34 protein-coding genes are annotated in these 51,555 nt (G+C 70.6%); 18 read left to right on the top strand and 16 right to left on the bottom strand.

Annotation, left to right across the window (positions count from 1 at the left end; genetic code table 11):
• Positions 1-597 precede the first annotated feature (597 nt).
• The 6 genes from ABZ208_RS33345 (at position 598) to ABZ208_RS33320 (ending at position 12,789) form a co-directional block, all read left to right on the top strand.
• Positions 598-4,158 (top strand): FtsK/SpoIIIE domain-containing protein, encoded by a 3,561-nt coding sequence (locus ABZ208_RS33345; protein WP_356913184.1) that lies wholly within the window; start codon positions 598-600, stop codon positions 4,156-4,158.
• Positions 4,159-4,328: 170 nt separating this feature from the next.
• Positions 4,329-5,690 carry an ABC transporter substrate-binding protein gene (locus ABZ208_RS33340; protein ID WP_356913183.1) on the top strand — a complete coding sequence of 454 codons (1,362 nt, stop codon included), beginning with the start codon at positions 4,329-4,331 and terminating at the stop codon, positions 5,688-5,690.
• Positions 5,691-5,694: 4 nt separating this feature from the next.
• Complete coding sequence (locus ABZ208_RS33335) at positions 5,695-7,041, top strand: sugar ABC transporter permease (RefSeq protein ID WP_356913182.1); 1,347 nt, start codon at positions 5,695-5,697, stop codon at positions 7,039-7,041.
• A 94-nt stretch (positions 7,042-7,135) separates the two neighbouring features.
• Positions 7,136-8,047, top strand: coding sequence for a carbohydrate ABC transporter permease (locus tag ABZ208_RS33330; protein ID WP_356913181.1), 912 nt, complete (start codon positions 7,136-7,138; stop codon positions 8,045-8,047).
• Positions 8,048-8,203: 156 nt separating this feature from the next.
• On the top strand, positions 8,204-10,462 hold the full coding sequence (locus ABZ208_RS33325) for a bifunctional glycosyltransferase family 2 protein/CDP-glycerol:glycerophosphate glycerophosphotransferase (protein ID WP_356913180.1): 2,259 nt from the start codon (positions 8,204-8,206) through the stop codon (positions 10,460-10,462).
• 38 nt (positions 10,463-10,500) lie between these two features.
• On the top strand, positions 10,501-12,789 hold the full coding sequence (locus tag ABZ208_RS33320; protein WP_356913179.1) for a bifunctional glycosyltransferase family 2 protein/CDP-glycerol:glycerophosphate glycerophosphotransferase: 2,289 nt from the start codon (positions 10,501-10,503) through the stop codon (positions 12,787-12,789).
• 54 nt (positions 12,790-12,843) lie between these two features.
• Here the strand turns inward: ABZ208_RS33320 and ABZ208_RS33315 are convergent, their stop codons facing one another.
• From ABZ208_RS33315 to ABZ208_RS33295, 5 genes are all read right to left on the bottom strand, one after another.
• Complete coding sequence (locus ABZ208_RS33315) at positions 12,844-13,218, bottom strand: hypothetical protein (RefSeq protein ID WP_328400005.1); 375 nt, start codon at positions 13,216-13,218, stop codon at positions 12,844-12,846.
• A 34-nt stretch (positions 13,219-13,252) separates the two neighbouring features.
• Complete coding sequence (locus ABZ208_RS33310; RefSeq protein WP_356913186.1) at positions 13,253-14,788, bottom strand: bifunctional glycosyltransferase/class I SAM-dependent methyltransferase; 1,536 nt, start codon at positions 14,786-14,788, stop codon at positions 13,253-13,255.
• Positions 14,789-14,832: 44 nt separating this feature from the next.
• Entirely contained in the window at positions 14,833-16,065 is a 1,233-nt protein-coding gene (locus tag ABZ208_RS33305) for a hypothetical protein (RefSeq protein ID WP_356913178.1), read from the bottom strand.
• A gap of 201 nt (positions 16,066-16,266) precedes the next feature.
• Complete coding sequence (locus ABZ208_RS33300) at positions 16,267-19,737, bottom strand: CDP-glycerol glycerophosphotransferase family protein (protein ID WP_356913177.1); 3,471 nt, start codon at positions 19,735-19,737, stop codon at positions 16,267-16,269.
• A 146-nt stretch (positions 19,738-19,883) separates the two neighbouring features.
• On the bottom strand, positions 19,884-20,501 hold the full coding sequence (locus tag ABZ208_RS33295; protein ID WP_356913176.1) for a TetR/AcrR family transcriptional regulator: 618 nt from the start codon (positions 20,499-20,501) through the stop codon (positions 19,884-19,886).
• Positions 20,502-20,618: 117 nt separating this feature from the next.
• On the opposite strand from ABZ208_RS33295, the gene ABZ208_RS33290 reads away from it, so the two are divergent.
• From ABZ208_RS33290 to ABZ208_RS33280, 3 genes are read left to right on the top strand one after another with little or no spacing between them, the layout of a single operon-like run.
• Complete coding sequence (locus ABZ208_RS33290; RefSeq protein ID WP_356913175.1) at positions 20,619-21,509, top strand: ABC transporter permease; 891 nt, start codon at positions 20,619-20,621, stop codon at positions 21,507-21,509.
• Entirely contained in the window at positions 21,502-22,278 is a 777-nt protein-coding gene (locus tag ABZ208_RS33285; protein WP_356913174.1) for an ABC transporter ATP-binding protein, read from the top strand. The genes ABZ208_RS33290 and ABZ208_RS33285 overlap by 8 nt, the downstream gene beginning before the upstream one ends.
• A gap of 54 nt (positions 22,279-22,332) precedes the next feature.
• The gene (locus ABZ208_RS33280; protein ID WP_356913173.1) at positions 22,333-23,316 is read left to right on the top strand and encodes a serine/threonine-protein kinase; all 984 of its coding nucleotides are present in this window, start codon (positions 22,333-22,335) and stop codon (positions 23,314-23,316) included.
• Between the two features lie 313 nt (positions 23,317-23,629).
• Here ABZ208_RS33280 and ABZ208_RS33275 read toward each other — a convergent pair whose 3' ends face one another.
• Complete coding sequence (locus ABZ208_RS33275; RefSeq protein WP_356913172.1) at positions 23,630-28,594, bottom strand: NAD-glutamate dehydrogenase; 4,965 nt, start codon at positions 28,592-28,594, stop codon at positions 23,630-23,632.
• Positions 28,595-29,040: 446 nt separating this feature from the next.
• Here ABZ208_RS33275 and ABZ208_RS33270 point away from each other — a divergent pair, with 446 nt between their 5' ends.
• The gene (locus tag ABZ208_RS33270; protein WP_356913171.1) at positions 29,041-29,607 is read left to right on the top strand and encodes a DJ-1/PfpI family protein; all 567 of its coding nucleotides are present in this window, start codon (positions 29,041-29,043) and stop codon (positions 29,605-29,607) included.
• Positions 29,608-29,658: 51 nt separating this feature from the next.
• On the opposite strand, the gene ABZ208_RS33265 is transcribed toward ABZ208_RS33270, so the two are convergent.
• Together ABZ208_RS33265 and ABZ208_RS33260 are read right to left on the bottom strand one after the other, a co-directional pair.
• A complete protein-coding gene (locus tag ABZ208_RS33265; protein ID WP_356913170.1) occupies positions 29,659-30,324 on the bottom strand; it encodes an HAD family hydrolase in 666 nt (221 codons plus the stop codon).
• Between the two features lie 56 nt (positions 30,325-30,380).
• Positions 30,381-30,887 (bottom strand): hypothetical protein, encoded by a 507-nt coding sequence (locus ABZ208_RS33260; RefSeq protein WP_356913169.1) that lies wholly within the window; start codon positions 30,885-30,887, stop codon positions 30,381-30,383.
• A 279-nt stretch (positions 30,888-31,166) separates the two neighbouring features.
• On the opposite strand from ABZ208_RS33260, the gene ABZ208_RS33255 reads away from it, so the two are divergent.
• Positions 31,167-31,589 (top strand): Rv3235 family protein, encoded by a 423-nt coding sequence (locus ABZ208_RS33255; RefSeq protein WP_356913168.1) that lies wholly within the window; start codon positions 31,167-31,169, stop codon positions 31,587-31,589.
• An 815-nt stretch (positions 31,590-32,404) separates the two neighbouring features.
• Here the strand turns inward: ABZ208_RS33255 and secA are convergent.
• Positions 32,405-35,224, bottom strand: coding sequence for a preprotein translocase subunit SecA (gene secA / locus ABZ208_RS33250; protein ID WP_356913167.1), 2,820 nt, complete (start codon positions 35,222-35,224; stop codon positions 32,405-32,407).
• Positions 35,225-35,465: 241 nt separating this feature from the next.
• Between secA and ABZ208_RS33245 the strand changes: the two genes are divergently transcribed.
• The gene (locus ABZ208_RS33245; RefSeq protein WP_356913166.1) at positions 35,466-36,041 is read left to right on the top strand and encodes a GNAT family N-acetyltransferase; all 576 of its coding nucleotides are present in this window, start codon (positions 35,466-35,468) and stop codon (positions 36,039-36,041) included.
• 94 nt (positions 36,042-36,135) lie between these two features.
• The gene (locus ABZ208_RS33240; protein ID WP_356913165.1) at positions 36,136-37,299 is read left to right on the top strand and encodes a crosslink repair DNA glycosylase YcaQ family protein; all 1,164 of its coding nucleotides are present in this window, start codon (positions 36,136-36,138) and stop codon (positions 37,297-37,299) included.
• A gap of 58 nt (positions 37,300-37,357) precedes the next feature.
• Here ABZ208_RS33240 and ABZ208_RS33235 read toward each other — a convergent pair whose 3' ends face one another.
• From ABZ208_RS33235 to mtnA, 7 genes are all read right to left on the bottom strand, one after another.
• Positions 37,358-38,113, bottom strand: a complete 756-nt coding sequence (locus ABZ208_RS33235; RefSeq protein WP_328399973.1) for a response regulator transcription factor — start codon at positions 38,111-38,113, stop codon at positions 37,358-37,360.
• A gap of 189 nt (positions 38,114-38,302) precedes the next feature.
• Positions 38,303-38,995, bottom strand: a complete 693-nt coding sequence (gene raiA / locus ABZ208_RS33230; RefSeq protein ID WP_356913164.1) for a ribosome-associated translation inhibitor RaiA — start codon at positions 38,993-38,995, stop codon at positions 38,303-38,305.
• A 332-nt stretch (positions 38,996-39,327) separates the two neighbouring features.
• Positions 39,328-40,053: a ComF family protein gene (locus ABZ208_RS33225; RefSeq protein WP_356913163.1), complete on the bottom strand. Its 726-nt coding sequence runs from the start codon at positions 40,051-40,053 to the stop codon at positions 39,328-39,330.
• Positions 40,054-40,134: 81 nt separating this feature from the next.
• Positions 40,135-41,898, bottom strand: a complete 1,764-nt coding sequence (locus tag ABZ208_RS33220; RefSeq protein WP_356913185.1) for an LpqB family beta-propeller domain-containing protein — start codon at positions 41,896-41,898, stop codon at positions 40,135-40,137.
• An 85-nt stretch (positions 41,899-41,983) separates the two neighbouring features.
• Positions 41,984-43,978: an MtrAB system histidine kinase MtrB gene (mtrB, locus tag ABZ208_RS33215; protein ID WP_356913162.1), complete on the bottom strand. Its 1,995-nt coding sequence runs from the start codon at positions 43,976-43,978 to the stop codon at positions 41,984-41,986.
• A 1-nt stretch (position 43,979) separates the two neighbouring features.
• On the bottom strand, positions 43,980-44,669 hold the full coding sequence (gene mtrA / locus ABZ208_RS33210; RefSeq protein ID WP_199922743.1) for a two-component system response regulator MtrA: 690 nt from the start codon (positions 44,667-44,669) through the stop codon (positions 43,980-43,982).
• Between the two features lie 4 nt (positions 44,670-44,673).
• Complete coding sequence (mtnA, locus tag ABZ208_RS33205) at positions 44,674-45,822, bottom strand: S-methyl-5-thioribose-1-phosphate isomerase (protein WP_356913161.1); 1,149 nt, start codon at positions 45,820-45,822, stop codon at positions 44,674-44,676.
• 176 nt (positions 45,823-45,998) lie between these two features.
• On the opposite strand from mtnA, the gene ABZ208_RS33200 reads away from it, so the two are divergent.
• From ABZ208_RS33200 to ABZ208_RS33180, 5 genes are read left to right on the top strand one after another with little or no spacing between them, the layout of a single operon-like run.
• Positions 45,999-47,219 carry a hypothetical protein gene (locus tag ABZ208_RS33200; RefSeq protein WP_356913160.1) on the top strand — a complete coding sequence of 407 codons (1,221 nt, stop codon included), beginning with the start codon at positions 45,999-46,001 and terminating at the stop codon, positions 47,217-47,219.
• A 4-nt stretch (positions 47,220-47,223) separates the two neighbouring features.
• A complete protein-coding gene (locus ABZ208_RS33195; protein ID WP_356913159.1) occupies positions 47,224-47,913 on the top strand; it encodes a DUF4129 domain-containing protein in 690 nt (229 codons plus the stop codon).
• Complete coding sequence (locus ABZ208_RS33190; protein ID WP_356913158.1) at positions 47,910-49,136, top strand: DUF4350 domain-containing protein; 1,227 nt, start codon at positions 47,910-47,912, stop codon at positions 49,134-49,136. The genes ABZ208_RS33195 and ABZ208_RS33190 overlap by 4 nt, the downstream gene beginning before the upstream one ends.
• Complete coding sequence (locus tag ABZ208_RS33185) at positions 49,133-50,116, top strand: MoxR family ATPase (protein WP_356913157.1); 984 nt, start codon at positions 49,133-49,135, stop codon at positions 50,114-50,116. The genes ABZ208_RS33190 and ABZ208_RS33185 overlap by 4 nt, the downstream gene beginning before the upstream one ends.
• A gap of 7 nt (positions 50,117-50,123) precedes the next feature.
• Positions 50,124-51,434 (top strand): DUF58 domain-containing protein, encoded by a 1,311-nt coding sequence (locus ABZ208_RS33180; protein WP_356913156.1) that lies wholly within the window; start codon positions 50,124-50,126, stop codon positions 51,432-51,434.
• Positions 51,435-51,555: the final 121 nt, after the last annotated feature.

The following is a 51,555-nucleotide window of genomic DNA, read 5'->3' as shown; positions in this document are numbered from 1 at the left end:
CAGATAACTCCCATAAACACGCTCACAGCGGAGCAGGTCAAACGCCATCTAGTACAGCGCTCGCAGCGTGATAATTGCTGCCTACCGGCCGCACGTGCGCTCCCTGCTGATCGTGATCCTCGTCCGCTCCCGAGCGTGCCAGGGGTTCCTGTGCCCGCGCGCGGTGTTCCGACCCACTTTAGTGCCGGAGTTCGGAACACTGGCGGATCGTCGTACTGATCGTCGTCTGCCGCCCTTGCGGTCGCTTTTCTTCCGGTCCTGTTCGAAAGACAGACGCGGGCATCGTACGGATGGTTGCCGTGCGCCCGTGCAGCGAACGTCACCTCGAACGTCCAGGACCTTCCGGATCAGACCCCGATCAGGCACTTTTGCGCCCAGAGCCGACCACTCAAGATCACTAACGGATGACGGTCGGGCGTGTTGTCGGTGGCAGGTGCGAGGATGCCCCCAGCACACAGTCACGTGGGGGGTGCCTCCTTTTGCGCTGCGGCGTTCAGGGGGAGGGAACCCGTGGCACGTGCCGACCTGCCGGGTGGGGGCGATCACAGGGCTGGCTCCCCTGCCGGGTACCCCGCGCAGAAGGGATTGCTGACGGCGATGCAGATCCGGCTGACCGTTCTCGCGCCGCGCGGCGGCCAGTCCGCGCCCGCCGGGCGCCCGTGCGACGTGCTGGTCACCGCGCCCGCCGGGACGGCGCTTGCCGCGGTGGCCTCCGGTCTGGCCGCCGCCGTCTCCGGCCCGGACGCCTCGGGCTCCGTCGTGCTGTACTCGGGGCAGGAGCGGCTCGATCCGCAGCGCCGCACGCTGGGGGAGCCGCCGCTGGTGGACGGCGCGGTGCTGTCCCTCCAGACACCGGGTGAGGCGGACGCCGTCGAGACGGACGTCTCGGCGCAGCTCCATGTCGTCGCCGGGCCCGATGCGGGCGGGGTCCATCTGCTGCACGGCGGCCGGATAAGCGTCGGCCGCTCGGCGGAGGCCGACGTACCGCTGGACGACCCCGACGTCTCACGGCTGCACTGTGCCGTCACGATCGGGGAGGACGGCCGGGTGACGGTCGCCGACCTCGGCTCCACGAACGGCACCACGGTGGACGGCGCACCCGTGACCGCGCGCCCGGCGCACCTCCCGGCGGGCGCGCTGCTGCGCCTCGGCGAATCCACTCTGCGCCTGGCGCACGCGGAGGGCACCGCGCCCCTGCCGACCACCCCCGACGGCGACGGCCATCTGCGGGTCACGCGGCCGGGGGCGGACGGGGCCGACCCGGCGTCACCGAGTGCGGCCGGGCCCGCCGTCACGGGACAGGCCGGGCTGCCGCACCAGAGCAGGCCGCAGGCCGGAGCCGGGGCGGCATACGGCCCCGGGGGCGCGTCAGCGGGCCGGGAGCCCTCCTCGGCGGGCGGTGTGCGCGGCGAGGAGGCCGTGGCCGCCTCGCCGGAGCGGCCGGGCCGCAGGACCCCGTCCTGGGCCGCGGCGGCGCAGGATGCAACCCCACCCGACGGTTACGGCTCCGCCGGGCTGCCGCGCCCGTCCGGACCGGACGCATCGCCCGCCTCGTCCGGGCAGCACGCGGCGTACGGCTCCGCCGGATCGGGCGCGGCCGGACCGGACGACCGGCACCGGCACGGGGCGCCCGCGCACACATCCGCGCCGCAGGCCCCGACGACGTCGGGCACCGCGGGGATCGACGAACACTGGGGCCACGGCTCCCCCGGCCCGGTGGGCGGGCACGCGGCGAGCGGGCAGCACGGGACGGCCGACAGTGCGCGCGCCGACCAGCGCGGGCCGTTCGGCTCCGCCGGAGCCGGCCGGGACGCCCCGGCGGGCCGGGCGTCGCACACCACCGCCGGTACCGGCGCCATGACACCCCCGGGGCCGTACGGCCATGACGGCGTTCCGCCCCGCGTGCCCGCTCAGTACGACCCCGCCGCGCACAGCAGGGCCGATGACCTGGCCGGCCGGGAAGGACCCGACGGGCACACGCTCTCCGTCCCGGCCGGGACGCGGGCCGTCACCCCGCCGCGAAGGCGCGGCATAGGAGCCTGGGCGCGGCGGCTCACCGGCGGGCGGGAGGACCGCGCACCGGAGGAGCTCGGTCTCCCCGGGCCCAGGACGGCCGGTGCCACGGCGACCGGTGGAGGGCGCTGGCCCGACCCCGCCGCGGTGCTGCTCACCGCACTCGGCCCTGGACCCCGCTTGTGGGAGCGCGGCACCGAGCACCCCGAGTCCCTCGTCCTGCGCCTCGGCACCACCGATCGCGCCGAGCTGCCCTCCGTGCCGGTGACGGTCGCCCTGCGCGAGGCCGGGTCGCTCGGGCTCGCCGGACCCAGGGCACGGCTCGCGGGCCTGGCCCGGTCCGCCGTGGCCCAGCTTGCCGCGCTGCACTCGCCGGCCGATCTGGAGATCGTGCTGATCAGCACCGACCGTGCCAGGAGCCTGGAGGAGCGCCGGAGCGAGTGGGCGTGGCTCGGCTGGCTGCCGCATCTGCGCCCGGCGCACGGCCAGGACTGCCGGCTGCTGCTCGCCTACGACCGGGACCAGGCCGCCGCCCGTACCGCCGAGCTGACCCGCCGCCTGGACGACGGCCCGCTCGGTCCCGGCTGGCCGAGCGCCGACCGCAAGGCCGTCGTGGCGGCCGCCGCACGCCACACGGGCCCCCGCACGGTGGTGATCGTCGACGGCGACCCGGGCACGGCGGAACTGCGCGAGACGACGGCCCGGCTGGCCGGAGCGGGCTGGGCCGCCGGAATCCACCTGATCTGCGTGGCCGAGACCCCGGCCGCCTCCCCGCTCTCCCCCGTCGCCGCCACCTACGAGGCGGCCTGCGCGGACTCGCTGCCGTTCCGCGAGTGCGGCGCCGTCGCCCTGCTCAGCGGCGATGTCGCGACGGCCCTGCGCCTGATGCGCGTGGCCGGCGGGCAGCCCGCGGGCCACGGCACCGTCGGTGCGGTGGACGCGGTGTCGGCGCCCTGGGCGGAGCGTTTCGCCCGCGCCCTCGCACCCCTGCGCACCGAAGGAGGCGCGGCCTCCCCCGGCCGGGTCACCGCGCTGCCCCGGTCGGCACGGCTGCTGGACGAGCTGGAGCTGGCTCGCGCCACGCCCGCGTCGCTGATGGCGCGCTGGGCCTCGGCGGGCGACGGCACGGTCGTACTCGGCGCGGGTCCGCGCGGCCCGCTCGCCGTGGACCTCACCGAGGAGGGCCCGCATCTGCTGATCGAGGGCCCGGCGGGCAGCGGCCGTACGGAACTGCTGCGCTCGATCGCGGCCTCGCTCTGCGCCGCCGGCCGCCCGGACCGCCTCGGTCTGCTGCTGGTCGACGGAGCGGGCGGCGAGCGCGGCGAAGGTCTGGCGGCGTGCACGGAACTGCCTCATGTCACCGAGCACCTCGTGGCGAGCGACCCGGTCCGGATGCGCGCGTTCGCCCAGGCCCTCGGCGCCGAGCTGAAGCAGCGCGCCGAGCTGCTGGGCCACGCGAGCTTCGCCGAGTGGCAGGCGCAGGGCGGCGTCACCGGCCACCTGGCCGCCCAGGGCACCGCGGGCACGGCCGAGCAGCGCGGTGATCTGGACTCCCCCGCATCCGGCACGCTGCGGCTGCGGCCCGGAGCACGGACCAGGAGCCAGGAGCCCGACCCCCTGCCGCGCCTGGTGGTGCTGGTCGACGACTTCGACGCGCTCGTGGCCCCCGCGCTCGGCAGCCCGGGCCGCCCCGCGGCCGGTTCCGTGGTGCGGGCGCTGGAGGCGGTGGCCCGGGACGGCGAGCGGCTCGGCGTCCATCTGGTGGCGACGTCCTCGCGTCCCGACCGGACCGCGGACACGGCCCTTGCCGAAGATGCCCGGCTGCGGGTCGTCCTGGATGCGCCGCCCGTGTCCCCGGGGCCGGACGACCCCGCTCCGGGCCGCGGTCGGCTCGGGCATCCGGACGGCCGGGTCACCCCGTTCCAGGGCGGGCGGGTGACCGGCCGCATTCCGCGGACGGCGACCTTGCGTCCCACTGTGGTCCCGCTCGAGTGGGAGCGGATGGGCGACCCGCCGACCCGCCGCCCTGTGCGCGAACTGGGCAACGGCCCGACCGACCTGGCGCTGCTGGCCAGCGCCCTGGAGCGAGCTGCGCGTTCGGTGGACGCGAAGCCCGTGCAGCCGCTGACCCCGGCCCGTCCCTGACCCCGTTCCCGCCCCCGCTGCGGCCTGATGCGACGTCACAAGCCCATCACGAACGGCCCGTTGCCGCCGGAGGCGGTATTGCGACACCCGTATCACGGGCGTAGACCTGGATCACAGGACAGCACGCACGGGAGATCGGGACAGCAGCGCACGGGAGAGACGGGTCAGAGATGCGCACAACTCTTCGTACGGGCAGGGCCGCAGCGGTTTGCGTCGCGATCGGCGCACTCACCCTCGCCGGATGCGGCGGCGACAAGGACGACGACGGGCCGAAGGACAGCGGGAGCAACGGCAAGGATCCGGCCACGACGGTCCAACTGCCCAAGCTCAGCGGCGAGAAGATCGAGGTCGCCGCCGTCTGGACCGGCCCCGAGCAGGAAAACTTCACCAAGGTCCTCAAGGAGTTCGAGAAGCGCACCGGAGCCACGGTCACCTTTGTCCCGGCGCAGGACCCGATCGTCAACTTCCTCGGCACGAAGATCGCGGGTGGCTCTCCCCCGGACGTGGCGATGCTGCCCCAGGTCGGCGCGATCCAGCAGGCCGTGGAGCGCAAGTGGGCCAAGCCCGTAGGCGCGGAGGCCAAGGCTCAGCTGGCGAAGAACTATGCGAAGGGCTGGCAGGACCTCGGCGCCGTGGACGGTACCCAGTACGGCGTGTACTACAAGGCCGCCAACAAGTCGCTGATCTGGTACAACACCACGGCCTTCGAGAACGCCGGCGCCCAGGAGCCGAAGACCTGGAAGGACTTCCTGGCGACGGCCGAGACGATCTCCGCCTCGGGTGTCACACCGGTCTCGGTCGCGGGAGCGGACGGCTGGACGCTCACCGACTGGTTCGAGAACATCTATCTCTCCCAGGCGGGCCCGGAGAAGTACGACCAGCTCGCCCAGCACAAGATCAAGTGGACCGACCCGTCGGTGAAGGACGCCCTGACGACCCTCGCCGAGCTGTTCGGCAAGCCGTCGCTGATCTCGGGCGGCGCGGACGGGGCGCTCCAGACGGAGTTCCCCACCTCGGTCACCCAGACGTTCAGCGGCGGCGACCAGCCCAAGGGCGCGATGGTCTTCGAGGGTGACTTCGTGACGGTGAACATCGCGCAGACCGACGCCAAGATCGGTACGGACGCCAAGGTGTTCCCCTTCCCGGCCGTCGGTGCCAAGCCCCCGGTGGTGACGGGCGGCGACGCGGCCGTGGCGCTCAAGGACAGCAAGGGCGCACAGGCGCTGCTGACCTTCCTCGCCTCGCCGGATGCCGCGAGGATCCAGGCAGAGGCGGGCGGCTTCCTCTCGCCGAACAAGTCCCTGGACCCGGCGGCGTATCCGAACGACGTGCAACGCGACATCGCCAAGGCGCTGATCGCCTCGGGCGACGACTTCCGCTTCGACATGTCCGACCAGATGCCGCAGTCCTTCGGCGGCACGCCCGGCAAGGGCGAGTGGAAGGCGCTGCAGGACTTCCTGAAGAACCCGAAGGACGTCGCGGGCACCCAGCAGAAGCTGGAGCGGGACGCCGCCAAGGCGTACAAGAGCTGACGTCATGTCGGCCGTCACCGCGGGGGGCGCGGCAGGTCCGACGCCCCCCGCCGACAAGCGCAAGAGCGTGACCGGCACCCGCAAAGCCGTCGCGGCCGCCTTTCTGCTGCCCGCGCTGGTGCTGCTGGGCGCGCTCGTGGTCTACCCGATCGGGTACTCCCTCCAGCGGTCCTTCTTCGACCAGTCGGGCAGCGGCTTCGCGGGGCTCGCCAACTACCGGGAGATCTTCACCGACGACACCATCCTGACCGCGGTCAAGAACAACGCGATCTGGGTCGTGGTCGCGCCGACCCTCGCCACGGCGCTCGGTCTGATCTTCGCGGTGCTCACCGAACGCGTGCGCTGGGGCACGGCGTTCAAGCTGATCGTCTTCATGCCGATGGCGATCTCGATGCTCGCCGCGGGCATCATCTTCCGGCTCGTGTACGAGCAGGATCCGGAGCGTGGCGTGGCCAACGCGGTGTGGGTGGGCGTCCACGACACGTTCGAAGGATCCGCCGGATTCCCCAAGGCACATCCACTGCCCACGCATCCGCTGAAGGCGGCCGGCGGCGGCGCGTTCGTCACCAGGGAGCCGGTCACGGCCACGGCACCGGTCCGGCTTCCGCTGGTCGGTGTGGCACCCGCGAAGATGCCGTCCGACGCGAGGCCGGCGAAGGCACCCGCGCCCGGCGACGGGAGGATCACCGGCACGGCCTGGCTGGACTTCACCAAGGGCGGCGGCGGGAGACCCAACACCATCGACCCCAAGGAGCTCGGACTCAAGGGCATCAAGGTGGAGGCGGTCAAGGACGGCACGGTGGTCGCCGAGGCCCGGGCCGGCGCGGACGGCACGTTCACGCTGCCGGCCGAGGCCGAAGGGGCCCTGCTGCGGCTGCCCGCGGAGAACTTCCGGGAGCCGTACAACGGCGTGAACTGGCTCGGCCCGAGTCTGGTCACCCCCGCGATCATCGGCAGCTATGTGTGGATGTGGGCGGGCTTCGCGATGGTGCTGATCGCGGCGGGCCTCGCGAGCGTTCCGCGCGAACTGCTCGAAGCGGCGCGCGTCGACGGCGCGAACGAGTGGCAGGTCTTCCGCAAGGTGACCGTGCCGCTGCTCGCGCCGGTCCTGGCGGTCGTCCTGGTCACGCTGATGATCAATGTGCTGAAGATCTTCGACCTGGTCTTCATCATCGCGCCGGGCTCCTCGCAGGACGACGCCAACGTCCTCGCGCTCCAGCTCTACCGCTCGTCGTTCGGCACAGACGCGCATCTGGGCCTGGGCAGCGCGATCGCTGTCCTGCTGCTTCTGCTGGTGCTGCCGGTGATGTTCTTCAACATCCGGCGGATGCGAAGGGAGGGCCGGCGATGAGCCACCACCGCACCACGGCAGCCCCTTACCGGGGGTCCGGGGGTCGCCCCCCGGGCCGGCACAACATCCGGCGGATGCGAAGGGAGGGCCGGCGATGAGTGCCACCACCGACGCCGTCGTGAAGGCGATCGCGGCTCCTGCGGCCGTGAAGGCGAAACCGTCCCTCGCCGCCAGGCTCGCCGCCCGTACGGGCGGCGGCGCGCTCCGTGTCTTCCTGGTCCTGGCCGGTCTGTTCTGGCTGATGCCGACCGTCGGTCTGCTGCTCTCCTCCCTGCGCGGCTCCGGCGACATCGGCGAGAGCGGCTGGTGGACGGTCTTCACCAGACCCGCCCAGCTGACCACCGAGAACTACTCGCGCCTCCTGCAGAACGAGGCGATCACCGACTCCCTCCTCTCCACGGTGATGATCACCGTCCCGGCGACCGTGCTGGTCGTGGTCATCGGCGCACTCGCCGGATACGCCTTCGCCTGGATGGAATTCCCCGGGCGTGACTGGTGGTTCATGGTGGTCGTGGGCCTGCTCGTGGTCCCGGTGCAGGTCGCGCTCGTGCCCGTGTCGGAACTGTTCGGCGCGATCGGCATCTTCGAGACGACGATCGGCGTGATCCTCTTCCATGTGGCCTTCGGACTGCCCTTCGCGATCTTCCTCCTGCGGAACTTCTTCGCGGAGATTCCGCGTGAGCTGCTGGAGGCCGCTCGGCTCGACGGGGCGGGCGAGATACGGCTGTTCACCCGGGTCGTGATGCCGCTGGGCGGCCCCGCGATCGCCTCGCTGGGCATCTTCCAGTTCCTGTGGGTCTGGAACGACATGCTGGTCGCGCTGATCTTCGCGGACTCCGAGTCCGCGCCGATCACGGTGGCTCTCCAGCGCCAGGTACGGCAGTTCGGCAACAACATCGACGTCCTCGCGCCCGGCGCGTTCGTCTCGATGATCATCCCACTGGCCGTGTTCTTCGCCTTCCAGCGCCAGTTCGTCACTGGCGTGATGGCGGGAGCGGTCAAGTGAGCCGCTGACACTGGGACATAGGGGGCGAAGGCGGTCGGTTACCCCGTAACCGGGCCGCCTTCTCCCGTTCGTCCCCCATACGCCACGTGCGGCGTAACCAAGTCACCCCATTGGCCGTTCTCGGGCCATCTGCCCGCGCCGACCCATGGATGTGCCGTGCCCCGGTTCAGCGTCATTGTGCCCGCGTTCAAGGTTCAGGCGTATCTGCGCGAATGCCTGGATTCGGTGCTGACACAGTCCTTCGACGACATCGAGCTGATCGCGGTCGACGACTGCTCGCCGGACGGCTGCGGCGCGATCATGGACGAGGTCGCGGCCGGCGACACCCGCGTCCGCGTGCTTCATCTGGCCGAGAACGCGGGGCTCGGCCAGGCCCGCAACGCCGGTCTCGCCCGCGCGAGCGGCGACTACGTGCTCTTCCTGGACAGCGACGACACCCTCGTTCCCGGCGCCCTGCAGGCCATCGCCGAACGGCTCGAGAACACCGGCGACCCCGACCTGCTGATCTTCGACTACGCCCGCACCTACTGGACGGGCGAGATCACCCGCAACACGCTCGCCGCGCTGCTCACCGAGCAGGGCCCGGCGACGTTCCGGCTCGAGGACCGGCCGGGGCTGCTGAAGCTGCTGATGGTGGTCTGGAACAAGGCGTACAAACGGGAGTTCGTCGAGCGCGAGGGCTTCCGCTTCCCGCCCGGCTACTACGAGGACACCCCCTGGACCTATCCGGCCCTGCTGGCCGCCTCCGGCATCGCCACGCTGGACCGGGTGTGCGTGCACTACCGCCAGCGCCGGCAGGGCGGCAACATCCTCGCCACCACCAGCCGCAAGCACTTCGACATCTTCGACCAGTACGACCGGGTGTTCGCGTTCCTCGACGCCCGGCCGGAGCTCGCGTCGTGGAGGCCGGCCCTGTTCCGCCGCATGATCGACCACTTCTCGACGCTCGCCACCGCCCGGGACCGGCTGCCGCGCGGCAGCCGCGGCGAGTTCTTCCGCCGGGCCCGTGCCCACTGCCGCCGCCACCACAGTCCCGGCGCCACCCCGCCCCTGCGCGGCCGGCTGCGCCACGGCCTGATCCGGCGCGGACGCCACCGCGTCTACCAGGCCCTGTGGTCCGCCGACCTGCTGCGCACACGGATCCGCCGTATCGCCGGCCGGGGCCACCGGGCCGTGCGGGCCGCGGCGCTGCAGCTCCACTACCGCGTGCAGCTGCGCCTTCCCGTCCGCTCCGACCTCGCCGTGTTCGCCGCGTACTGGCACCGCGGCTACGCCTGCAACCCGGCCGCCGTCGAGGCGGCCGTACGCGAACTCGCCCCGCACATCAGCACCGCCTGGATCGCCGCACCCGAGCACCACCACACCGTCCCGCCCGCCACCCGCACGCTCACGCCGGGCACGTTCGCCTACTGGTCGGCACTCGCTCGCGCCAAATACCTCGTCAACAACGTCAACTTCGATCGCCGGCTGGTCAAGCGGTCCGGCCAGATCATGGTGCAGACCCACCACGGCACCCCGCTGAAGACGATGGGCATCGACCTCCAGGAACGCCCCGCGGCCGGCGCGGCGACGGACTTCGAGCAACTGCTCGCCAATGCCGACAAGTGGGACTACTCGCTGTCCGCCAACCGCCACTCCACCCTGGTGTGGGAAAGGGCCTATCCGTCTTCGTGCACCACGCTGGAGTACGGCTATCCGCGCAACGACGTCTTCCAGCGCACAAGCCACGAGGAGGTGGCCCGGCTGCGTGAGACGCTCGGCATCCCCGAGGGGGCAACGGCGGTGCTGTACGCGCCCACCCACCGCGACTACCGCCGCACCCAGCGCCCGCCGATCGACCTGGCACGCCTCGCCGATGCCCTCGGTCCGCGCTTCGTCCTGCTCACCCGCGCCCACTACCTCCAAGACGGCGGCATGCCCGCCGCACACCCGGGCGTCGTGGACGTCTCCGGCCACCCGGGCATCGAGACCCTGGCACTCGCCTCCGACGCGCTGATCACCGACTACTCGTCCCTGATGTTCGACTACGCCAACCTCGACCGGCCGATCGTGCTGCACACCGGCGACTGGGACGCCTACCAGGCGGCCCGCGGCACCTACTTCGACGTGCGGTCCTGCCCGCCGGGCGCGGTGGCCCGCACGGAGGACGAACTGATGGACATCTTCGCCACCGGCCACTGGCGCGGCTCCCGCTCGGCCCAGCTGCGGGCCGCGTTCCGTGAACGCTTCTGCCCCTACGACGACGGGCACGCCGCCGAGCGTGTGGTACGCCGGGTCTTCCTGAACGAGACCGGGGGCCTGCCCGCCTTCGTACCGCTGCAGCACCGGAAGCCGGTGCGGGCGGGCGTTCCCGTACCGCAGCAGTCGTCGGTGCGGCACGCCCCCGACGGGCTCGCTCCGCTGCACCACGTCTGACGAAGAAGCCCGAAGCACACCGACGAGAAAGAGTGTCCATGCCCCGCCTGAGCGTCATCGTCCCCGTCCGCCATGTGCGCGGGAGCCTGCGCGAGTGCCTGAGTTCGGTGCTCTCGCAGTCCTTCGCCGACTTCGAGATCATCGGGGTCGCCGACGGATCACCGGACGGCTCGGGGCAACTGCTCGACGAGATCGCCGCCCGCGACCCCCGGGTGCGCGCCGTCCATCTCGCGCAGCCCGCGGGCTCCGACGGCCGGCGCACGGCCGGGACCGAACGGGCCACCGGCGACTACCTGCTGTTCCTGGAAGGCAGCCATGTCCTGCTGCCGGGGGCGCTGCAGCGCATCGCCGACCGGCTCGCGGCCGCCGAGGACCCCGATGTGCTGCTCTACGGCCATGTCCGCACCCCGTTCCGCGGTACGCCGCTGCCCAGCCGCTCCCTCCAGCTGCTGAGCGAGCTGGGCGACCGCGCCGTGTGCACGCTCGCCGATCGTCCCGAGCTGCTCCAGGTCGCGGCCGTGTGCTGGAACCGCGCGGTGCGCCGCGACTTCCACGAGGCCGGGCAGGTGCCCTTCGCCCCGGGCCAGTACGGCGACCGGACCTATGCGCTCGGCACGCTGGTGACCGCACTGACCGTCGCCACCCTGCCCGTGGCCTGTGTCGAGCACCGAGGGCAGCGCCAGCTGCCCGCGCCCGCCGAGCCGGAGGACCAGGTCGCGCCGAACGACCTCGTCGAGCAGTTCAGCGAGCTGTTCGACGCGCTGCAGGGCACGCCGCGCTTCGACTCCGTGCACGGCCCGCTGTTCGCGCTGGCCTGTCGGGAGCTGCTGGAGGCGTACGCGACCGTCCCGCGCCGACGGCGCAGCTATGCGCGGGCGGTGGCGGCCTTCCACCGGGACCACCGGCCGAAGGGCCACCAGTCGCCCGGCGGGTTCGGGGCGCTGCGGCTGCGGCTGCTGACGAGGGGCCGCTGGGGCAGGCTCAGGGGGCTCGATGCGGCGCTGGCAGTCCGCCGGGGCCTGCTGGCAGCCGGCCCCGCCGTCCGGGGCCGGGCGGCACGCAGGCTGTTCCCTCTCTACTACCGGTTCCAGCGGCTGCTGCCGCTCAACCGCAGGCTCGCCGTCTACAGCGCGTACTGGAACCGCGGTGTGAGCTGCAATCCGGCCGCGATCCACCACAAGGCCGCGGAGCTGGCCCCGAAGGTGCGCGGGGTGTGGGTGCTCTCGCCGAAGGCCGCGGCCGAACTGCCGCCCGGTGTCGACCATGTGGTGCCCGGCACGCGCCGCTACTGGTCGGTGATGGCCCGGGCCACGTATTTCATCAGCAACGTCAACTTCCCCAATCACGTGGTCAAGCGGCGCGGCCAGGTCCATGTGATGACCCACCACGGCACCCCGCTCAAGGTGATGGGCGTGGGCCAGCAGGCCTACCCGGCCGCCGCGCAGGGGCTCAACTTCAAGGATCTGCTGCGCCGCGTCGACCGCTGGGACATCAGCCTGTCGTCCAACCCGCACTCCACGGAGAGCTGGTCGCACGCCTATCCGAGCGCGGCCCGTCATCTGGAGTCCGGCTATCCGCGCAACGACATCCTGGTCACCGCCACCGAAGAGCGGATCGCCGCAGCCCGCGCCGGGCTCGGCATCCGCCCCGGGCAGCGGGCGATCCTGTACGCGCCGACCTTCCGCGACTACGAGCGGACCTTCACCTGCCGCCTCGACCCGGAGCGGATCGCGGCGGAACTCGGCGAGGACACCGTGCTGCTGGTCCGCGCCCACTACTTCCACGACGAGAGCGGGCTGACCGGGCACCGCGGCATTGTGGACGTCTCGGACCATCCGAGCGCCGAGGAGCTGTGTCTTGCGGCGGACGCGCTGATCACCGACTACTCGTCCGTGATGTTCGACTACGCCAACCTGGACCGGCCCATCGTGGTGCACGCGCCCGACTGGGAGATCTACCGGACCGTGCGCGGTGTCTGCTTCGATCTGCTCTCCGGCCAGCCCGGCGACACCCCGGGGGCGGTGACGCAGACGACGGAGGAGGTGATCCGGGTCTTCTCCGACGGCACCTGGGACAGCGCGGAGAACCGGGCGCTGCGCGCCGCCTTCCGGGCCCGGTTCTGCACGTTCGACGACGGCAGGGCCGCCGAGCGGGTCGTGCGGCATGTGCTGCTCGGCGAACGGGAGTTGCCGGCTGTGGTGCCGCTGGAGGAGCGCCGCCCGGTCGCCGTACCGCGTCAGACGGACGCGGGCACCGCACCGGAGCCGCCCGCCGGGCCCGCCGCCGGGAAAGCAACGGCGCCGGAGCCGGCGGAGCACAGGGGCTGACGGCGTACGGGAGCAGGCGGACACCGTGATCCCGGTCCGCCCGCCCCCGTGCGCTCAGCGCTGCTGGCCCGCCATCACCGTGATCAGACCGGCCACCACCATCAGCGAGCCGCCCCACGTCCAGATCGAGGTCCGCTCGTGCAGCACGGTCGAGCCGGCGAGCACGATCAGCAGGTAGCCCAGCGCGTTGAACGGGTACGCGACGCTCAGCGGCACCTGCGCCAGCGTCGACATCCAGGCCACCGCCGACACCGCGAAGACGAGCAGCCCGAACACCACCCATGGGGTGGCAGCGGCCCGCAGGACCAGCGATCCTCCGTCGTGCTCGGCCGCGGCTGCCGCGGACCGCATGCCGTGCTTCAGCATGATCTGCCCGGCCGCCGACGAGAAGACCGCGAAGAGCAGCAACAGCAGACTGGGCAGGGACAAGATCTTCCTCCTGGCAGGGAGTCCGCGATCCGGCTCAGGTGCCGGCGCCCACTCGGCCCGCTCGCTCGGCGGGGACGTACGGGTGGTTGAGGATGTCCTGGACATCGACGTGCTCCCCAGCGATGATCGTCTGCGCCGCGTGCGGGGTGAGCACCGCGACGTACTGATAGCCGAAGAGTGTCGGCCGCATTCGGGTCAGAAGACCGGAGAGCCTGCCCAGGGCCCTGGGCAGGATCCCGCCGCCGAGCACGGACCAGAAGGGCGCGCCGGTCGCGCTGACCCTCAGCAGGTCGTAGCCGGCGGAGCGCACCGTACGGCGCAGGCTGCCACGGGTGAAGAAGCGCAGATGCGTCTCGTCGAGGATGCCGCGCCGGTCGTAGTCGAAGATCCCGAGCGCGACGCGCAGCCGTGCGTACCAGTGGCTGAAGTTCGGTACGGACAGCAGCACCTTCCCGCCCGGGCTCAGCACCTCCGCGATCTCTCTGAGCACCCGCTCGGGGTGGGAGAGATGCTCGATGACGTCTCCCGCGACCACATAGTCGAAGTCGGTGCCGAGGTCCGCCGGCAGTCCCTCCTCGAGGTCGGCGAGAAGGAACGCCGAGCAGCGCTCCCGTACGCCGGGCACCTCGACGAAGTCGACGCCGGTGACGGTGTGGCCGATGGCTTCGAGGCGCTGCGCGAACAGCCCGCCGGAGCAGCCGAGGTCCAGGACCCGGCCGGGCGGCAGTTTGCGCATGATCCGCAGGATCGCGGAGTGCGAGGAGCCGTCGCCCTCCTTGAAGGCGTAGTCGACCGGTTTGGGGATCCAGGGGCAGGTGCCGAAGCCCTTGAGCGCGAGCCGGTACTCGAGGACGTCCTTGACGACGTCCCTGGCGTAGCGCAGACCGTTGACGTAACAGATCTCGTCGCCGTAGTAGGTCGGGATGGGGATCTCCTCGATCCGCATCCCGGCGTCGAGCAGCTGGATGATGATCTGGGTGTCGAAGTCGAAGGCGTCGGTGTTGCGGTCGATCGGCAGATGGCGCAGGGCGGCGACGCTGTAGGCGCGGTATCCGGAGTGGAACTCGGTGAGCCGCGAGCCGAGCAGTCCGTTCTCGAGCCGGGTCAGGATCCGGTTGCCGAGCCACTTGTACATCGGCATACCGCCCTTGAGCGCGCTGCCGGCCCGCATCATCCGTGAGCCGAACACAGCCTCGCATTCGCCGCGTTCGATGGGGGCGACCATGTGGGGCAGCAGTTCGGGGGCGTACTGGCCGTCGCCGTGCAGCAGCACCACGATGTCGAGGCCGCGCTCGGCCGCGAGCGCGTAACCCGCCTTCTGGTTGCCGCCGTAGCCGAGGTTCTTGGTGTGCCGCATGACGACGGTCGGCGGATTGCCCGGATGCTGGGACCAGCGGCAACCTGCGGTGAACGTTTCGTCATGGCTGGCGTCGTCGAGGATGAGCACCTCGGCGACACGGGACCGGAAGTCCTCCGGAATGCGGTCGAGCGTCCTCTCCAGCGTGGACTCGGCGTTGTACGCCACTACCAGGATGCCGATCCGTGGGCTCGGACGGCACGGGCTTTCCATCACGAGGGCTTCTCTACTCTCCGTTGTTTTCGGTTCGGTCGGAATCAGTTGACGGGGGAGGCGGGGGTGGCGGGCGACTGCGCGCGCGGGGCCACGACGGTGACCGGCTCCTGCTCCGACGGCGGGCACGGGGCGGTGAGGACTCTGCGGACGCCGGACACGATCCCGGCTGCCAGCAGCACCCAGCCGGCCGCGGCCAGGACGAGCGCGGCGTCGTTCCAGCGGACGGCGCTCGCGCCCCGGTAGACGAGAACCGTGACGACACCGACGACGACGCTGAAGGCGGCCCCCTCCCACAGACCGAACAGGAAGAGGCCGACCACGGGCCAGGCCAGGTACTGGACGGCCGAGCCGGTGCTGAGCAGGAGCAGGAGCGTCAGTGACAGGGCGACGCCGTAGGCCGGGGCGGTGGGCCGCATCCAGGCGAGAGCGGCCCCGGCGGCCATGCAGAGCAGCACGACCAGGAAGTGGAAGTCGCTGTGCAGGGTGACGATGAACTCGTCGGACGCGCCCAGCCAGTCGGCGAACTTGACGAGGCCCCACAACCGCGCCCGTCCGCCCTCGTACTCCAGGACCTTCGCCCGCAGCGGCTCGGGCACGGTCTCCACGACCGGGCCCCACAGCAGCAGCAGGACGCCCCCGAGCGCGGCGGCGAAGCGACCCAGAGCAGGGCGGCCGGCCCTGGCCGCGGCCACGATCAGTGCGGGAATCGCCACGACCGGAATGAGTTTGACGCTGACGGCGAGTGCGGCGGACATTCCGGCGGCGAACGGGGCGCGGCGGTCGACGAGCAGATAGGCGGCGGCGACCATCAGCATGATGGCGACCGAATCCGTGTTTCCGTGATATCCGGATGTCGCGATGAGAACGGGACTCACCGCGCAGCCGATCGCGCACGCCGTCGCCGCACGCAGCGAACGCCGCTTGCGCAGAATCTCGAAAACGAGAAGGACCGACACGACGTCGGCCAGGCACGCGGGCGCGCGGATCAGGGTGGCGAACGGAATTCCGAGCTGGTGGAGCTCGTCCAGTCCGAGCAGCATCCAGCTCGCGAGCGGCGGGTGGTTGTAGACCGGCAGCCCCGGCATCGGATGCTCGTAGATGCGGATCGGACCCACCTGGGAGATCGCGCGTGCGAACGCACCGAAGAACCGCACGTCGGCGGGGCCGGGCAGCTGGGCGGCGAGCGCCATTTTCGCCACGAAGGCGACCGCCGCCACCGAAGCCACGAGGGTTCGCGCTCTTCGCACATCCAGCGTTCCGGTCTTCGTTCGCAAGCGCAGCTCCATGGCCGCCGAACGTAGCAATCCGCAACGTCAACAGCGCGCACCGATAAACACACTTAAATGCTGGACTGCTGACTGCGCTGCGATCTTTGGCAAAGGAACGGCGCGCGAATCACCCGGACGGTCCATACCGGTCCGTAACCCGAACGATTCAGGCCGTTCACCACACGTCCTTCCGCATGCCCGACGCCGTCAACTCGACGGCCGGCGTCGGAACTCGTCGAGCATCCGGTCGGCGACCGCCGAGGCAGCCCTCGCATCGTCGAGATCGCAGAACACGTCACGGAAGGCGGCGTACGCGTCCTCGAACGCGGCGGTCGCGGCGGACGGGTCGCACAGTGCCTCGATCAGCTCCGCGCTGCCGGGCACCAGCGGCCCCGGAGCCCGGCTCTCGAAGTCGAAGTAGAACCCGCGCAGCGTGTCCCGGTAGTGCTCCAGGTCGTAGGTGTGGAACAGCATCGGGCGGCCGGTCTGCGCGAAGTCGAACATCAGCGAGGAGTAGTCGGTGACAAGTACGTCGCTCACCAGCATCAGCTCCGCGACGTCGGGGTAGCGCGAGACGTCGCGGGCGAAGCCCCCGGTGCCGGGCAGCGGGTCGTTGACCAGATAGTGCCGGCGGATCAGCAGATGGTGGCCGGCGCCGAGCCGTTCGCGGGCGGCGGCCAGGTCGAGCCGAAGATCCAGGGCGTACCGGCCGCCGCCCTTGGGACGGTCCTCACGCCAGGTCGGCGCGTACAGCACGACCTTCTTCCCGTCCGGGATCTCCAGACGCTCGCGCACGCTCGCGGCGATCTTCGCCCGGTCCTCGGCGTGCAGCAGCGCATTGCGCGGATAGCCGGATTCCAGCACTTCGCCCTCGTAGCCGAAGGCGCGGCGCAGGATCGGCGTGGAGAAGCGGTTGGGCGAGACGAGCAGGCTCCACTGGGCGGCCCTGCGCGGCAGGGACTCGATGTAGGGGCGGTTGGCCTGCGCAGTGCCCAGAAGGTCCCGGCCGATGCGCTTGAGCGGGGTGCCGTGCCAGGTCTGCACCACGAACTGGTCCGTGCCGCGCTCGAACCAGTCCGGCAGCTGGGTGTTGGTGACCACGGCCCTGGCCGTCGCCAGGGCCTCGTGCCAGTCGGCACCGCCGTAAGCGATCGCGCGGACTCCCGAGGGCAGCCGTACCTGCTGGTCGCGCACCACCCACAGATGCTCGAACGGGGTCTCGCGGCGCAGCAGTTCCTCATGGACGGCGCGCGGCGAGTCGGAGTACTGGCGGCCGTCGAAGCTGCTGAAGAGGACGGTGTCCCGGCGCGGGCCCACGCGCAGCACCGCCGCACGCTCACGCAGCCGCCGCTCGTTGAACCCGCCCCACTCGCCGGGGGGCAGGACCGGACCGGACTCCAGGACCAGCTGATCGTGGAAGCGGCGGTTCAGCGCGAAGTCCCGTCCGCGCAAGCCCTGCACGGCGGGTACGGCGGCGTGTTCGGCGGGCGCGAGGCGCATCGGGGAGTAGCGTGCCGGATCGCTCTCGCCCCGCTTGCGGAAGAAGAAGTACCAGCGCCCCTCGGCCAGCGGCAGCTCGCCGCCGAGGCCGTCGACGGCTGCGGGGGCGAGGACGGCACGGAACCGGCCGCCGTCCTGCGCGTCCACGGGGAAGGCCGCCTCTTCGTGGGTGCCGCTGTGCTGCAGCACCAGCTCGGTCTGCCGCAGCGCCTGTTCGGGGAAGCTGCCTTCCACCACCAGCTCGCCGGACAGTGCCCAGGCGAAAGTGTCCGCGATGGGCTGGGGGGTCTGCTCCGACAGGACCAGATTGCCGGACGCGTCGGTGGTGAAAACGAGTTCGCGGGCGGGGTCGGGGAGCGCGTGGCGGCCGGGGTCGGCGGCGGCGCGCACCGCGACCGGGAGGCGGCTGCCGTCGGCGCGCAGGAGCCGGACGTTCCAGGGGCAGGTCCGGGACTCGCCGTCGGACGCGAGGGCCTCCACGGCGACTTCCGCGGCAAAGGCACCACCGGTGAACGTGACGGGGACCTCGATGTGCTCCTTGGTGTGGCGGCTGTCCAGCCGCAGCGCCCTCGGCGCGGGTCCGCCGACCGGAGCGGTTCCTTCGATGCGGACGCGTCCCCCCGGCGCGGCCCGGTGCCCGGTGAACACGGCGGCGACCCGTTCGGTCTTCAGCCTCAGCTTGTTGCCGGACAGCACAGGCACGATGCGGAGTTCGTCGCGCACGTGGTGGACGGCGGGGGCGGCGGGGTTGCCGGACAGCCGCACCGGTCCGCGGAGCAGCCTTCCGCAGCTGAGAATGCCCACTTCGATGTTCCAGGTGGCGTCCGTCGTCCCGAGCCGGGTGGGGTCGACGACCGTCTCGAAGCCTGACCGGTCGTAGCAGTGCAGGCTCTGCCGGGAGTCCGCGGTCGCCTGGGGCGCATCGGCGGCACGCAGCCGCAGCGGCACCACACGCCGTCTGCCGGACCGCAGCCACCCGAGGGTGACCGGCCGCCGTTCGTCGCAGGGCTGGTTGCGGAGGTACGCGTATCCCTTGAGATGCAGCATGCCGTCACGCCATGCCACCTCGGTGAGGTGCGCGATCACCGGCAGTTCTGCGGCGCCGAGCCGTGCGACGCCGCGCGGGAGGGGCGCGGTCAGGACCGGGTACGCGGCCCGGGAGCGGCGCAGCCCGCTCAGGCGGAAGGCGTCGCGGCCACCCTGCTTCTCGTAGGCGAGGAGATCGAGCAGCTCGGCCAGGCGGCGTTCGCGCACGAGCTGCCACTTGACGCGCAGATGCAGCGGCAGTCCGGCCGTCGCCCGCTGCCCGACACTGCCGGCGAAGGCGCCGGCGTGCTCGAGGAACGCCTGGTGGTATTCGGCGTCCCCGTCCGGCAGCGCCTCCATGAACAGCCACAGATCGCTGCTGAGCACACTGGTCTCGTAACGCCGCCTGCCCTCCGCCCACTTGTTCTCCCGCGCGAGGAACTTCTGCGCACGGCTGACGGACGCGACACGGTCGTGCACGGCCTGCGGCCTGGCCCTGCGGGTGGTGATGGAGCCGTTCCGGTCCCGCCAGAGGTAGACCGTGTCGTGCAGCACGTCCACGGACCCGGCGAGGAAGTGCGCGGGCAGGATCACCGGGATGTCCTCGAACAGCACGCCTTCGGGGAACGCGAAGGAGTGCCGGTCCCAGAACGTCCTGCGGAACACCTTGTTGCAGGCGATCCGGTCGTACAGCAGCGCCCAGTGCCTGGTGACGTGAGTGGCGGTGCGCGAGGTGGCCATCGGCTCGCGGAACATCGGCGACTGCTCGGTCCTGCCGCTCGCGCGCAGCCGGAACACGTTCCCGGTGACGAAGTCGGACCCCGACGTATCGAGCGAAGCGACCATTTTCTCGTACGCGCCGGCAGGCACGACGTCGTCGCTGTCCACGAACGTCAGGAACTCCCCGCGCGCCTGCCGGATCCCGGTGTTGCGCGCGGCGCCGAGCCCCGCGTTCTCCTGTGACACCAGCCGGAAGCGCGCATCCTTCTCCGCGAAGGCGCGCGCGATCTCGGCGCTGCCGTCCGTGGAGCCGTCGTCCACCATGACGACCTCGATGTCACGCAGGCTCTGCCCGGCGAGGGAGCCCAGGCATTCCTCGAGAAACTCGTCCACGTTGTACACGGGAACGACGACGCTGAGCCGAACCGGCATGGTGAGCACGTCCATTCAGAGCGCGGGGTTGCTGCGGAGAACAACCCGTTCGCCGCACCGTGGTCACCACGCACTGGGCCGTCCGGGTGACGCCCGCCCGCCGCCGGGCCCGGCCGCCCTGCCCCCGCACCGTTTCCGGGGTCCCGTCAGGCCTTCAGCGCCGCCACTGCCGACCTCGCCAGCTCGTCCAGGTACCCCTTCGGGAGCCCCCCGCGCACCACCACCAGCCGCCAGTACAGCGGGCCCACGATCACGTCCAGCGCCCGGTCCGGTGAGGTCGATCCGGGGAGTTCACCGCGGGCGACCGCGTCGCGGACCACCAGAGTCGCGACGCCCCGCTGAGCGTCCAGCAGTGCCGCCTTGATCGCGTCCGAGATCTCCGGCTGACGCGCCGCCTCGACCAGCAGGTCGGGGATGACCCGGGAGGCGACCGGGTGGCGCAGGGCGTGGGACGCCACCTCGAGGAGCGCGCGCACATCGCCGTACAGCGAACCCGTCTCCGGCACCGGCAGCCCCTGCGCCGCGAACGCCGAGAGCAGGTCCAGCACCAGCGACAGCTTCGACTTCCAGCGCCGGTAGACCGCCGTCTTGCCGACGCCCGCCCGCCGGGCGATGCCTTCGATGGACATACGGGCGAAGCCGACCGCCGCCAGCTCCTCGAAGACGGCGGCGCGGATCGCATCCGTCACGTCCTCCCGGAGCACGGCGGCTCCCGCCGGGGCGCGGCGCGGGGTTCCAGAGTCCGTGGGCATGCACAGGAGCATAGCCCGTGACGACGAGACGGTTGCGTCGCGACGTCCGATGGTCCTACCCTCCCCGTAGCGACGAAACGGTCCCGTCCCGTCGTCTGCGTCTACCTCCCCCACCCGAAAGCGAGCCCCGTGAGCAGTCCGCCGCCGCCGACCGCAGATCTCGCCTCACTCGCCGCCCGCCACGGGCTGACCGTGAGCGGCGCCCGGCCCTCGCTGCCGGCATACCTCCGGCAGCTGTGGTCGCGCCGACACTTCATCACCGCGTTCGCCACCGCCAAGCTCACGGCCCAGTACAGCCAGGCGAAGCTCGGCCAGGTCTGGCAGCTGATGACCCCGCTGCTGAACGCCGCGGTCTACTACCTGATCTTCGGCAAGATCCTGAACACCAGTAAGAACGTCCCCGACTTCGTCCCCTTCCTGGTCACGGGCGTCTTCATCTGGACCTTCACCGCCAACTCGATCATGTCCGGCACCCGGGCCATCTCCGGCAACATCGGGCTCGTACGGGCCCTGCACTTCCCCCGGGCCTCCCTGCCCGTCGCACTCGCCCTGCAACAGCTCCAGCAGCTGCTGTTCTCGCTCGGAGCACTGGTCGTGATCCTGACCGTCCTCGGCGAGTTCCCGCGGTGGTCGTGGCTGCTGGCGGTCCCGGCGCTGGTGCTGCAGTGCGCCTTCAACACCGGTCTGTCGATGGTCCTGGCCCGCCTCGGCGCCCGCACCCCCGACATCGCCCAGCTGATGCCGTTCGTCCTGCGCACCTGGATGTACGCGTCCGGCGTGATGTTCAGCATTCCGCACATCCTCAAGGACCGGGACCTGCCGGAGTTCGTCGTCCTGGCGCTCAAGTGCAACCCGGCCGCCGTCTACATCGACCTGGTCCGTTTCGCGTTCATCGACTCCTACACCGCCGACCGGCTGCCCCCGCACGTCTGGGCCCTGGCCCTGGGATGGGCCGTGGTCCTGGCCGTCGGCGGTTTCGTGTACTTCTGGAAGGCAGAGGAGCAGTACGGCCGTGGCTGAGTCCGAGCAGGTCCCCACCGTCGTCGTCGACGGCGTCCACATCACCTACAAGGTCAACGGTGCGCGCACCGGCAAGGGCAGCGCCACCTCCGCTCTCAGCCGGATCCTGACCCGCCGCGGCACCCCCGGCGTACGCGAGGTGCACGCCGTGAAGGGCGTCAGTTTCGCCGCGTACAAGGGCGAGGCGATCGGGCTGATCGGCTCCAACGGCTCGGGCAAATCGACGCTGCTCAAGGCCATCGCGGGCCTGCTGCCGACCGCCAAGGGCAAGGTCTACACCCAGGGCCAGCCCTCGCTGCTCGGCGTGAACGCCGCCCTGATGTCGGATCTGACCGGCGAGCGCAATGTCGTCCTCGGCGGACTGGCGATGGGGATGACCCGTGAACAGATCCGGGCCCGCTACGACGGCATCGTCGACTTCTCCGGGATCAACGACAAGGGCGACTTCATCTCGCTGCCGATGCGTACGTACTCCTCCGGCATGGGGGCCCGGCTGCGGTTCTCCATCGCCGCCGCGAAGAGCCATGACGTCCTGCTCATCGACGAGGCCCTGTCCACCGGTGACGCCCGCTTCCGGCGCCGCAGCCAGCAGCGCATCGACGAGCTGCGCAAGGAGGCCGGCACGGTCTTCCTGGTCAGCCACAGCAACTCGACCATCACCGAGAGCTGCGACCGGGCGATCTGGCTGGAGGCGGGGGTGCTGCAGATGGACGGCCCGGCGAAGGAAGTCGTCGCCGCGTACGAGGAGTTCACCGGCTCCCGCAAGTGACACCTGTCGGCGCCGTGTGGCGATAGGCTCCTCTGCGGTGCCGAGGGGGTCGGGATGGGGAACCGTGGGCCGCAGCCGCTGAGGGACGACGACCCGCGCGAGATCGCCGGATACGTGCTCGAGGCACGGATCGGCGAGGGCGGCATGGGCACCGTTTTCCTCACCCGCACCCGTGACGGCCGCCATCCCGTCGCCCTGAAACTGATCCGCCGCGAGCACGCGCAGAGCGAGAACTTCCGCAGACGCTTCGCCCGCGAGGTCGAGGCCGCCCGCCGGGTGCGGGGCAGTCATCTGGCCGAGGTCGTCGACCATGACGCCGAGGGGCCGCAACCCTGGCTCGCCACCCGCTATGTGCCGGGGCTGCCGCTGGACGTGGCGCTCAAGGAGTTCGGTCCGCTGCCGGTGGACTGCGTCCTGCGGCTGACGGCCTGCGCGGCGCGGGCGCTGGATGCCGTGCACACCGCCGGTCTCATCCACCGGGACGTGAAGCCGGGCAATCTGCTGCTGACGGCCGAGGGGCCGTGGCTGATCGACTTCGGCATCGCCCGCGCCGCCGACGGCACCTCGGCGCTGACCACAGTGGGCCGGATGGTCGGCACGCCCAAGTACATGTCGCCCGAGCATGCCCTGGGGCGCGCGCTCACCCCGGCGTCGGACGTGTTCACGCTCGGCCTGGTCGCCGCCGAGGCGGCATCAGGGCGCCACCCGTACGGCGAGGGCGGCGGCTTCGTGCTCGCCACCCGCATCGCCGGCACCGCGCACGAGCCCCCGGACCTGAGCGCCCATCCGGCGGCGCTGCGCGGGGTGCTGGCCGCGGCGCTCGCGGCCGGCCCGGAGGACAGGCCGTCGGCCGCGGAGATCGCCGGGCTGTGCGACCGGGCCTCGGGAAGCGTGGGCAGCGGCGGCTTCGCGGGCCGGCTCCCGAAGCAGATCGCCTCGGCCGTGACCGCCATCGAACGAACCGCCCGCAAGGCGGCACCGACACCGAAGGACCCGAGGGCATCGGGCTGGCTGCGGAGGATGCGCGGCGACTCCTGACCCGCCGGGCGGCAGTGTCGGGCAGCGGGCGACGGCCATCCGGCCCCGCTGACATCTGCTCGCGCGGGCCGCCGCCGGGGCCCGGGCCCGCAAGGCGACTACGCCGCCGAGAACAGCACCGGAGCCGCCGCCCGGCCCGCAACGCTCCCGCTCCCGCTCCCGCGAGGACCGAACCGACGCCGCCGTCCCCGCCCCACAGCCCGGCCGCAGGAACCGGTGCCGACGCACGGACGGCGCCACGCGCAGCGGCCGACACGCCGAGGGGCGCCTCGCACCGGGTCCCGGTGCGAGGCGCCCCTCGGTCGACCATGTACTAGCCGTGCGTCCGCAGCAGCTGGCGCATCGTCCGCATCGCGACCGACAGGTTCGCCAGATCGAACATGTCCGAGTCGTGGATCTCCTCCAGCGTCGACCGCGCCCGGCCGAGCAGCGCCGTGTTCTTCTCTTCCCAGGTCTTGAACCGCTGCTCCGGGGTGGAGCTGCCGTTGCCCACGCTCAGCACGTCCGACGTCAGTGCCGCGTGTGCCGCGTACAGGTCCTCGCGGATGGCGGCGCGGGCCATGGACTGCCAGCGGTCGGACCGAGGCAGTTCGATGATCCGGTCCATGAGCTGGGTGATGCTCAGCCGGTCCGCGAGGTCGTAGTACACCTCGGCGACCGCCAGAGGTTCCTGCCCGGTGCGGTCCGCGATCGCGACGATGTCGAGCGTCGGGAACGCGGACGAGAACCCGGCCACCCGCAGCGCGAGTTCTTCCGGGACGCCCGCGCCGGTGAGCTCGTCCAGGATGTTCTGGTACCACTCCAGGTCCGCGCCGCGCAGCATCTTCGGCAGCCCGGCCCACACCTGCTCCACCCGATCGGCGAAGAAGCCGATGGTCTCGGCGAGCTCCAGCGGCTGCGGGCGGTTGCCCAGCAGCCAGCGCGTACCGCGCTCGACGAGGCGGCGGGAGTGCAGCCGGATACGGGTCTGGACGTCGGACGCGACCTTGTTGTCGAGCGCCTCGACGGCGTCCCACACCGCGCCGAGCCCGAAGATCTCGCGCGCCGCGGTCTGCGCCCGCACGACCTCCTCGATCGACGCCCCGGTCTCCTCGCGCAGCCGGTGCAGGAACGTCGAACCACCGGTGTTCACGGTGTCGTTGACCAGCACGGTCGTGACGATCTCACGGCGCAGCGCATGCGAGTCGACCGCGTCGGGGAACTGCTCGCGCAGCGGCTTGGGGAAGTAGGCGTGCAGCAGCCGGCGCAGATACGGGTCGTCCGGCAGGGACGTCCCGATCAGCTCGTCCGCCACCGTGATCTTGGTGTAGGCGAGCAGGACCGCCACCTCGGGCTGGCTGAGCCCCTTGCCCGTGTTGAGCAGTTCACGGATCTGGCGGTCGCTGGGGAGGAACTCCAGCGACCGGTCCAGATGCTTGTCGCGCTCCAGGCGCCGCATGTAGCGCTGGTGGGCGTGGAGCAGCGACGGCGACTGCGCGACGGCGTTGCTGAGGGCCACGTTCTGCGCGTAGTTGTTGCGCAGCACGAGCGCGCCGACCTCGTCGGTCATCTTCGCGAGCAGCTGGTTGCGCTGCTTGACCGTCAGATCGCCGTCCGTGACCAGGCCGTTCAGCAGGATCTTGATGTTCACCTCGTGGTCGGAGGTGTCCACACCGGCGCTGTTGTCGATCGCGTCGGTGTTGATGTGGCCGCCGTTGCGGTCGAACTCGATCCGGCCGAGCTGGGTCAGCCCCAGGTTGCCGCCCTCGCCGACGACCTTGACCCGCAGGTCCTCGCCGTTGACGCGGATGGTGTCGTTCGCCTTGTCGCCGACGTCGGCGTGCGTCTCGGTGTGCGCCTTGACGTAGGTGCCGATGCCGCCGTTCCACAGCAGGTCCACGGGGGCCTTGAGGATCGCCTGCATCAGCTCGGCCGGCGTCATCTTGGTGACGCCCGAGTCGATGCCCAGCGCCGTGCGCATCGCCGCGTTGACGGGAATGGACTTGGCCGCACGCGGGTGGATGCCGCCGCCGGCCGACAGCAGCTCCTTGTTGTAGTCGGCCCAGGAGGAACGGGGCAGCTCGAACAGCCGGCGGCGCTCGGCGTACGAGACGGCAGCGTCCGGGTCCGGGTCGATGAAGATGTGCCGGTGGTCGAAGGCGGCCACCAGCCGGATGTGCTCGCTCAGCAGCATGCCGTTGCCGAACACGTCACCGGACATGTCGCCGACGCCGACGACGGTGAAGTCCTGGGTCTGGGTGTCGTGGCCGAGCTCCCGGAAGTGCCGCTTGACCGACTCCCAGGCGCCGCGGGCGGTGATGCCCATGCCCTTGTGGTCGTATCCGGCCGAACCGCCGGATGCGAAGGCGTCGCCGAGCCAGAAGCCGTAGGAGACGGCGACCTCGTTGGCGATGTCCGAGAACGACGCGGTGCCCTTGTCGGCGGCGACCACGAGGTACGTGTCGTCCTCGTCGTGGCGAACCACCTGGGCCGGCGGCACAACCTCGCCGCCGACCATGTTGTCGGTGATGTCGAGCAGCGCGGAGATGAAGGTCTTGTACGCGGCGATGCCCTCGGCCAGCCACGCGTCACGGTCCACGGACGGGTCCGGGAGCTGCTTGGCGACGAAGCCGCCCTTCGCGCCGACCGGCACGATCACGGTGTTCTTCACCATCTGCGCCTTGACCAGGCCCAGGACCTCCGTACGGAAGTCCTCACGCCGGTCGGACCAGCGCAGACCGCCACGGGCGACCTTGCCGAACCGCAGGTGGACGCCCTCGACACGCGGGGAGTAGACCCAGATCTCGAACGCCGGGCGGGGTGCCGGCAGGTCCGGGATCGCCTGCGGGTCGAACTTCATCGACACGTAGCCGTGCGGCTCGCCGCCCGCCGCCTCCTGGCCCTTGCTGCCTCCACCGGCGCTCTGGAAGAAGTTCGTCCGCAGGGTGGCCTTGATGACGGTGAGGAAGGACCGCAGGATCCGGTCCTCGTCGAGCGAGGCGACCTGGTCGAGCGCGCCGTCCAGTTCCTCGAGCAGACCGTCCGTCAGCTCGGTGCCTGCGTGCTGCCGCTCCGGGGACATCCGGGCCTCGAAGAGCGAGACCAGCAGCCGCGTGGTGTGGACGTTGGTACGGAGGGTGTCCTCCATGTAGTCCTGGCTGAAGGTCGAACCGGCCTGACGCAGATACTTGGCGTACGCGCGCAGCACCATGGCCTGCCGCCAGGTGAGCCCGGCGCCCAGGACGAGGGAGTTGAAGCCGTCGTTCTCCGCCTGGCCGGTCCACACCGCGGCGAACGCGTTCTGGAAGCGCTCGCGGGCGTCGTCGCCGAAGTAGTCGCCGCCGTTGCCGGCGGGCAGCGGGATCCGCAGGCCGAAGTCGTAGACCCAGGCATGCGTACGGTCTGCGCAGCGCAGCTCGTAGGGACGCTCGTCGATCACCTCGACGCCGAGGCGGTTGAGGACCGGCAGCACGGCGGAGAGCGAGACCTGGTCGCCCATGCGGTAGATCTTGAACCGGCGCTCGCCCGGTGCCGCGCCGACCGGCTCGTACAGCGACAGGGCGAAGTCCTTGTCGCTGTGGCGCAGCTGCTCCAGGTGGACCAGGTCGGCCACCGCGGCGCGCGGCGAGTGGTCGGCCTTGTAGCCCTCGGGGAAGGCGTGGCCGTAGCGGCGCAGCATCTCGGCGGCGCGCTCCTCGCCGCACTCGGCGTTGAGCGCCTCGGCGAAGCCGTCGGCCCAGGAGCGGGCGGCCTCCACCAGCCGGGCCTCGATGCGCTCGGTGTCGGCGTCGGTGAGGTCGGGCAGCTCGGTGCCGGGCGGGACGCGGATGACGAAGTGCAGCCGGGACAGGATCGACTCGGTGTTCCAGGCCGTGAAGTCGACGCTGGTGCCGCCGAGCTCCTCCTTGAGGATGTCGATGATCCGCAGCCGGACGCCGGTGGTGTAGCGGTCGCGGGGCAGGTAGACCAGCGCGGAGTAGTAGCGGCCGTACTCGTCCTGGCGCAGGTACAGCCGCAGCCGGCGGCGCTCCTGCAGGTACAGCACGCTGGTGACGATCTCGCGCAGCTTGTCGACCGGGGTCTGGAAGAGCTCGTCGCGCGGGTAGGTCTCGAGGATCTGCAGCAGGTCACGGCCGTCGTGGCTGTGGGGCGAGAAGCCGGCGCCCTTCAGCACCTCGTCGACCTTGCGGCGCACGACGGGCACGCGGCGCACGGACTCGGTGTACGCGGCGGACGAGAACAGACCGAGGAACCGGCGCTCACCGACCACATTGCCCTGCTCGTCGAACTTCTTGACGCCGACATAGTCCAGGTAGCTGGGGCGGTGCACGGTGGACCGGCTGTTGGCCTTGGTGAGGATGAGCAGCTTGTGCTCGCGGGCCTTGGCACGGGCGTCGGCAGGCAGCCTGCTGAAGGACGGGGAGACCGGGTGGTCCTCGGCCTCACTGTGGTGCGGGTCGGAGCGCAGAATGCCGAGCCCGGTGCCGGGCACGGCGGCCAGCGCGTCGTTCCCGGTGAGCGTGTACTCGCGGTATCCGAGGAAGGTGAAGTGGTCTTCGGAGAGCCAGCGCAGCAGCTCGCGCGCCTCCTCGACCTCCTCCTCGTTCAGATCGTCGGCGAGGGACTCGTCCGGCAGCTGGTCGGCGATGCGCAGGGCGCAGTCGCGCATCTTCTCCCAGTCCTCGACGGCCTCGCGGACGTCGGACAGGACGCGCAGCAGGTCGGCGGTGATCTGCTTCAGGTCGGCGCGGTCGGTCTCGCGGTCGATCTCGACATGGATCCAGGACTCGACGAGCGCGTCGTGCGGCAGGTCCTCGGTGTTCCTCCCGTCCGGCAGCACCTCGATCAGCTTGCCGGTCAGATCGCGGCGGACCACCAGCTGCGGGTGGATCACGACATGGATGCCGCGGCCCTGCCGGGAGAGCTCGTTGGTGACCGAGTCGACGAGGAAGGGCATGTCGTCGGTGACGACCTCGACGACGGAGTGACTGGAGGTCCAGCCGTTCTCCTCGACGGTCGGGGTGTGCACCCGGACGTTCGCCGTGCCCTGTGGGCGGTTCTCGGCGAGCCGGTAGTGGGAAAGCGCCGCACCGAAAATGTCGACCGGGTCGCGGTCGGTGAGGTCCTCGGGAGCGGTGTGCAGGTAGTAGCGCTGGAGATAGGAGAGCAAAGTGTCCCGGTCGGGACGCTTCCCCTGCTCGGCCCCAGTCGGAAGGTGCCCCCCGGCCGGGCTGTTCTCAGCTACCCGGGCAGCCCGTGCGAGCAGCTCGGCCTTGGCTTCGTCCAGCTTGGTCTGCATGTCCTCTGGCTCCTGTCGCGCGCCGTTGCGTGACGTAGGTGAAATGTGCGGGCGCAACGCCACGACGCGGGGTCTCCGGTCGGATTCGACGTTATGCCGCGGTGAGAGATGCCCGAGCCGGTTTTGGCCATTTCTGGCAGACGGGTCGGACAGAGACGATCAGCGATCGCCCGGGCGCTGTGGCGCTCCGGGCGCGGTCCCCCAGCTGTCGCGGGGCGGTGCCTCCAGGGGGCTTCGCTGCCCCCATGGCATATCGCGCTGATCACGGGTCCAGGCTATCGCCCCGCACCCCCGAACCGTCATGAGCCGTATGTGTACAAAAGCAGGGTCCGAAGTTTGACACTCTGGACAGCGACAAAGGCCCACTTGGCAAGCATCCGACGGCGGTGCACGTTTGATCTGGGGCACCACGGACACCGTCGACAGCCCGAACACCGGGAGCAGCCATGACCACGAAAATCCTGATTGTCACCGGGGACGCCGCGGAGTCGCTGGAGGTCCTCTACCCCTACCAGCGACTGCTGGAGGAGGGGTACGAGGTGCACATCGCGGCCCCCACCCGTAAGAAGCTGCGGTTCGTCGTGCACGACTTCGAGCCGGGTTTCGACACCTACACCGAGAAGCCGGGCTACACCTGGCCCGCGGACCTGGGCTTCTCGGAGGTCGACCCCGGCCAGTATGCCGCAGTGGTGATCCCCGGCGGGCGGGCTCCGGAGTATCTGCGCAACGACCCGGAACTGCGCAAGATCCTCAAGGCCTTCTTCGACGCCGACAAACCGGTGGCGCAGATCTGCCACGGCCCGCTGCTGACGGCGGCCATCGGCAGCCTCGAAGGGCGCAGGGTCACCGCGTACCCGGCGTTGGAGCTGGACATGCAGGCGGCGGGGGCGTCCTTCCAGGACGCGGAGGCGGTCGTGGACGGCACGCTGATCTCGTCGCGGGCCTGGCCGGACCAACCGGCGTGGATGCGCGAGTTCATCAAGGTGCTGCGCGCGAAGGCGCCGGTCACCTAGCGGCGGGGTGCGCTTCTGCGCTCCCCACCGAGGCGGTGCTCCTCTCCGCCGTCATGCGGCGAGACGCAGTGCCTCCTCCACGGCCTCGGCGAGCGTGTCCACCACGGGCACGCCCACCGACTCCAGGCTGACCCTGCTGTGCGAGCCGCCCGTGTAGAGCACGGCCCGCGCACCGACGTGCGCGGCCGCGAGCGCGTCGTCGACGGCGTCTCCGATGACCACGGTGCGGCCGGGGACAACGGCGCCGTCCAGGGCCCTCAGATGACGCTCCATGTGCAGCGCCTTGGTGCCGCCGGACGGGCCGGTGCGCCCGTCCACGCGGATGAAGTGGCTCTCGATGCCGTACCCCCGCACGACCGGGACCAGCTGCTCGTGCCCGTACATGCTCAGCAGCGACTGGCTGCGGCCGGCCCGCTGCCACTCGCGCAGCAGGTCCTCGACCCCGTCGGTGAGACCGCAGCCGATGCGGTGCTCGGTGTAGTGCCGGTGGAAGGCCTCGTCCATGACGGCCCACTCGGCCTCGGTGGGCAGCCGGCCCATCAGTCGCTCGTAGAAGCGGGGAATCGGGATGCAGTACAGCTCGCGGTAACGCTCGAGCGTGATCGGCTCCAGACCGATCTCCGCGAAGGCGGCATTGGTCGCGGAGATGACCGCGCTGATGTCGTCGAGCAGTGTGCCGTTCCAGTCCCAGACCAGGTGCGTGCTGTGCTTCCCCATGTGAAAACCGTACCGGGTGGCTCCGACAACCCGTGGCGACCAGGGCCTGCCGTGGATCAGCCGACGATGTTCGGGATCTCCTGCACGCCGTACCAGAGCAGCTCGTGGTCCTCGGCGCCGTCCACTGTGAAGCGGGCGTCCTCGTCACCGTGGTCGGCAGCGCCCAGGGCATCCACCGCGGCAAGGACGTCGGCCACCGCGTCGTCGGCGTCGACATGGACCGCGGCCGCCTTGGCCATCGGCACCGCTGCTGCGATCCGAACCTCGCCGAGCGCTGCGGCGTCGAGCGCGCGGTCGGGGTCGGCGACGGCGTCCTGGTCCGGTACGTCCACGGCGACGACCACGCGGCGGCGGGGGGCGTCCGGGGCGCCGGCGAGCAGGCGCAGCGAGGCGGCGGCGGCGCGGTTGAGCGCGGCGTACTCGAGCTCCTCGATGTCGTCGGAGACGTACCACTCGCGCAGTGCCGGCGTGACGGCATAGGCGGTCAGCGGGCCGGGAGCCAGTTCGCCCGCCTTGTACGCCTGTGCAAGACCGGGGAGGGTCAGGGGGACGTAGACGCGCATGGATGGCCGCTTTCGTAGTCGGGAGACGCCCTCAGGATACGTGCGGCGTACCCCTTCCGGGTGCCGCCACTGCCTTTGTGCACCGTCCACACCACGCCCCTTGAATGCCCGTGCGACAAGGGCCGGTACGGGTTCCCGTCACCCTGATAGGTGAATCCCGTGGCGCGGTCCGCGAGGGGGATGCACACGTTGCGGCAGCGCGGAGCACGCCGTAGAAGATCACCGACGAAGTTACCTCCCGGTACTCATTCCGGGACCGGCACATCGGGGGCGATCTGCATGGACAGGACCCGGCCCGCAGGACGACGTGACCAGAACCGGCCGGCCGTGGCGGCGGCGGTGGCACTGACACGTGCCCGGAGCAGGCAGCACAAACCGCACTACTGGTTCGCCGACCGTCTGCTGGCGGTGCTGAGCGGCCGCCGGCCGGTGCACTGGATGCTCGGCCACACGATCGGCGAGGCGTACGACCAGCTGGTCCGTCTCGCCCCCGGAGCACCCCTGCGCCCGGTGGACCGGGTGACCCCGGTGATCCGCCACTGCGGCGAGTTCCACCCGGGCCCCGGCGTGATCGAGGCCTTCGCCCGCATCGGCTCGGGCGACCGGGTCAGCGCGATGGCCTTCCGCCTGGAACAGGGCCGGGACCTGCGCTGGCGCTGCGCGGCGGTGGAACTGGGCGGCGAACGGACGGGGGCGGGCTGACCTGGGTACACGAGGGAGCGGGGCCGCACAGGACCGGCCCGGGTGTCCTCGGAGGGACACCAGGTGGACGGGTCGCGCCGGAGCACCTGGCGGAACGGACCGCACCGGACCGGCCCCCGGCCACGAAGGGACGCGCGGGGGCCGAGTGGCACCCGACCTGACCCCAGGGGGACGGACGCCACGGGCCCGGGCGGTCCCCGGCACAGCGAAGGACACGGGCCGGACCGGGCGCGCACCTGGAGGGCAGCGGGCGGTCCCGGCCGCACAGCGAAGGACACGGACCGGACCGGGCACGCACCTGGAGGGCAGTGCCGGTCCCTCCAGGACCGGGCACACAGTGGGAACACTCATCCGGGCAAGGCGGAGTGGCTCGGCGCCGGTCGGACGGGGCGACTTCACCGTCGGCCGCCCGGCATCGGGCCCGGTCGGGTCGATCGGACCCGCGGACCGGTACGACGGCGCCCACCGGGCGGCCGTCGGGCCGCCCGGTCCGGCCCGGCCGGACCTCTTCCCTCCCGGGAGCCACAGAAGGCGCCAGACGCCCCCGTCCGCCCGCCTGGCGCCTTGCCCGCACGGGCCCGGCGTCCCGGAGGACACGTCGTGGAGAGCCGAGGACCGTGACGCGCTGCTCCTCGTCCCGGCGGCTCAGCGCTCGTCGCGAGTGCGGCCGACGCACAGCGGCTGCTCACCCACGAAACAGCTGCTCACCCACGACCGCCAGGACCGAGCCGTGCGTCGGGATACGCAAGAGGCCGGGGCCGGACACCCTGATCGGTGTCCGGCCCCGGCCCTCACGCGGTACTCACCGCTCACGCCTACTTCTTGCGGCGCCGGCTGGCACCCTTCTGCGCCTTGCGCCGCTCCGCGCGCGTCATCCCGTCCGACTCGGACCGCGCCGAGCCGTCGTCATCGACGAAGTCACCCTCGATGATGCCGCCCTCGCCGTCCACCGTCGGAGCCGAGAAGTGCAGCCGGTCGCGACGCTGCGGGGCGTCCAGGCCCTTCGCACGGATCTCCGGCCGGCCGCCGCCCGCAGGCACGGCGTCCTGCTTGGCCAGCGAGGTCTTCTCCGCCGTGTCCTGCACCGGGATCTCCTCGACCTGCTGCTCGACCTGGACCTCCAGGTTGAACAGGTAGCCGACGGACTCCTCCTTGATGCCCTCCATCATGGCGGTGAACATGTCGAAGCCCTCGCGCTGGTACTCGACCAGGGGGTCCTTCTGCGCCATTGCGCGCAGGCCGATGCCCTCCTGGAGGTAGTCCATCTCGTAGAGGTGCTCGCGCCACTTGCGGTCCAGGACCGACAGCACGACACGACGCTCGAGCTCGCGCATGATCTCCGAGCCGAGCTGCTTCTCGCGCTCGTCGTACTGCTCGTGGATGTCTTCCTTGATCGACTCGCCGATGAACTCGGCGGTGATACCGGCCCGGTCGCCTGCCGCCTCCTCCAGCTCCTCGATCGACGCCTTCACGGGGTAGAGCTGCTTGAACGCGCCCCACAGGCGGTCCAGATCCCACTCCTCCGCGAAGCCTTCGACGGTCTCGGCCTCGATGTAGGCGTCGATGGTGTCGTCCATGAAGTGGCGGATCTGCTCGTGCAGGTCCTCGCCCTCCAGGACGCGGCGGCGCTCACCGTAGATGACCTCACGCTGCCGGTTGAGCACCTCGTCGTACTTGAGCACGTTCTTACGCGTCTCGAAGTTCTGCTGCTCGACCTGCGACTGGGCCGACGCGATCGCGCGCGTCACCATCTTGTTCTCGATCGGGACGTCGTCCGGCACGTTGGCCATGGCCATCACGCGCTCGACCATCTGCGCCTTGAACAGCCGCATCAGGTCGTCGCCGAGCGACAGGTAGAAGCGGGACTCGCCCGGGTCGCCCTGACGGCCGGAACGACCGCGCAGCTGGTTGTCGATACGCCGCGACTCGTGCCGCTCGGTGCCCAGCACGTACAGACCGCCGAGATCCTTGACCTGGTCGTGCTCGGCCTTGACGGCCGCCTCGGCGCGCTCCAGCGCGGCGGGCAGCGCCGCGGCCCACTCCTCGACATGCTCGACCGGGTCCAGGCCGCGCTGACGCAGCTCCGCCTCGGCGAGGTCGTCGGGGTTGCCGCCGAGCTTGATGTCCGTACCGCGTCCGGCCATGTTGGTGGCGACGGTGACGGCGCCCCTGCGGCCCGCCTGGGCGACGATCGTCGCCTCCCGGTCGTGCTGCTTGGCGTTCAGGACTTCGTGCTGCACACCGCGCTTGTTCAGCTGCTGCGAGAGGTACTCGGACTTCTCGACCGAGGTGGTGCCGACCAGGATCGGCTGCCCCTTCTCGTGCTTCTCGACGATGTCGTCGACGACCGCGGCGAACTTGGCGACCTCGGTGCGGTAGATCAGGTCGGACTGGTCCAGGCGGACCATCGGCCTGTTCGTCGGGATCGGCACGACGCCGAGCTTGTAGATCTGGTGGAACTCGGCGGCCTCCGTCATGGCCGTACCGGTCATTCCGGACAGCTTGCCGTAGAGGCGGAAGAAGTTCTGCAGGGTGATCGTGGCGAGGGTCTGGTTCTCGTCCTTGATGTCCACCCCTTCCTTCGCCTCGATCGCCTGGTGCATGCCCTCGTTGTAGCGGCGGCCGGCGAGGATACGGCCGGTGTGCTCGTCGACGATCATGACTTCGCCGTCGATGACGACGTAGTCCTTGTCGTTCTTGAACAGTTCCTTCGCCTTGATGGCGTTGTTCAGGTAGCCCACGAGCGGGGTGTTCACCGACTCGTAGAGGTTGTCGATGCCCAGCCAGTCCTCGACCTTCGCGACACCGCTCTCGTGGATGGCGACCGTGCGCTTCTTCTCGTCGACCTCGTAGTCGCCGGTCTCCTCGATGCCCTTGAGCGGGTTGCCCGGCTCGCCCCTGGTCAGGCGGGTGACCAGCTTGGCGAAGTCGCCGTACCACTTGGTGGCCTGGTCGGCAGGGCCGGAGATGATCAGCGGCGTACGCGCCTCGTCGACCAGGATCGAGTCGACCTCGTCGACCACCGCGAAGTTGTGGCCGCGCTGGACGAGCTCGTCCTTGGACCACGCCATGTTGTCGCGGAGGTAGTCGAAGCCGAACTCGTTGTTGGTGCCGTACGTGATGTCGCAGTTGTACTGCTCACGGCGCTGCGCCGGGGTCATGTTGGCGAGGATGCAGCCCACGGACAGGCCAAGGAACTTGTGGACGCGGCCCATCATCTCGGAGTCGCGCTCGGCCAGGTAGTCGTTCACCGTGATCAGGTGGACGCCCTTGCCCGACAGCGCGTTGAGGTAGGCCGGGAGCGTGCCGACGAGGGTCTTGCCCTCACCGGTCTTCATCTCGGCGACGTAACCGAGGTGCAGGGCGGCGCCGCCCATCAGCTGCACGTCGTAGTGACGCTGGCCGAGGACGCGCTTGGCGGCCTCGCGGACGGTCGCGAACGCTTCGGGGAGCAGGTCGTCCAGGCTCTCGCCGTTGGCGTGGCGCTCTTTGTACTCATCCGTGAGCGCCCGCAACTCGGCGTCGGAGAGGGAGACGAAGTCCTCCTCGATGGAGTTGACCTGGTCCGCAATGCGGTGCAGTTTGCGCAGGATCTTGCCTTCGCCTGCACGCATGAGCTTGTTGAAGACGGACACTGAGGCTGGTCTCCTTGCCGGTCGGGCCTGGCACTGGGTCGTTTGATGGACACTGGCACGGGCACGGCAGGTGGTCCCCACCGCAACGGCCATCGTAAGCGAGGACCCCGCCGAGTCGGGAGGTCCGTCGTCACCCAGGCCTGCTGTCACCCGTCATGAGAACGCACGGGAGCCGCGGAAGGTGCCGGGAAGAGGCCAAAAGTGCTCGCATCCACCCCGTGGACATGACCACAATCCGGTCATGGAGCCGATCACACTCACCACCGAGCGCCTGCTGCTGCGTACGTTCACGGCCGAGGACACGGAGGCCGTATACCAAGCTTGTCAGGATCCGGACATTCAGCGGTGGACGACGGTCCCGTCGCCGTACGCACGGCAGCACGCGGTGGATTTCGTCGAGCAGATGGTGCCGGACGGCTGGCGCAACAGCACCATGTGCACGTTCGCTGTGCTGCCGCGCGAGGGCGGCCCGCTGATGGCCTCGGTGGCGGTTACTCTGCGTACGTTCTCGGGCACCTGGGAGATCGGCTTCTGGACGGGCAAGGAACACCGCGGGCGCGGGGTGATGGCGGAGAGCGTGGCCGCGGTGTCCCACTGGTCCTTCATGCGGCTGGGCGCGACCCGGCTGGAATGGCGCGCCGAGGTGGGCAACACCGGCTCACGCGCGGTCGCCGAGAAGGCGGGGTTCCGGATCGAGGGTGAGCTGCGGGCGGCGCTGATGAACAAGGACACGCTGCGTGACGCCTGGGTCGGCGCTCTGCTTCCCTCCGATCTGGGCCTGACCGGCGCGCACCCGTATCTGCCCGCGACGTCCTGACCGGACCGGCTACCCAAAGGCTGTCCGCGCGGGGCTGCCCGCGCGCCATCGCGTGCGGGATCGACTGTCAGTGCGGCCGTCTATCGTGCGGGACATGACGACGCAGCCGCCTCCCGCCACCGAACTGTCCGACGTCGAGGCCCGCCGCATAGCGCTGCGCGCCCAGGGATTCCTGGGCGCGCCCGACCGGCGCGGAGGGGTGCGGGCCGTGCTGCGCCATCTCGGCGCCGTACAGCTGGACACGATCTCGGTCCTGGCGCGCTCGCACGAGCTGATTCCGTACGCCCGGCTCGGCGCGGTGGGCCGCCGGACGGTCGAGGATGCGTACTGGACGGAGGGCCACAGCTTCGAGTACTGGTCGCATGCGGCCTGCATCCTGCCCGTCGAGGAATGGCCGCACTTCGCGTTCCGCCGCCGCGCCTACCGCTCGCGGCCGCAGTGGCACCACGAGCTGCCGGACGGCGCGTACGACGCGGTGATCAAGCAGCTGCGGACCGAAGGCCCGCTGACCGCCACCGAGTTGGGCGGCGCGAAGAACGGCGGGGAGTGGTGGGACTGGTCGGCGTCGAAGGTCGCGGTCGAGCGCGCGCTGATGCACGGCGAAGTGGTGTGCACCGAGCGCCGGGGCTGGAAGCGGGTGTACGACCTGGCCGAGCGGGCGATCCCGGACGCCGTCCTGCACGACGACCTGGACGACCGCGAGTGCCTGCGCCGGCTCGTCCGGCTCGCGGGGCAGTCGCTCGGGGTGGGCACCCGCGCGGACATCGCCGACTATCACCGACTCAGGGGCGAGCAGTTCGACTCGGTGGTCGCCGACTCCGGTCTGGTGCCGGTGACTGTCGAGGGCTGGTCCAAGCCCGCCTGGGCGGACCCCGAGGCGCTCGCCTCCGTGCCGCGCGGCCGGCACCGCACGACCCTGCTCTCGCCGTTCGACTCGCTCATCTGGGAACGGGCGCGCACCGAGCGGATCTTCGGATTCACGCACCGGCTGGAGGCGTATGTCCCCAAGCCGAAGCGGGTGTACGGATACTTCGCGATGCCGCTGCTCGCGGGCGGGAAGCTGCTGGGCCGCGTCGACCCGGCGCGTGAGGGCACGACCTTGGTGGCACGCCAGGTGTCCCTGGACACCCCGAAGGCGGTGGCGCCGATGGCCCAGGCGCTGCGGGAGGCCGCGGAGTGGGTCGGCTGCGATTCCGTACGGATCGAGCGGATGGACCGCCCCGAGCTCATGCCGGACCTGGTCAAGGCCCTTGGCTGAGCACAGTGCCTGAGCAGGCACCCGGTGCCGCAGCGCTGCGGGCGCCGGCACCGGCCGGTCAGCGGATCTCGAGGATCTTCTCCCGCATCGCGTAGACCACGGCCTCCATCCGGGAGTGCAGTTGCAGCTTCTCCAGGATGTTGCGCACGTGGTTCTTCACGGTGTTCTCGGAGATGAACAGTTCCTTGGCGATGTCCCGGTTGTTCATACCCGTCGCGACGAGCTTGAGCACCTCGAGCTCCCGGTCGGTCAGCCGGGGCGCGGGCACCAGCCTGCGCTCATCGGTGCGCTGGATCATCGACTTGAACTCGGTGAGCAGTTTGGAGGCCATCGAGGGGGAGATCTGCGACTGACCGTCGGCCACCGCGCGAATGGCGGTGGCCACCTCGTCGGTGGAGATCTCCTTGAGGAGGTAGCCGGTCGCACCCGCCTTGATCGCCTCGTAGAGGTCGGCTTCCTCGTCGCTGATCGTCAGCATGATGATCTTCGCACTGGGGGCCACCTCCTTGATGGCCGTGCATGCCTCGATGCCGCCGCGTTTGGGCATCCGCACATCCATCAGCACGATGTCGGGCAGCAGATCCGCGGCCTTGTCCACGGCCTCCGCCCCGTCGCCCGCCTCGCCGACGACCTGGATGTCCTCCTCCTGCTTGAGGACGATCTCGAGGCCTCGCCGGAACAGCGCGTGGTCGTCCACGACGAGAACCCGGATCGGCTCCTTGCGGGACGCGCCGGTGTCCTCCTCGGAGTCGGCACGTCCATCACTCTGGCCGCCCGCGTGGTGGTGATGCACCGGACCGAAGCTGTCCGCCATCGTTCCTCCCCCTAAGGCCGTGGACGAAGATCACGTTGTCAGCTGCCAACGCGAGTCCACAGCGCATCGGTTGGCTTGCCACGCCATGCTTTCATGCCCGGGCACCAGTGCGGTGACTCTGTGGTGGCACGGGGGTGCCCCTGGAGCGCACAGGGCGCTCCAGGGGCACCGAATGTTCTGCTGACGGGGTCAGCCGCCGAGTGCACCTCCGGCGCCGCCGCCCGCCTCGGAACCGGCCAGCGGATCGGTCTCCAGGTGGATGACGCCATAGTCATAGGCGTGCCGTCGGTAGACGACACTGGGCTGCTTCGTCTCGGAGTCGACGAACAGATAGAAGTCGTGCCCGACCAGCTCCATCTCATAGAGCGCCTGGTCGAGCGACATGGGTGCTGCGGTATGGGTCTTCTCGCGTACCACCAGCGGCCCTTCGCCCTGCACTTCGAGCGAGCCCAGCCTGGTGGTGGGAACGGAATCCGCCGCCTCTTCGGTGATGGGCCGTCCATTGGCGTTCAACTCCGCCACGCCCGGCACGACATCGGCCACTTCCGCGGCCGGGATGCGGCCGTTGCCACGACGGGTGTGGCGCTTGTCGTGCTGCCTGCGCAGCCGCGCCTCCAGCTTGCCGGTGGCGATGTCAAGCGCTGCGTACGGGTCGCCGGCCGCGGCCTCCGCCCGGATCACCGGGCCACGCGAGTGAAGTGTGATCTCCACGCGGTCGGAACGGTCGGCCTGCCGCGGGTTGTGCTCCTTGGACACCTCGACGTCGAGGCTGATCACCTTGCCGTCGAGCTTCTGGATCTTGTCCAGCTTCAGCTTCTCGGCCACGTGCTTGCGGAACCGCTCGGGCACCTCGGTCTTGCGGCCCTTGACGACGATGTCCACGCAGAACTCCGTTCCCGGATCACTCCGCACGCTCACTCGCTGCGGAGCATCTCCCTCTTGCACCAGGCTCCGGTGGTCACCGGAGCCTCGGACTTGGCGACTTTCACCTCCTCCTCCCCAGTGGACAAGATCTCCACCCCACCAACTTCAAGGTTCTCGCTGCCTCGAATCCCTGACCGGAAACACGGCAGTGCATTCACTGAGGCACGGCGCTCGCCATTCCTCACAACCGAACATAGCTCGCCCGGACGGGTGTCGGCACCCGCTACCAGCACATACCTCCGATCAGGCGTTTTTGCTCTCTCACTACCTGCAACGTTGCGAGTTCCCCGTCAGTTCCGGTTTATTTCCAATGACAGTGGAGGAACGGCGACCACCGCGGCGCTCAGCTGTACGAATCCGGGAAAGCCGTGCGGAAATGCGGCACTCAGTGCCCTGGTCGCCTCCACCAGTGAGGCACCGGTCGTCATCAGATCGTCCACCAGCACGGTCCGGCCGCCTGCCAGCAGCCTTTCACCCCCTGCCCGTACGCCCAGGGCCCCTGCCAGATTCGCGACCCTCTGGCGGGCCGTGAGACCGGACTGGTCGGCCACCGCGCGCCGCTGCCGCAGCACCGGAAGGACCGTCGCCGCAGTCCCCGTACGCCTCAGCTCCGCCGCCGCCGCACACGCGATACGCCGTGCCGCGTCATGACCCCTGGCCCTGACCGCCCGCCGGGCCGACGGCACAGGTACGAGCAGCAGCGGCCCGCCGGTACGACTGGCCCCAGGCCCCGCGGCTCGCACCGCACCCGCCAGCGCCGTGCCGAGCGGCCCGGCGAGCCCCAGCGCACCGCGCTCCTTGTGCGCCAGCAGCACCGCCCGTACCGCGTCGCCGTAGGCAGCCGCGGCATGCACCACGGGCAGCCCCGGGGGCTCCGGCACCGGCCGGGCACGCCGTGCCACGCCGCCGTACAACGCGCCCGCGCACACCTCGCACAGCTGCGTACGAGGCACACCGCACCCGCCACAGGCGACGGGCAGGACCAGACCGGTGATTTCGCTCCACCACCCCCGCATGGCGACCACTGTGCCCCGACCCGGAGCGCCCTGCCACCCCTGTGGACAACGGCTGTCCACAGGGGGTGCGGTCCGGTACGGCTATCCGGGGTAGACCGGGGACGACCCCTGCTCGACCAAGGTCTGCCAGTTGGCACCGGCCGGCAGCCGCACGATGCCGTCCTCCTCCGAGTGCGCCACCAGCGGACGGCTCTCGTCGTCGGAGGCGGCAACCGCCTTGACCTGGTTGAGTCCGGGCAGGATCGCATTGGGCGGGTTCGAACCGTCGGTCTGGATGTAGCGCACCTGCTGCACGCCACCGGACTCCTTGCCGACCACCACCAACCGGCTGGGACCGGCCCACGACACGGCCGTGACCGTCTCCATCTGCGGTGCGGCGGGACGCAGTTCCGTCACCGACACCTCAGGCTCGGTCAGCGGGCCCTGCCGCTCCACGCGCCCGATCTGCAGCGTGGTCCTGCCGTCCTTCGTCAGCAGGAGCGCGATGCGCACCCCGTCCGCCGAAACGCGCAGCGCCTCGATGCGGGCACCGTCCAGGCCCGGAACGATCTTGACCTCCTGGGGCTCGCCCTCGCCGCCCCCCAGCCGCCACAGCGTCGGATCCGCGGGGTTGCGGTCCGCCACCCACAGGTCGCCCCGGCCGTCCCAGCTGGGCGCGGAGAGCCTGTCGTCGCGCGTGGCGCCGCGGCTGGTCACCAGCGGTGTGCCCAGCTCGCTGTTGGAGGCGATGGATGCCGTGAACAGCTTGCTGTTGTCCTTGAGCACGGCCGCCGCGGTGTGCTCGTCGCGCGCCACCGCGACCATGCTCATCTGCAGTCGGCCGTCACCGAAGGGGCCCGGCACCTGCTGCGGTTCGCCCACCTCCCGGGCACCGCCGGCCAGCAGCGCAAGCCGGTTCTTGCTGTCGACGAAATACTGGTTGTCCGGCCTGCCGGAGACGTGATCCGGCGCGTACTCCTCCGCCTGGCCGCTGGTCAGCACACACAGCTGCGTACCGTCCGATCGCAGCAGCTCCACCTGCTCCACCCGGGCGGCGGTGACGTCCTTGAGGGTGAACAGGATCTGCGCCGCCATCCTCAGGCACTGCGGGCGTCCCACATGGGACGCCTTGTCGTTGAGCGGCACCTTCAGGCCGTTGCGGTCGTCGAACGACAGCGACCTGACGCCGTCCTTCAGGTTCAGAGCCGTACCGGTGGGGAACCGCGACTCGACGACCGGCTTCAGCCAGTTCGTCGGGCCCTCCAGCAGCGCGCTGACCGCCTGGGTGACCGGATCCATCCTGGTGATCGGGTCCATCCGCTGCCGGATGTAGACCGGGTCGGCGACCATCACATTGCGCCCGGACGCGAAGTAGTACTTGTTGACCGAGGCGTAGTTGCGCTCGAAGTCCGACGCACCGAGCAGCAGCCCGGCCGGCAGGCTGTCGATCCGCCACTCCTTGCCGTTGTCCTTCACGCTCTGCTGCGACAGGTGAATGGTCCTGCGGTACTCGGCCGGCGTGATGGGCTGGTAGGCGTGCTTGGCGTCCACCGTGGCGATCTGCTGACCGAACAGCGGGTAGCTCATTCCGGGGTTGTCCCGGCCGCCGGCGACCGGCGCTCCCGGGTCCGGCGCGGCGGCCAGCACCGTGGTGCTCGCCGCAGGCTTCCACTTCTTGGACATCGCGGGCGTCAGATACGAGCGCGCCGTGTCGAAGTTGGTGTCGTCACTGGTCATCGCCTCGAGGAAGCCCGTGACGATCTCGTCGGGCGTCGCGCCCTTGCGCGGCGGCACCGGGTACACCCGCACCTGCGTGTCGGCCCGCTGCGACGCCTTCACCGCATGGACGTCACCGCTGTCCGGCATCGAGGCGCAGCCGGCCAGCAGCACCGCGCTGCAGCCGAGCAGCGCGGATGCCCGCAGCACGCCCACGCGGCCGTTACGACGGGGGTCAGCGCCCACGAGTCGTGTCCTCCCGGTCCGAAGAAACCTGTGTCGCTGCGGCCTCGCCCCGCTCACCCGCGGGCCTGGCCACCACACGGGCGCCGCTGCCCGGCAGAGCCGCGGGGTCCACACCATGCGGCGCCCTACGCGGGGGCGCACCCAGCGGAGCGAGCTCCGGGCCCGGCTGAGACGGCAGGGAGGCCAGCCGGTGCCCGCTGGACTTAGGGCCCGCGGATGACTCCGACCGCTCCCGGTTCTGCCTCGAGTCCTCGGGCTCCAGCGGTATCGGTGACCCGCGCAGCGGCTCGTCCGCCGTGCGGGGGAGGGTCAGCCGGAACTGCGAGCCGCCGCCCGGCTCGCCCCACGCCTGCAGCCAGCCGCCGTGCAGCCGGGCGTCCTCGACGGCGATGGACAGGCCGAGGCCGGTGCCGCCGGTGGTACGGGCCCGTGCCGGGTCCGCCCGCCAGAAGCGGTTGAACACCCGGGTCGCCTCGCCCGGCTTGAGTCCCACACCGTAGTCCCGCACGGCGATCGCGACGGCCCCGCCGGCAGCCGCCAGGCGGACCACCACGTCCTTGCCGTCCCCGTGCTCCACGGCATTGACCACCAGATTGCGCAGTACACGCTCCACGCGCCGGGCATCGGCCTCCGCCACCACCGGCTGCTCGTCGCCGACCACCCGTATCCGGGAGCCCTTGCGCTCGGCCAGTGGCTCGGCCCCGCCGATCACCCGCCGTACGACCTCGCGCAGGTCTATCGGCTCGGCCTCCAGCGCGGCTGCTCCCGCGTCGAACCGGCTGATCTCCAGCAGGTCGGACAGCAGCGACTCGAAGCGGTCGAGCTGGTCGCCGAGCAGCTCGGCGGAGCGCGCGGTCACCGGGTCGAAGTCGCTGCGCGCCTCATGGATGACATCTGCGGCCATCCGCACGGTCGTCAGCGGTGTGCGCAGTTCGTGCGAGACGTCGGAGACGAAGCGCCTCTGCATCCTGGAGAGCTCCTCCAGCTGCTGGATCTTCAGCTGCAGGTTCTGGGCCATTTTGTTGAATGCTTCGCCCAGCCGGGCGATGTCGTCCTCGCCGGTGACCTTCATGCGCTCCTGCAGGCGGCCCGCGGCGAGCCGCTCGGCGATCCCCGCGGCCATCCGCACAGGGGTGACGATCTGGCGCACGACAAGCCAGGCAATGGCGCCCAGCAGGACCACGACGAACAGGCCGGCCGTTGCCAGAGTGCCTCTGACCAGGCTGAGGGACTGCTCCTCCTGCGCCAGCGGGAAGACGTAGTACAGCTCGTACGGATTGCCCTCGATGTCGTTCAGCCGGGTGCCGACGACCAGCCCGGGCTCGGGCTCACGCAGATCATCCGTGTACCGGATGCGCAAATAGGTCTCGAACGTCCCCGTCCCCTGCCCCACTGCTTCCCGCAGGCTCTCGGGGATGCTGGCGGGGTCCACGTCTCCCGAGGTCCGAGGTCCACGGCTCGAGCCGCCGCCCTCGGCGTCGGCGCTGAGCGCCACCACGTTGAACGCGCCCTGGCCACCGCTGGCCAGCTGCACCACCAGGTCCTGGCGCCACGAGTTGCGCGTATTCCTGCCGTCGTCGGCGCCGCCGGGCCCCAAGGGGGCATTGGCCCTGTCCCTGGCCACCGCGAAACCGCCGGCCGCCTGGCTCTGCGCGGCCTTGCTCTTGGCGTCGAGAAGGCCGTTGCGCACCTGCCCGATGACCACGAAGCCCAGCAGCACCACGACACCGAGTGACATCAGCAGCGTGCTCGCGACCACCCTGAGCTGGATGTTCCGCCGCCACAGCCGAACAGCGGGCAGCAACGGGCGGCGCACCCAGCGCATGAGAAGCCGGGGCACCGGCCCGCCGGACGCGCCGTCCTGGAGAAGCGGGCCGCCATGGAGCAGACGGCCGAATCGCGAGGGCCTGCGCCCCGGTCCGGCAGTCCGCTCCGTACGGACTCCCGGCTCCCCGGGCTTCGGAGCACCACTGCCTATGGACATGTCAGCTCGGCCCGGCCTTGTAGCCGACACCGCGCACGGTCACCACGATCTCCGGCCGCTCCGGGTCCTTCTCGACCTTGGAGCGCAGCCGCTGCACATGGACATTGACCAGCCGCGTGTCCGCCGCGTGCCGGTAGCCCCACACCTGCTCGAGGAGCACCTCACGGGTGAACACCTGCCACGGCTTGCGCGCCAGCGCGACCAGCAGGTCGAACTCGAGCGGAGTCAGGGCTATCGACTGCCCGTCCCGCTTCACGGAGTGACCGGCGACATCGATGACCAGATCACCGATCGCCAACTGCTCCGGCGCGGGCTCCTCCGACCTCCGCAGCCGCGCCCGGATACGGGCCACCAGCTCCTTCGGCTTGAACGGCTTGACGATGTAGTCATCGGCGCCGGACTCCAGCCCGACCACCACATCGACGGTGTCGCTCTTGGCGGTGAGCATCACGATGGGCACCCCGGACTCGGCCCGGATCAGCCGGCACACCTCGATGCCGTCCCGTCCGGGCAGCATCAGGTCCAGCAGCACCAGATCCGGCTTGGCCTCCCGGAAGGCGGCAAGCGCCTTGTCACCGTCCGCTACGAACGACGGCTCGAAACCCTCACCACGCAGCACAATCCCGAGCATCTCGGCCAGTGCGGTGTCGTCGTCGACGACAAGGACTCGTCCCTTCATAGTCGACATCATCCCATTATCTAATCGTTATCTGTCGTGACCTGACACACAGCTCTGCAATTCCGCCCCTCGTGACCGGGGACAACACACCTTCCTCGGTGACGATCGCCGTCACCAGATCGGGCGGAGTGACGTCGAAGGCGGGATTGTACGCCTGGGTCCCCAGCGGTGCCGTCGACAGCCCTCCACCGCCGCCCATCCCGGCCGCGTCGAACCGCGGCACCCCGATCTCCGTCACTTCGTGCCCGGCCCGCTGCTCCACCTCGATCGACGCCCCGTCCGAGGTACCCGGATCCACCGTTGTCGTGGGCGCGACCACGATGAACGGCACGTGGTGGTACTTCGCCAATACGGCCAGAGGGTAGCTGCCCACCTTGTTGGCCACCGAGCCGTCCGCCGCGATCCGATCGGCGCCGATCAGCACGGCATCCACCTGACCGGCCGAGAACAGCGACCCCGCGGCATTGTCCGTGAGCAGTGTGTACGACATCCCGTTGCGCGCCGCCTCGTACGCGGTCAGCCGCGCCCCTTGCAGCAGGGGACGCGTCTCGTCCACCCACAGCCGCCGCAGCCGACCGGCCCGGTGCGAGGCGAGCGCGACGGCGAACGCCGTGCCCTCCCCGCCCGACACCAGCGCCCCGGTGTTGCAGTGCGTCAGGATCCGGTGCCCGCCGCCTGGCATCAACTCCTCCAGGAGCGCCAGCCCGTGCCCGGCCATCCGCCGACTGGCCTCGGCGTCCGCCCGGTGCAGCTCCTTGGCCGCCTCGAGTACCGAACGTGCCGCCTGCTCGCCGTCCGCCCCCTTCTCCAGCGCCGTCCGGTACGCGGCGACCGCTCGCCGCACCCCGTAGCCCAGATTCACCGCGGTGGGCCGCGCGTTCTCCAGCAGGACCGCCGCCTCCTCGACGTCGAAGCCCCGCGCGGCGGCCAGCGCCACACCGTAGGCTCCGGCGATGCCCAGCACCGGCGCGCCGCGTACCGCAAGTGTCTGGATGGCCAGCACCAGCGCAGGAACATCGGTGCACGGCAGCTCGACCTCCTCGGCAGGCAGCCGGGTCTGGTCGAGAAGCACCAGTACGGGGCCTTCGGGCGGCTCGTCCCAGCGCAGCGCCGGCAGCATCGACTGCTCGCCCGCAGCCGGGCTTTGTGCGTACTGATCGTCCATCCGCCCAGTCTGCCCGCTGAGCCTTCGACATTGAAGGAACGAAGGTGCGAGACGGCCTGGCCCACCAGCAGCCGCCGCGTGGCACGATGGCTGCCAACCGGCCGCCCCGACGGCCGTAGGAACACCATGAACGCGCCGGCTCCGCAAGCCGGCCCCAACGCTTGAGGTGGACAACTGTGAACGACACTCCGGGCTGGGCCTCGCCCGGATCGGCTCCCTCCGACGGGCACAACAGCAGCGTGCCCCGGCCGTCCGAGCCCGCCGACGAGAGCGGCCCCGCTTCGAAGTGGTCCAGCGAGCAGCCTCCCCCCGGACAGTGGTCGGCACCGACCGGTCCCGGCCCTCACCCGGTCCCGGGACCACCGCCTCCGGGCTGGGGCGGTGGCCGGCCCGGCAGCGGCTGGGGCATGCCTCCGGCCGCCAAGCCCGGTGTGATTCCGCTGCGCCCGCTCGGCGTGGGCGAGATCCTCGACGGCGCCGTGTCCACCCTGCGTGCCCACTGGCGCACCGTCCTCGGCGTGACGATCACCGTCTCCGTCATCACGCAGATCTGCAGCATCCTCGTGGAGCGTTATCTGCTCCCCGAGCCTCCTGATGTCGATCCCGACGCCACCCCTTCGGAAGCGCTGGAGCAGTCGCTCGAATCGATGCAGGCCAGCCTGGTCGCGCTGGGCCCGACACTGCTCATCACCGTGATCGGCACGCTTCTCACCACCGCTGTACTCACCGTGGTGATCAGCCGCTCGGTGCTCGGGCGCCCCGTGACACTCTCCGACGCCTGGAGGGAGGCCCGGCCCCGGCTGCCTCAGCTGCTGGGACTGACCCTGCTGGTGCCCTTCATGTGCGCCGGCATCATGTTCGTCGGCGTCCTCCCCGGCCTGCTCATCGGCGGCGCCGGCATCGCCCTGTCCGTGGTCGGCGGCATCGCCGCATGCGGTGTCATCGTCTGGCTCTGGATCCGGTTCGCTCTCGCCTCCCCCGCACTCATGCTGGAACGCGGCGGCGTCATCACTTCGCTTCGCCGCTCCGCCAAGCTGGTCCAGGGCACGTGGTGGCGGATCTTCGGGATCCTGGCGCTGACGGTGCTGCTCACCTTCCTGGTGACCATGATCATCGCGATCCCGTTCACCATCATCGGCTTCGCAGCCGACTCCCAGAGCCTCAGCGACCTCTTCTCGGGGAACAACCCGGACTTCGGCTGGCCGTTCCTGATCATCACTGGCATCGGCTCGGTGATCGCCTCCTCGATCACCTACCCGATCTCGGCGGGTGTGTCGGTCCTCCTCTACATCGACCAGCGCATCCGCCGCGAGGCTCTGGACCTCGAACTCGCACGGGCCGCGGGCGTCTCCGGCTACGGCTCCGAGCCGCCGGGCAACCACTCCGCCGGGGGCTGACGGGATGCACTTCACGGGGGGCGCGACGGCAGCACACCTGCTGACCCGAGCAAGCGACGACGTACCGGTGGACACTCCTCGACTCCCCGCCCGCGAGTCGGCGGAGCGGGAGTTGTCCAAGCCGATGTACCACGAGAACGACCCGAACCTCCTCGAGCGCGGCCTGGACCGCTTCTGGGACTGGGTCAGCGGACTCTTCTCCTCCGCCTCCGGTGTCGCTCCCGGGGGACTGCTCGGGCTGGTTGTCATCATCCTCGTCGTCATCGGCCTGGCCGCCGCCCTCTGGTGGCGACTGGGCACCCCCCAACGCTCTCCTGGATCCTCGGAGGCCTTGTTCGACGACAGCCCGCGCAGCGCCGACCAGCACCGCGCCGCCGCAGAGGCCCATGCCGCCGCGGGCCGCTGGAACCAGGCCGTCCAGGAACGCATGCGCGGCCTGGTCCGCTCGCTCGAGGAACGCACCCTGCTCGACCCACGCCCTGGTCGCACCGCCGACGAGGCAGCCGCCGAAGCCGGCCGTGCACTCCCCGCCCATGCGACCGGACTGCGCGCAGGCGCCCGGGAGTTCGACGACGTCACGTACGGCGGCCGCACCAGCAACCGGCGTGCGTACGAAGCCCTGCGGGATCTGGACCTCGAACTGGAGCACGCCAAGCCCCTGCTGAGCGACGCGGCCCAAGGAGCAGCCGAATGACCGAGGTTGCCACCGACTCCACCTCCCTGTCGCCCGGCAACCGCCAGGTATGGGACCGCGTCCGTGGCCCGCTGCTCGCACTCGCGCTGCTTGTCGCTGCCGGGATCGCGATCGCGGCCCTGTACTCCGGCGACCAGCACGGCCGCCTCGATCCCCGCTCCGCCGACCCCTACGGCAGCCGCGCCGTCGCCGAACTTCTCAAGGACCGCGGTGTCTCCACCCATGTGGTCACCACCCTCGACGAAGCTGCGAATGCCGTCGGGCCCGACACCACCCTTCTCGTAGCCACACCCGATCTTTTGACGACCGGTCAACAAGAGGTGCTTCACACGGCTGCGGACGCGTCCGGCGGACGAATGGTCCTGGTGGCCGCCGGCCCGGCATCTGCCGACACCCTGGCTCCCGGCGTTTTCACCGACGCCCCGACCAAGGTGTCGACCCTCGACCCTCGGTGCAGCTACCCAGCCGCCGACCGTGCGGGCAGTGCCGAACTCGGCGGTGAGCGCTACGACACCGATGCACCCGGTGCCGACAGCTGCTACCCGAGCGGCGGACTGCCCACCCTGGTCCGGTTGGACGCCGCCGACGGTGGCGACACTGTGCTGCTCGGCTCCCCGAACATCCTCTTCAACGAACGTCTGGACAAGCACGGCAACGCCTCCCTGGCCCTGCAACTCCTTGGTTCCCGCCCTGAACTGGTCTGGTACCTCCCTTCACTCAGCGATGCCTCCGCCACCCAGGAGGACAGCACCGGTACCGAAAGCGGCAACGACGGTGACGAGGACACCAGCAGCACGTTCCTCGATCTGATCCCGTCCGGCTGGCTCTGGGGCACGCTCCAACTCGCTGTCGCCGCCGCCCTCGCCGCCATCTGGCGCGCCCGCCGACTCGGCCCGCTGGTCACCGAACGGCTCCCGGTCGCCGTCCGCGCCTCGGAATCCACCGAAGGCCGTGCCCGCCTCTATCGCAATGCGAACGCCCGCGACCGCGCGGCCGCCTCCCTGCGCTCCGCCACCCGCACCCGGTTGGCCCCGATCCTCGGCATCCACCTCCGCGACGCCCACTCCCCCGAAACCCTGCTGCCCGCGGTCTCGGTCCATCTCCCCACCGGAGAACGGGACATCCATGCCCTTCTGTTCGGCCCGACACCGGCCGATGACACCGCCCTCATCCAACTGGCTGACCAACTCGACGCCCTCGAAAGAGAGGTACGCACTTCATGAGCGCCCCGACCCCCGAGACAGCTGAGCACTCGGACAGCGCCCGCACCTCCCTGGAGGCACTGCGCACCGAGATCGCCAAGGCCGTGGTCGGCCAGGACCCCGCTGTCACCGGGCTCGTCGTGGCCCTGCTCTGCCGCGGTCACGTTCTCCTCGAAGGAGTCCCCGGAGTCGCCAAGACGCTGCTGGTCCGCGCCTTGGCCGCATCACTTCAACTCGACACCAAGCGCGTCCAGTTCACCCCTGACCTGATGCCCAGTGATGTCACTGGCTCCTTGGTCTATGACGCACGTACCGCAGAGTTCTCCTTCCAGCCCGGTCCGGTCTTCACCAACCTCCTGCTCGCCGACGAGATCAACCGCACGCCGCCCAAGACCCAGTCCTCGCTCCTGGAAGCGATGGAGGAACGGCAGGTCACGGTCGACGGCACACCCCGCGCCCTCCCCGACCCCTTCCTGGTCGCCGCGACCCAGAACCCGGTGGAGTACGAGGGCACTTACCCCCTCCCCGAGGCACAGCTGGACCGCTTCCTCCTCAAACTGACGGTGCCTCTCCCCTCCCGGGAGGACGAGATCAACGTCCTTGCCCGCCACGCCGGGGGCTTCAACCCCCGCGACCTCGACGCGGCAGGTCTGCGCCCTGTCGCCGGCCCCGCGGACTTGGAAGCGGCCCGCGCCGCCGTCGCCAAGACCACAGTGTCCGCCGAGATCACCGGCTATATCGTCGATATCTGCCGGGCCACCCGTGAATCCCCCTCGCTCACCCTCGGTGCTTCCCCTCGTGGCGCCACCGCCCTGCTGTCCACGGCCCGCGCGTGGGCCTGGCTCACAGGCCGCGACTACGTCATCCCCGATGATGTGAAGGCGCTGGCCCTGCCCACCCTGCGCCACCGGATCCAGCTCCGGCCCGAGGCGGAGATGGAGGGAGTCACCGCCGACTCCGTCATCACCGCGATCCTGGCCCACGTCCCCGTCCCCCGCTGAGGCATCCATGGCCCTCACCGGACGAACCGCGCTCCTCGCCGCCCTCGGCTCTCTCCCCGTAGGCATCCTTGCCCCGAGCTGGACCGGGATGCTCGCTGTGAACGCGCCCCTCTCACTCGCAATCCTGTGCGACTACGCTCTCGCCGCGCCAGTGCGACCGCTCCGTTTCACCCGAAGTGGTGACACATCCGTTCGACTGGGTGACGCCGCCGAGGTCCAGCTCACGGTCACCAATTCCTCCGGCCGTCCGCTCCGGGCCCAGCTGCGCGACGCCTGGCCGCCGAGCAGTTGGATGCCCGGATCAGAGCAGGCTGCTGCCCGGCACCAGCTGGTCGTTCCTCCCGGAGAGCGTCGACGCCTCACCACCGTCCTGCGCCCCTCCCGCCGAGGAGACCGCCAGGCTGAGCGCATCACCGTCCGCTCGTTCGGCCCCCTGGGCCTCGCCGCCCGGCAGGGACACCATCGCGTGCCCTGGACCGTACGTGTGCTGCCGCCCTTTACCAGCCGCAAGCATCTGCCGTCCCGGCTGGCCCGCCTCCGCGAGCTCGATGGCCGCACCAGCGTCCTGATCCGCGGACAAGGCACTGAATTCGACAGCCTCCGCGACTATGTCGTCGGGGACGACACACGGTCCATCGACTGGCGGGCCACGGCCCGCCGGAGCACCGTCGCCGTGCGCACGTGGCGTCCGGAACGGGACCGCCACATCCTCATCGTCCTGGACACGGGCCGGACATCGGCCGGCCGCGTCGGAGATGTGCCACGCCTCGACGCGGCCATGGACGCGGCACTGCTGCTCAGCGCGCTCGCGTCCCGCGCGGGCGACCGAGTGGGCATGCTCGCCTATGACCGCCGCGTACGTGCTCAGGTGCAGGGCCGTTCGGCCGGCGAAATCCTGCCCGCATTGGTCGACGCCTTCGCGCCGCTGGAGCCTGAACTCGTCGAGACCGACGCTCAGGGCCTGAGTTCCGCCGCATTGCAGAACGCCCCGCGCCGATCCTTGCTCGTGCTGCTGACGAGCCTCGATGCCGCACCGATCGAAGAAGGACTGCTCCCCGTTCTCCCCCAACTCACCCGGCGCCACACGGTGCTGGTGGCCTCTGTCGCCGACCCGCACATCGAGCAGATGTCGCACAGCCGGGGGAGCATCGAGGCGGTCTACGACGCCGCTGCAGCCACACAGGCACAGTCCCAGCGTCGCCGCACGGCCGAACAGCTTCAACGACATGGCGTCACAGTCGTCGATGCGACACCGGACAAGCTCGCGCCTGCACTCGCAGACGCCTATCTCGCGCTCAAGGCCGCCGGCCGCCTCTGAAGACTCATCCGAGGCGGTTCGGCGAGCCTGATCCTCAGGCGACTTCGCCTGACCCTGAACGCAAAAATGCCTCAACCCCCGGACAAGGTCCGGGGGTTGAGGCTAATGATTGTTCGGCGGC

This window comes from Streptomyces sp. NPDC006208 (assembly GCF_040613775.1).
In the GTDB taxonomy this organism is placed as follows: Bacteria; Actinomycetota; Actinomycetes; order Streptomycetales; family Streptomycetaceae; genus Streptomyces.
This window is presented reverse-complemented; position numbering and strand designations above follow the sequence as displayed.

What these genes read in the sequence shown, in the direction of transcription:
- ABZ208_RS33345 (WP_356913184.1), top strand. Translation starts at nt 598, where the DNA reads ATGCAGATCCGGCTGACCGTTCTCGCGCCGCGCGGCGGCCAGTCCGCG.
- ABZ208_RS33340 (WP_356913183.1), top strand. Translation starts at nt 4,329, where the DNA reads ATGCGCACAACTCTTCGTACGGGCAGGGCCGCAGCGGTTTGCGTCGCG.
- ABZ208_RS33335 (WP_356913182.1), top strand. Translation starts at nt 5,695, where the DNA reads ATGTCGGCCGTCACCGCGGGGGGCGCGGCAGGTCCGACGCCCCCCGCC.
- ABZ208_RS33330 (WP_356913181.1), top strand. Translation starts at nt 7,136, where the DNA reads ATGAGTGCCACCACCGACGCCGTCGTGAAGGCGATCGCGGCTCCTGCG.
- ABZ208_RS33320 (WP_356913179.1), top strand. Translation starts at nt 10,501, where the DNA reads ATGCCCCGCCTGAGCGTCATCGTCCCCGTCCGCCATGTGCGCGGGAGC.
- ABZ208_RS33310 (WP_356913186.1), bottom strand. Translation starts at nt 14,788, where the DNA reads ATGGAAAGCCCGTGCCGTCCGAGCCCACGGATCGGCATCCTGGTAGTG.
- ABZ208_RS33300 (WP_356913177.1), bottom strand. Translation starts at nt 19,737, where the DNA reads ATGCCGGTTCGGCTCAGCGTCGTCGTTCCCGTGTACAACGTGGACGAG.
- ABZ208_RS33295 (WP_356913176.1), bottom strand. Translation starts at nt 20,501, where the DNA reads ATGCTCCTGTGCATGCCCACGGACTCTGGAACCCCGCGCCGCGCCCCG.
- ABZ208_RS33280 (WP_356913173.1), top strand. Translation starts at nt 22,333, where the DNA reads ATGGGGAACCGTGGGCCGCAGCCGCTGAGGGACGACGACCCGCGCGAG.
- ABZ208_RS33275 (WP_356913172.1), bottom strand. Translation starts at nt 28,594, where the DNA reads ATGCAGACCAAGCTGGACGAAGCCAAGGCCGAGCTGCTCGCACGGGCT.
- ABZ208_RS33270 (WP_356913171.1), top strand. Translation starts at nt 29,041, where the DNA reads ATGACCACGAAAATCCTGATTGTCACCGGGGACGCCGCGGAGTCGCTG.
- ABZ208_RS33265 (WP_356913170.1), bottom strand. Translation starts at nt 30,324, where the DNA reads ATGGGGAAGCACAGCACGCACCTGGTCTGGGACTGGAACGGCACACTG.
- ABZ208_RS33260 (WP_356913169.1), bottom strand. Translation starts at nt 30,887, where the DNA reads ATGCGCGTCTACGTCCCCCTGACCCTCCCCGGTCTTGCACAGGCGTAC.
- ABZ208_RS33255 (WP_356913168.1), top strand. Translation starts at nt 31,167, where the DNA reads ATGGACAGGACCCGGCCCGCAGGACGACGTGACCAGAACCGGCCGGCC.
- ABZ208_RS33245 (WP_356913166.1), top strand. Translation starts at nt 35,466, where the DNA reads ATGGAGCCGATCACACTCACCACCGAGCGCCTGCTGCTGCGTACGTTC.
- ABZ208_RS33240 (WP_356913165.1), top strand. Translation starts at nt 36,136, where the DNA reads ATGACGACGCAGCCGCCTCCCGCCACCGAACTGTCCGACGTCGAGGCC.
- ABZ208_RS33235 (WP_328399973.1), bottom strand. Translation starts at nt 38,113, where the DNA reads ATGGCGGACAGCTTCGGTCCGGTGCATCACCACCACGCGGGCGGCCAG.
- ABZ208_RS33225 (WP_356913163.1), bottom strand. Translation starts at nt 40,053, where the DNA reads ATGCGGGGGTGGTGGAGCGAAATCACCGGTCTGGTCCTGCCCGTCGCC.
- ABZ208_RS33220 (WP_356913185.1), bottom strand. Translation starts at nt 41,898, where the DNA reads ATGCCGGACAGCGGTGACGTCCATGCGGTGAAGGCGTCGCAGCGGGCC.
- mtrB (WP_356913162.1), bottom strand. Translation starts at nt 43,978, where the DNA reads ATGTCCATAGGCAGTGGTGCTCCGAAGCCCGGGGAGCCGGGAGTCCGT.
- mtrA (WP_199922743.1), bottom strand. Translation starts at nt 44,669, where the DNA reads ATGATGTCGACTATGAAGGGACGAGTCCTTGTCGTCGACGACGACACC.
- mtnA (WP_356913161.1), bottom strand. Translation starts at nt 45,822, where the DNA reads ATGGACGATCAGTACGCACAAAGCCCGGCTGCGGGCGAGCAGTCGATG.
- ABZ208_RS33195 (WP_356913159.1), top strand. Translation starts at nt 47,224, where the DNA reads ATGCACTTCACGGGGGGCGCGACGGCAGCACACCTGCTGACCCGAGCA.
- ABZ208_RS33190 (WP_356913158.1), top strand. Translation starts at nt 47,910, where the DNA reads ATGACCGAGGTTGCCACCGACTCCACCTCCCTGTCGCCCGGCAACCGC.
- ABZ208_RS33185 (WP_356913157.1), top strand. Translation starts at nt 49,133, where the DNA reads ATGAGCGCCCCGACCCCCGAGACAGCTGAGCACTCGGACAGCGCCCGC.
- ABZ208_RS33180 (WP_356913156.1), top strand. Translation starts at nt 50,124, where the DNA reads ATGGCCCTCACCGGACGAACCGCGCTCCTCGCCGCCCTCGGCTCTCTC.